The sequence below is a fragment of the Borreliella yangtzensis genome (assembly GCF_014201775.1).
In the GTDB taxonomy this organism is placed as follows: Bacteria; Spirochaetota; Spirochaetia; order Borreliales; family Borreliaceae; genus Borreliella; species Borreliella yangtzensis.
This window is the reverse complement of record NZ_JACHFG010000001.1, coordinates 1-57,671: the sequence shown is the minus strand read 5'-3', so window position 1 is coordinate 57,671 and position 57,671 is coordinate 1. Positions and strand designations below refer to the sequence as shown.

Annotated in this window: 56 protein-coding genes, 6 tRNA genes, 2 rRNA genes and 1 other RNA gene (1 of these 65 running past the window's edge); 22 read left to right on the top strand and 43 right to left on the bottom strand. The window is 28.1% G+C overall.

The genetic code is table 11. The features are described from left to right. The 6 genes in view from rplB to tuf are tightly spaced (at most 56 nt apart) and all read right to left on the bottom strand, a layout consistent with a single transcriptional unit that may run on beyond the window. A protein-coding gene (rplB, locus tag HNP68_RS00320) for a 50S ribosomal protein L2 (protein WP_183219277.1) crosses the window boundary here: on the bottom strand, window positions 1–101 show its beginning. It extends 733 nt beyond the left edge of the window; only the first 101 of its 834 coding nucleotides appear in the window; it begins with the start codon at window positions 99–101; its stop codon lies off the left edge, out of view. Window positions 102–122: 21 nt separating this feature from the next. Then, on the bottom strand, window positions 123–419 hold the full coding sequence (rplW, locus tag HNP68_RS00315; protein WP_183219276.1) for a 50S ribosomal protein L23: 297 nt from the start codon (window positions 417–419) through the stop codon (window positions 123–125). After that, window positions 406–1,068: a 50S ribosomal protein L4 gene (rplD, locus tag HNP68_RS00310; RefSeq protein WP_183219274.1), complete on the bottom strand. Its 663-nt coding sequence runs from the start codon at window positions 1,066–1,068 to the stop codon at window positions 406–408. The genes rplW and rplD overlap by 14 nt, the downstream gene beginning before the upstream one ends. Window positions 1,069–1,077: 9 nt before the next feature. Then, on the bottom strand, window positions 1,078–1,698 hold the full coding sequence (gene rplC / locus HNP68_RS00305) for a 50S ribosomal protein L3 (protein WP_183219272.1): 621 nt from the start codon (window positions 1,696–1,698) through the stop codon (window positions 1,078–1,080). A 35-nt stretch (window positions 1,699–1,733) separates the two neighbouring features. Then, complete coding sequence (rpsJ, locus tag HNP68_RS00300; RefSeq protein ID WP_002557068.1) at window positions 1,734–2,045, bottom strand: 30S ribosomal protein S10; 312 nt, start codon at window positions 2,043–2,045, stop codon at window positions 1,734–1,736. Window positions 2,046–2,101: 56 nt separating this feature from the next. Beyond that, on the bottom strand, window positions 2,102–3,286 hold the full coding sequence (tuf, locus tag HNP68_RS00295) for an elongation factor Tu (RefSeq protein ID WP_183219270.1): 1,185 nt from the start codon (window positions 3,284–3,286) through the stop codon (window positions 2,102–2,104). 326 nt (window positions 3,287–3,612) lie between these two features. On the opposite strand from tuf, the gene HNP68_RS00290 reads away from it, so the two are divergent. Then, window positions 3,613–4,002, top strand: a complete 390-nt coding sequence (locus HNP68_RS00290; protein ID WP_183219268.1) for a hypothetical protein — start codon at window positions 3,613–3,615, stop codon at window positions 4,000–4,002. Between the two features lie 185 nt (window positions 4,003–4,187). Here the strand turns inward: HNP68_RS00290 and HNP68_RS00285 are convergent, their stop codons facing one another. The 16 genes from HNP68_RS00285 to HNP68_RS00215 all read right to left on the bottom strand — a co-directional run bounded on the left by HNP68_RS00285 (window position 4,188) and on the right by HNP68_RS00215 (window position 15,925). After that, the gene (locus HNP68_RS00285) at window positions 4,188–5,558 is read right to left on the bottom strand and encodes an MATE family efflux transporter (RefSeq protein WP_183219266.1); all 1,371 of its coding nucleotides are present in this window, start codon (window positions 5,556–5,558) and stop codon (window positions 4,188–4,190) included. Window positions 5,559–6,084: 526 nt separating this feature from the next. Continuing rightward, window positions 6,085–7,368 carry a UDP-N-acetylglucosamine 1-carboxyvinyltransferase gene (gene murA / locus HNP68_RS00280; RefSeq protein WP_183219264.1) on the bottom strand — a complete coding sequence of 428 codons (1,284 nt, stop codon included), beginning with the start codon at window positions 7,366–7,368 and terminating at the stop codon, window positions 6,085–6,087. Between the two features lie 98 nt (window positions 7,369–7,466). Then, complete coding sequence (locus HNP68_RS00275; protein WP_183219262.1) at window positions 7,467–8,288, bottom strand: YmdB family metallophosphoesterase; 822 nt, start codon at window positions 8,286–8,288, stop codon at window positions 7,467–7,469. Window positions 8,289–8,301: 13 nt separating this feature from the next. After that, complete coding sequence (locus HNP68_RS07580) at window positions 8,302–8,481, bottom strand: hypothetical protein (RefSeq protein WP_363325274.1); 180 nt, start codon at window positions 8,479–8,481, stop codon at window positions 8,302–8,304. Window positions 8,482–8,525: 44 nt separating this feature from the next. Beyond that, window positions 8,526–9,035: a signal peptidase II gene (lspA, locus tag HNP68_RS00270; RefSeq protein WP_183219260.1), complete on the bottom strand. Its 510-nt coding sequence runs from the start codon at window positions 9,033–9,035 to the stop codon at window positions 8,526–8,528. 10 nt (window positions 9,036–9,045) lie between these two features. Beyond that, entirely contained in the window at window positions 9,046–9,792 is a 747-nt protein-coding gene (locus HNP68_RS00265) for a Nif3-like dinuclear metal center hexameric protein (protein ID WP_183219258.1), read from the bottom strand. Window position 9,793: 1 nt separating this feature from the next. After that, the gene (gene pgeF / locus HNP68_RS00260) at window positions 9,794–10,483 is read right to left on the bottom strand and encodes a peptidoglycan editing factor PgeF (RefSeq protein ID WP_183219251.1); all 690 of its coding nucleotides are present in this window, start codon (window positions 10,481–10,483) and stop codon (window positions 9,794–9,796) included. Next, complete coding sequence (lptB, locus tag HNP68_RS00255; protein WP_183219247.1) at window positions 10,480–11,271, bottom strand: LPS export ABC transporter ATP-binding protein; 792 nt, start codon at window positions 11,269–11,271, stop codon at window positions 10,480–10,482. Before lptB ends, pgeF begins: the two co-directional genes overlap by 4 nt. After that, window positions 11,249–11,944, bottom strand: a complete 696-nt coding sequence (locus tag HNP68_RS00250; protein ID WP_183219245.1) for an LptA/OstA family protein — start codon at window positions 11,942–11,944, stop codon at window positions 11,249–11,251. The genes lptB and HNP68_RS00250 overlap by 23 nt, the downstream gene beginning before the upstream one ends. Then, complete coding sequence (locus tag HNP68_RS00245) at window positions 11,941–12,468, bottom strand: hypothetical protein (protein ID WP_183219243.1); 528 nt, start codon at window positions 12,466–12,468, stop codon at window positions 11,941–11,943. Before HNP68_RS00245 ends, HNP68_RS00250 begins: the two co-directional genes overlap by 4 nt. Window positions 12,469–12,747: 279 nt before the next feature. After that, window positions 12,748–13,257, bottom strand: coding sequence for a nucleoside-diphosphate kinase (locus HNP68_RS00240; RefSeq protein WP_183219241.1), 510 nt, complete (start codon window positions 13,255–13,257; stop codon window positions 12,748–12,750). A 174-nt stretch (window positions 13,258–13,431) separates the two neighbouring features. Next, window positions 13,432–13,731: a nucleoid-associated protein EbfC gene (efbC, locus tag HNP68_RS00235; protein WP_004789533.1), complete on the bottom strand. Its 300-nt coding sequence runs from the start codon at window positions 13,729–13,731 to the stop codon at window positions 13,432–13,434. Between the two features lie 4 nt (window positions 13,732–13,735). After that, window positions 13,736–15,418: a DNA polymerase III subunit gamma/tau gene (gene dnaX / locus HNP68_RS00230; RefSeq protein WP_183219238.1), complete on the bottom strand. Its 1,683-nt coding sequence runs from the start codon at window positions 15,416–15,418 to the stop codon at window positions 13,736–13,738. Window positions 15,419–15,648: 230 nt separating this feature from the next. Beyond that, window positions 15,649–15,745, bottom strand: an RNA gene (gene ffs / locus HNP68_RS00225) — signal recognition particle sRNA small type. Between the two features lie 3 nt (window positions 15,746–15,748). After that, window positions 15,749–15,835, bottom strand: a tRNA-Ser gene (locus tag HNP68_RS00220). A gap of 16 nt (window positions 15,836–15,851) precedes the next feature. Then, a tRNA-Arg gene (locus HNP68_RS00215) sits at window positions 15,852–15,925 on the bottom strand. Between the two features lie 74 nt (window positions 15,926–15,999). On the opposite strand from HNP68_RS00215, the gene HNP68_RS00210 reads away from it, so the two are divergent. Next, window positions 16,000–16,713, top strand: coding sequence for a hypothetical protein (locus tag HNP68_RS00210; protein WP_183219236.1), 714 nt, complete (start codon window positions 16,000–16,002; stop codon window positions 16,711–16,713). A gap of 31 nt (window positions 16,714–16,744) precedes the next feature. Here HNP68_RS00210 and HNP68_RS00205 read toward each other — a convergent pair. From HNP68_RS00205 to HNP68_RS00190, 4 genes are all read right to left on the bottom strand, one after another. Then, a tRNA-Ser gene (locus HNP68_RS00205) sits at window positions 16,745–16,831 on the bottom strand. A 56-nt stretch (window positions 16,832–16,887) separates the two neighbouring features. Continuing rightward, a tRNA-Ser gene (locus HNP68_RS00200) sits at window positions 16,888–16,976 on the bottom strand. Between the two features lie 62 nt (window positions 16,977–17,038). Further along, window positions 17,039–18,349: a tetratricopeptide repeat protein gene (locus HNP68_RS00195; RefSeq protein WP_183219234.1), complete on the bottom strand. Its 1,311-nt coding sequence runs from the start codon at window positions 18,347–18,349 to the stop codon at window positions 17,039–17,041. After that, window positions 18,342–19,859: a fibronectin type III domain-containing protein gene (locus tag HNP68_RS00190; RefSeq protein WP_183219232.1), complete on the bottom strand. Its 1,518-nt coding sequence runs from the start codon at window positions 19,857–19,859 to the stop codon at window positions 18,342–18,344. The genes HNP68_RS00195 and HNP68_RS00190 overlap by 8 nt, the downstream gene beginning before the upstream one ends. 122 nt (window positions 19,860–19,981) lie before the next feature. Here HNP68_RS00190 and uvrC point away from each other — a divergent pair, with 122 nt between their 5' ends. Beyond that, on the top strand, window positions 19,982–21,778 hold the full coding sequence (gene uvrC, locus HNP68_RS00185) for an excinuclease ABC subunit UvrC (RefSeq protein WP_183219230.1): 1,797 nt from the start codon (window positions 19,982–19,984) through the stop codon (window positions 21,776–21,778). Window positions 21,779–21,837: 59 nt separating this feature from the next. Here uvrC and HNP68_RS00180 read toward each other — a convergent pair whose 3' ends face one another. Both HNP68_RS00180 and holA read right to left on the bottom strand, forming a co-directional pair. After that, window positions 21,838–22,479, bottom strand: a complete 642-nt coding sequence (locus HNP68_RS00180) for a hypothetical protein (RefSeq protein WP_183219229.1) — start codon at window positions 22,477–22,479, stop codon at window positions 21,838–21,840. A gap of 3 nt (window positions 22,480–22,482) precedes the next feature. Beyond that, entirely contained in the window at window positions 22,483–23,472 is a 990-nt protein-coding gene (holA, locus tag HNP68_RS00175; protein ID WP_183219226.1) for a DNA polymerase III subunit delta, read from the bottom strand. A 56-nt stretch (window positions 23,473–23,528) separates the two neighbouring features. Here holA and HNP68_RS00170 point away from each other — a divergent pair, with 56 nt between their 5' ends. Further along, window positions 23,529–24,677: a glycosyltransferase family 4 protein gene (locus HNP68_RS00170; protein WP_183219224.1), complete on the top strand. Its 1,149-nt coding sequence runs from the start codon at window positions 23,529–23,531 to the stop codon at window positions 24,675–24,677. Here HNP68_RS00170 and HNP68_RS00165 read toward each other — a convergent pair. Next, window positions 24,674–25,516: a mechanosensitive ion channel family protein gene (locus HNP68_RS00165; RefSeq protein WP_183219222.1), complete on the bottom strand. Its 843-nt coding sequence runs from the start codon at window positions 25,514–25,516 to the stop codon at window positions 24,674–24,676. The two genes, HNP68_RS00170 and HNP68_RS00165, sit on opposite strands and share 4 nt — an antisense overlap. 206 nt (window positions 25,517–25,722) lie before the next feature. Here HNP68_RS00165 and HNP68_RS00160 point away from each other — a divergent pair, with 206 nt between their 5' ends. The 7 genes from HNP68_RS00160 to aspS are packed head-to-tail and all read left to right on the top strand — an operon-like array spanning window position 25,723 to window position 32,562. Next, window positions 25,723–26,310: a chromate transporter gene (locus HNP68_RS00160; protein WP_183219220.1), complete on the top strand. Its 588-nt coding sequence runs from the start codon at window positions 25,723–25,725 to the stop codon at window positions 26,308–26,310. Between the two features lie 13 nt (window positions 26,311–26,323). Continuing rightward, window positions 26,324–26,857 carry a chromate transporter gene (locus HNP68_RS00155; RefSeq protein WP_183219218.1) on the top strand — a complete coding sequence of 178 codons (534 nt, stop codon included), beginning with the start codon at window positions 26,324–26,326 and terminating at the stop codon, window positions 26,855–26,857. Between the two features lie 2 nt (window positions 26,858–26,859). Further along, complete coding sequence (rpoN, locus tag HNP68_RS00150; RefSeq protein WP_183219216.1) at window positions 26,860–28,119, top strand: RNA polymerase factor sigma-54; 1,260 nt, start codon at window positions 26,860–26,862, stop codon at window positions 28,117–28,119. Further along, window positions 28,109–28,411: an HPF/RaiA family ribosome-associated protein gene (locus HNP68_RS00145; protein ID WP_183219214.1), complete on the top strand. Its 303-nt coding sequence runs from the start codon at window positions 28,109–28,111 to the stop codon at window positions 28,409–28,411. Before rpoN ends, HNP68_RS00145 begins: the two co-directional genes overlap by 11 nt. Window positions 28,412–28,414: 3 nt before the next feature. After that, window positions 28,415–28,696, top strand: coding sequence for an HPr family phosphocarrier protein (locus HNP68_RS00140; RefSeq protein WP_183219212.1), 282 nt, complete (start codon window positions 28,415–28,417; stop codon window positions 28,694–28,696). Continuing rightward, window positions 28,693–30,798, top strand: a complete 2,106-nt coding sequence (locus HNP68_RS00135) for a cation:proton antiporter domain-containing protein (protein WP_183219211.1) — start codon at window positions 28,693–28,695, stop codon at window positions 30,796–30,798. The genes HNP68_RS00140 and HNP68_RS00135 overlap by 4 nt, the downstream gene beginning before the upstream one ends. A gap of 3 nt (window positions 30,799–30,801) precedes the next feature. Next, a complete protein-coding gene (aspS, locus tag HNP68_RS00130; protein ID WP_183219209.1) occupies window positions 30,802–32,562 on the top strand; it encodes an aspartate--tRNA ligase in 1,761 nt (586 codons plus the stop codon). A 406-nt stretch (window positions 32,563–32,968) separates the two neighbouring features. Here the strand turns inward: aspS and fbaA are convergent, their stop codons facing one another. The 9 genes from fbaA to dnaA form a co-directional block, all read right to left on the bottom strand. Beyond that, window positions 32,969–34,048, bottom strand: a complete 1,080-nt coding sequence (fbaA, locus tag HNP68_RS00125) for a class II fructose-bisphosphate aldolase (RefSeq protein ID WP_183219207.1) — start codon at window positions 34,046–34,048, stop codon at window positions 32,969–32,971. Between the two features lie 164 nt (window positions 34,049–34,212). Further along, window positions 34,213–35,274 carry an NAD-dependent epimerase gene (locus HNP68_RS00120; RefSeq protein WP_183219205.1) on the bottom strand — a complete coding sequence of 354 codons (1,062 nt, stop codon included), beginning with the start codon at window positions 35,272–35,274 and terminating at the stop codon, window positions 34,213–34,215. A gap of 45 nt (window positions 35,275–35,319) precedes the next feature. Next, entirely contained in the window at window positions 35,320–36,048 is a 729-nt protein-coding gene (jag, locus tag HNP68_RS00115; protein ID WP_183219203.1) for an RNA-binding cell elongation regulator Jag/EloR, read from the bottom strand. A 12-nt stretch (window positions 36,049–36,060) separates the two neighbouring features. Beyond that, a complete protein-coding gene (gene yidC / locus HNP68_RS00110; protein WP_183219201.1) occupies window positions 36,061–37,695 on the bottom strand; it encodes a membrane protein insertase YidC in 1,635 nt (544 codons plus the stop codon). Between the two features lie 9 nt (window positions 37,696–37,704). Beyond that, a complete protein-coding gene (gene rnpA, locus HNP68_RS00105; RefSeq protein WP_183219199.1) occupies window positions 37,705–38,040 on the bottom strand; it encodes a ribonuclease P protein component in 336 nt (111 codons plus the stop codon). Further along, window positions 38,021–38,176, bottom strand: a complete 156-nt coding sequence (gene rpmH, locus HNP68_RS00100; protein WP_183219197.1) for a 50S ribosomal protein L34 — start codon at window positions 38,174–38,176, stop codon at window positions 38,021–38,023. The genes rnpA and rpmH overlap by 20 nt, the downstream gene beginning before the upstream one ends. 91 nt (window positions 38,177–38,267) lie before the next feature. Continuing rightward, entirely contained in the window at window positions 38,268–38,567 is a 300-nt protein-coding gene (locus tag HNP68_RS00095) for a hypothetical protein (RefSeq protein ID WP_183219195.1), read from the bottom strand. Between the two features lie 91 nt (window positions 38,568–38,658). Next, complete coding sequence (gene dnaN, locus HNP68_RS00090) at window positions 38,659–39,819, bottom strand: DNA polymerase III subunit beta (RefSeq protein WP_183219193.1); 1,161 nt, start codon at window positions 39,817–39,819, stop codon at window positions 38,659–38,661. A 239-nt stretch (window positions 39,820–40,058) separates the two neighbouring features. Then, window positions 40,059–41,516 carry a chromosomal replication initiator protein DnaA gene (dnaA, locus tag HNP68_RS00085; RefSeq protein ID WP_183219191.1) on the bottom strand — a complete coding sequence of 486 codons (1,458 nt, stop codon included), beginning with the start codon at window positions 41,514–41,516 and terminating at the stop codon, window positions 40,059–40,061. A gap of 186 nt (window positions 41,517–41,702) precedes the next feature. Here dnaA and gyrB point away from each other — a divergent pair, with 186 nt between their 5' ends. The 3 genes from gyrB to HNP68_RS00070 all read left to right on the top strand — a co-directional run bounded on the left by gyrB (window position 41,703) and on the right by HNP68_RS00070 (window position 46,952). Next, the gene (gene gyrB, locus HNP68_RS00080) at window positions 41,703–43,607 is read left to right on the top strand and encodes a DNA topoisomerase (ATP-hydrolyzing) subunit B (protein ID WP_183219978.1); all 1,905 of its coding nucleotides are present in this window, start codon (window positions 41,703–41,705) and stop codon (window positions 43,605–43,607) included. A gap of 11 nt (window positions 43,608–43,618) precedes the next feature. Beyond that, complete coding sequence (gene gyrA, locus HNP68_RS00075) at window positions 43,619–46,051, top strand: DNA topoisomerase (ATP-hydrolyzing) subunit A (protein WP_183219190.1); 2,433 nt, start codon at window positions 43,619–43,621, stop codon at window positions 46,049–46,051. A 118-nt stretch (window positions 46,052–46,169) separates the two neighbouring features. Then, the gene (locus HNP68_RS00070) at window positions 46,170–46,952 is read left to right on the top strand and encodes a ParB/RepB/Spo0J family partition protein (protein ID WP_183219188.1); all 783 of its coding nucleotides are present in this window, start codon (window positions 46,170–46,172) and stop codon (window positions 46,950–46,952) included. Window positions 46,953–47,218: 266 nt separating this feature from the next. On the opposite strand, the gene HNP68_RS00065 is transcribed toward HNP68_RS00070, so the two are convergent. The 3 genes from HNP68_RS00065 to HNP68_RS00055 all read right to left on the bottom strand — a co-directional run bounded on the left by HNP68_RS00065 (window position 47,219) and on the right by HNP68_RS00055 (window position 49,412). Continuing rightward, complete coding sequence (locus HNP68_RS00065) at window positions 47,219–47,938, bottom strand: hypothetical protein (protein WP_183219186.1); 720 nt, start codon at window positions 47,936–47,938, stop codon at window positions 47,219–47,221. Window positions 47,939–47,940: 2 nt separating this feature from the next. Further along, window positions 47,941–48,693 (bottom strand): ParA family protein, encoded by a 753-nt coding sequence (locus HNP68_RS00060; RefSeq protein ID WP_183219184.1) that lies wholly within the window; start codon window positions 48,691–48,693, stop codon window positions 47,941–47,943. Window positions 48,694–48,806: 113 nt separating this feature from the next. Further along, window positions 48,807–49,412: a YigZ family protein gene (locus HNP68_RS00055; protein ID WP_183219183.1), complete on the bottom strand. Its 606-nt coding sequence runs from the start codon at window positions 49,410–49,412 to the stop codon at window positions 48,807–48,809. 118 nt (window positions 49,413–49,530) lie between these two features. Between HNP68_RS00055 and HNP68_RS00050 the strand changes: the two genes are divergently transcribed. Continuing rightward, the gene (locus tag HNP68_RS00050; RefSeq protein ID WP_004789512.1) at window positions 49,531–49,920 is read left to right on the top strand and encodes a DUF1893 domain-containing protein; all 390 of its coding nucleotides are present in this window, start codon (window positions 49,531–49,533) and stop codon (window positions 49,918–49,920) included. A gap of 29 nt (window positions 49,921–49,949) precedes the next feature. Here the strand turns inward: HNP68_RS00050 and HNP68_RS00045 are convergent, their stop codons facing one another. Continuing rightward, window positions 49,950–50,267: a hypothetical protein gene (locus HNP68_RS00045; RefSeq protein WP_183219182.1), complete on the bottom strand. Its 318-nt coding sequence runs from the start codon at window positions 50,265–50,267 to the stop codon at window positions 49,950–49,952. 207 nt (window positions 50,268–50,474) lie between these two features. On the opposite strand from HNP68_RS00045, the gene rsmI reads away from it, so the two are divergent. From rsmI to HNP68_RS00025, 4 genes are all read left to right on the top strand, one after another. Further along, window positions 50,475–51,149 carry a 16S rRNA (cytidine(1402)-2'-O)-methyltransferase gene (gene rsmI / locus HNP68_RS00040; RefSeq protein WP_183219180.1) on the top strand — a complete coding sequence of 225 codons (675 nt, stop codon included), beginning with the start codon at window positions 50,475–50,477 and terminating at the stop codon, window positions 51,147–51,149. A gap of 92 nt (window positions 51,150–51,241) precedes the next feature. Next, window positions 51,242–51,790 carry a nucleoside 2-deoxyribosyltransferase gene (locus HNP68_RS00035; protein WP_183219178.1) on the top strand — a complete coding sequence of 183 codons (549 nt, stop codon included), beginning with the start codon at window positions 51,242–51,244 and terminating at the stop codon, window positions 51,788–51,790. 212 nt (window positions 51,791–52,002) lie between these two features. After that, a 16S ribosomal RNA gene (locus tag HNP68_RS00030) occupies window positions 52,003–53,538 on the top strand. 164 nt (window positions 53,539–53,702) lie between these two features. Further along, a tRNA-Ala gene (locus tag HNP68_RS00025) sits at window positions 53,703–53,776 on the top strand. 1,198 nt (window positions 53,777–54,974) lie between these two features. On the opposite strand, the gene HNP68_RS00020 is transcribed toward HNP68_RS00025, so the two are convergent. After that, window positions 54,975–55,048, bottom strand: a tRNA-Ile gene (locus HNP68_RS00020). Between the two features lie 540 nt (window positions 55,049–55,588). On the opposite strand from HNP68_RS00020, the gene HNP68_RS00015 reads away from it, so the two are divergent. The 3 genes from HNP68_RS00015 to HNP68_RS00005 all read left to right on the top strand — a co-directional run. Continuing rightward, window positions 55,589–56,149: a DNA-3-methyladenine glycosylase gene (locus HNP68_RS00015; protein WP_183219177.1), complete on the top strand. Its 561-nt coding sequence runs from the start codon at window positions 55,589–55,591 to the stop codon at window positions 56,147–56,149. A 131-nt stretch (window positions 56,150–56,280) separates the two neighbouring features. Further along, a complete protein-coding gene (locus HNP68_RS00010) occupies window positions 56,281–57,120 on the top strand; it encodes a Cof-type HAD-IIB family hydrolase (RefSeq protein ID WP_183219175.1) in 840 nt (279 codons plus the stop codon). A 200-nt stretch (window positions 57,121–57,320) separates the two neighbouring features. Continuing rightward, window positions 57,321–57,671, top strand: a 23S ribosomal RNA gene (locus HNP68_RS00005); the annotation flags it as partial.

The following is a 57,671-nucleotide window of genomic DNA, read 5'->3' as shown; positions in this document are numbered from 1 at the left end:
AAAGATTTTAAAGGCTCATTACCTTTGGTCAAATCATCAAAAGATAAAGTCGTCTTATAGCGCAAAGAAGAAGTTTTTGGCTTATAAGTCTTAATACCCATATTTATTTTTCTCCAAAACCACTAAAAAATATCTATTTTATCTTCCTTTTTGAGATAAACATACGCCTTCTTCCATGAAGAAGTTTTTCCTTTACCTATAGGGTATCCTTTTCGAGACACCACAATCTTCGTTCTACTTTTAATATTAAGCAAATTACACGACACTGGAGTAACATTGAAAAGTTCTTTTATTGCAGCATTAACTTCTTTTTTATTTGCTCTTTTATTAACCTTAAAAACATAAACATTAATACTTTCTCTTTGAGTATTGGTTTTTTCAGTAAGCATAGGTGAAATTATTATATCATAAGCTTTCATACTTATCCTCAACATCTTTTTCTTTAACATAAAACTCATTGAGTTTGTTAACGGCAGATTCTAGAGCTATTAAATTCTTTGCATAAAACAAATCAACAACTCTAAGTTTATCAAAAGACAAAACCTTTAAATCTCTTATATTTTTACCAGCTCTTTTGATCATCTGATCATCATTGCCTAAAATAATAACCACCCTACCATTGAAACTTGCGAAATTCTTTATTATTAAAGCAAGATCTTTTGTTTTTCCCGATTCAATATTAAAATTCTCAATAACTTTAAAATTATTTTCATCAGCAGCATGTAAACTTAATACAGATTTAAATGCAAGCCTTTTTACTTTTTTGGGTAGTCTATAGCTATAATCTCTAGGTTTTGGCCCTAATGCTATACCTCCGCCAATCCAAACTGGATTTCGCTTTGTACCCACTCTAGCTCTACCAGTTCCTTTTTGCTTCCAAGGCTTTTTAGAACTACCTCTGACCTCTGATCTGGTTTTAGTTGAAGATGTTCCAACCCTAAGATTAGACAGCTCATTTTTTATAGCATTATAAATAGACCCATGACTAATTTCTATATTAAAAACTCTATCATCCAAGTTTATGGTTCTAATCTCTTTACCATCTTTAGAAAAAACTTTCCTTTCCATACTAAATACCTACTTTTTAGATTTCTTAACAACAACAAAAGAACCTTTAGCACCGGGAACAGCTCCTTTTACTAAAATGGCTCTTCTTTCCTCATCAATTAAAACAACTTCAAGATTTTGAATAGTTTGTTGATTTCCGCCCATTCTACCAGCCATTTTGGTCCCTTTAAATGTTCTTGCGGGAGTAGTAGCTTGCCCTGTTCCACCAAGATGTCTATGAAATTTTGATCCATGAGAAGCTGGTCCACCACTAAAATTATGCCTTTTCATAGCCCCTTGAAAACCTTTGCCTTTAGTAGTGCCTGTAACATCTACATACTTAACTGATTTAAAAACATCAATCTTAATCTCATCACCAGCATCGTACCCATCAAGACCCTTAAACTCTATTACATATTTTTTAGGCTCAATATCCTTTAAACTTTTATATTGACCTTTTATAGGCTTTGAAACTCTAGAACCTTTAAGATCAACAGAACCTGCTATAAGAGCGCTATAACCATCTCTATCAACCGTTTTCTTCCCTATAATATAATTGGGCTGAAACTCTATAACAGTAACAGGAACAACAATACCATTTTTTTGAAATATCTGAGTCATGCCAACTTTTTTTCCAATCAATCCCAACATTAAAACACCTCAAATTCACATACTTAAAATATCATTTACTGTTTAATATCTACCTCAACACCTGCTGGAAGCTCTAATTTCATTAAAGAATCCATTAAAGCGGAAGTAGGCTCTAAGATATCAATAAGCCTTTTATGAGTTCTCATCTCAAATTGCTCTCTTGACTTTTTATTGACATGAGGAGAACGTAAAACAGTATATTTTTTTATTTTTGTCGGCAAAGGGATTGGGCCCTTAATCTGAGCCTTAGCCTTCTGAACAGCTTTAACAATAGATTCTGCACTCTGATCTAATATTTTAACATCAAAACTAAATAATCTTACGCGTATCTTATCTTTAGCAATCAATTTATTCTCCTAAACATTAGAGAGTATAAAATTAAATATATCTCTAAAGCCTTAAACTATTCCAATATCTCAAGAATTCTTCCTGAGGCAACAGTTCTCCCACCTTCTCTAACAGCAAATTCTACATTTTTATCCATAGCTATTGAAGAGATCAGCTCAACAACAATATCAACATTGTCCCCAGGCATAACCATTTCTTTACCTTCTAAAGCAACAACACCAGTAACATCGGTTGTTCTAAAAAAGAATTGTGGCCTATACCCTGGAAAAAATGGCTTGTGCCTACCGCCTTCTTCTTTAGTTAAACAATAAATTGAAGCTTTAAACTTTTTGTGTGGAGTAATTGTACCTGGAGCTGACAAAACCTGTCCTCTCTCAATATCTTTTTTATCAACTCCTCTCAAAAGAAGACCAACATTATCTCCTGCTTGACCTTGTTCAAGAATTTTTTGAAACATTTCAACACCAGTAACAGTAGTTTTTCTGGTTTCTTTAATACCAACTATTTCAACTTCTTGGCCAACCTTAATAACACCCCTTTCAATACGCCCAGTAGCAACAGTACCTCTTCCTGAAATAGAAAATACATCTTCAACAGCAAGCAAAAATGGCTTGTCAATATCTCTTTCTGGAAGATCAAAATAATTATCCATAGATTCAAGAAGTTCTTTAATACATTTTGTAGACTCAGGATCTTCTGGATTTGACATAGCCCCAAAAGCCGAACCCTTGATTATTGGAGTATCAGATGAAAATCCATATTTTTCAACAAGCTCTAAAACTTCTACTTCAACAAGTTCAACAAGCTCGGGATCTGCCAAGTCTAATTTATTTAAAAACACTATTATTTTCTTTATTCCCATTCTTTGAGCAAGAAGCAAATGCTCTTTTGTTTGGGGCTCAGCACCACTATCAGCAGCAACTAAAAGTATCGCTGCATCCATTTGAGCTGCTCCTGTAATCATATTTTTTATATAATCAGCATGGCCTGGACAATCTACATGAGCATAATGCCTATTAGCTGTTTCGTACTCAATATGCCTAGCATTAATTGTTATTCCCCTTGCTTTCTCTTCAGGTGCATTATCAATATCTTCGTACTTTAATGCCTTTGCATCTTTATTTAATTTTGAACAATAAATGCTGATAGCCGCTGTTAATGTTGTTTTACCATGATCAACATGTCCTATTGTTCCAACATTCATGTGCGGCTTTGTTCTTTGAAAAACTTCTTTTGCCATGATTAACCTCCTAAATTTAACATTCTAAATAGCTACTTACGTTTAATCCCTTTAAAAAATTTTAATAAATTTAATCTTATCAAAATAAGAAAATAGCTACAAACAATCAAAAAAAAATAAAAAATCAATTTTTAGAAATTGACCCGCACTGCGTGTTTTTCTAAAAAATTTTAATAGCTTTAAAATTTTACACATTTTATAAAATATAGTCAATATGATTCAACTTTTAAACTCAATTAATCTCAAACAACGGTATTAATATTTAACATGAAATTTATATTAATCAAAGATTAACACTAGCCCAATAAAAAAATATAATAAAAATAATGAAAACTAAAAAATTTAAGCTTAAGTTACTAACAATATTTACAATTCTTAGCATTTCAATTGTTTTCATATCTTGCATGAAAACAAGCACAATAAAATCAAAAGAACATGCACAAGAAATTACCTATCTTATTAGCACTATAAAAACTAATAAAAAAGTAGAAATAATAAATTACAAATCCGACAGCAAAAACAATCTAATAATTACTCTAAAAAACAAAAGTAGCGACAATATAAATGCAAATTCATTGGCAATTTTTAAAGAAGGCAGCAAAACGGGTGAATTAATTAGAGAAAAACTTAATGGATTTGAGACAAAAACTTTTCATTTAAAAACTAAAATCAATACTAAAAGAAAAAACATATTATACATTTTTGAAAAACAATAACAAATTGTAGCAATTTAAAAACAAAATTATTAAAATTAATTAAACTTGAAATAAGCTTTACTATAAATAAACTACTACACACAAAAATAAATTAACAAAGAATCTAAAATTTATTTTAAAGACCAAAAATATTAAATTTACTTAAAATAAATCAACTATTTCCTTTATTAAAACATAAATAAATCTCAATTACTATTGTATTTTTTAATTAAAACAGACTTATTCCAATAACAAGTACAAGTAAAAACAGCTAAAATTATAATTGCTAAATAATTTGAAATTATAAAAGCATAACCCAAAGAATCCTCAATTATACCAAAATATTGAAAAATAAAAACTACTGGAAGGCGAATAAGCCACAATCTAATAAAAACAATAATCATTGCAATTTTTGTCCTACCAGACCCTATGAGTCCTCCAAAAAACACTTGTTGTAGTCCATATCCAAAAGTACCAATAGTTGTTAACAATAAATAATTATTAGCATAATTTAAAACTTCTAAATCATTTGTAAACAACCTTAATACAAACTGTCTATTAATAATAACAATAGAATTTATTATTAATAAAATTACTAAAGAAATAAAAAATCCTTTTTTCAAAACTTCGCCCACCCTATTCATTTTCTTAGCACCAAGATTTTGACCAACAATTGAAATAATTCCAGTACCAATTCCCATGGCAGGAAGAAACAAAAAGGAAATAATGGTATTTGTAAGTCCGTACGCTGCTAAAAATTTCGGACTAATCTCAATAACAATATAATTAAAAATAAAAAAAGACAACGAAACCATTATTTGCCCAAAAGTTGAAGGCAACCCCAAATTAACAATTTCTTTAATAAATCTTATATTTGGCGCTAAATCCTTTGGATAAATTTTTAATCCACGATTTAGCTTGTAAGTCAAAAATAAATAAAAAACAACTGTTAACAATTTTGAAAATAAAGTAGCCCAAGCAGCCCCAACAATACCCATATTGAAACTAAATATTAAAATTGGATCGAGAATAAAGTTAACAATATTGGCAAATAAAACTATTATCATTGAAAGGATGGTTTCTCCTTGAGCATTTAAAATATATGTAATTGAAATACTTAAAAACATAATAGGTATTCCAAAAATTGTTACATAAAAATAAACTCTTGAAAGTTCTTTAAGCTCGCCTTTTACACCCAATAAATCTAAAAGATGCTCAATAAAAAAAAGAGCACAAACAGTAACAAATAAAGATAAAACAAAGTTTAAAACAATAAGTTGCCCTGCATATCTTGAAAAACGAGAAAAATTTCCTTCTCCTATACACTTTGAAATCAAAGAAATACTTCCTGTAGCCATACCCATAGCAATAGCCATAATAAAAAAATTTATAGGACCAGCAAGTGAAAGTGCTGACAAAGGCATAGCTCCAAGCTTACCAACATAAAACATATCAGTAAGATCATAAAAAGCTTGAATAATATTGGTTACAACAATAGGAAAACTTATTAAAAAAAGAACCTTATATAAATTGCCATTTAATATCAATTCCCTAGTCTTACTCTTATCTGTAGACATAAAATTTTATCCTTATCTAAAATATTTTTTTATAAAAAATTTAAACTCAAATTTATTCATCAATAATAAAAAAGTATTTGATTTTTAATTTTTGAAATTAAAAATCAATATGTAATCACAAAAATTAGAGCTAACATGTTATGATTAAATTGGTCAAGATACAAATAGAATCCATTAACCTGTTACTCCAAAAAAATTACTACCCAAAAACAGAAAAATTTAAATCTGACATAAAAAATTTAATAATACCGATATTAATCATCAATAAGCAATAATTAAAAAATTAAAACCATTTTAGCGAATTAAAGCAGGGGCAAAAAACACTTATTTAAAAGAATACTTAATATTATAAAGGCAAAAATATTTATGCAAATTTTTTCAACCTTTCAATATTATTTTCTATATCAAAATCTTTAAACTATAAAATATAAAAAATTCAACCTATTAATACCTTAACCTTATATTTATTCTCTTTTAAAAACATTTTTCATAAACTATATGTAATATAATAAAGCCCAATGCTAAGCTATCGACTCTCAACTTTCTTGATTTTTGCCCCCAAATTAATTAATTTGCTAACTACATCTTCGTATCCCCTTTCAATTTGATAAACATTTTGAATCTCACTGCGACCTTCTGCAACAAAAGCAGCGATAAGAAGAGCCATTCCTGCCCGCACATCCGGAGAAGATAAAACATCGCCTTTAAGAGGAGATTTACCCGTAACTACTACGCGGTGCGGATCACAAAGTACAATTCGAGCCCCCATTTTTATTAATTTATCTACAAAAAACATCCTAGATTCAAACATCTTCTCAAAAACAAGAACTGTGCCTTCTACTTGAGTTGCTGTGACTATAATAATACTCATAAGGTCTGTTGGAAAAGCTGGCCAAGGGCCATCATCAATTTTTGGAATGTGTCCGCCAAAATCTAGCTTAACTTTTAATTCTTGTTTATCTCTTACATACAAATTTTCTCTATCATATTCAAAATTAATCCCAAGTCTTGAATATATATGCCTAATCAGTCTGAAATGATGGGGATCTGCTTTTTTAATTTCCAACTCACCCCCTGTTAATGCAGCAAGACTAATCAAAGAACCAACTTGCATAAAATCGGATCCTATTCTAAATATTGTTCCATTTAATTTTTTTACACCCTTTATTTCTAAAACATTTGAACCAATCCCTAAAATATTAGCACCCATTGAATTCAGCATATTACATAAATCTTGCACGTGTGGTTCACAAGCAGCATTCATAATAATGGTATTTCCTTCAGCAAGAACTGAGGCCATAATAATATTTTCTGTGGCTGTAACAGAAGCTTCATCTAAAAACATTTCAGTTCCAAAAAGCTTGTTGGCCTTTAAAACAATTCTTCCATCTTTTGTGTTTAGCTTAGCTCCCAGTTTACAAAGACCATAAAAATGAGTATCAAGACGTCTTTTCCCAATTACATCTCCTCCTGGAAGCGCCATATCTATTTTGCCAAATCTTGAAACAAAAGGGCCTAATAAAAGTATTGAAGCCCTAATTAAATCCGTAAAAGAAGAATCAATTTCTGTTTTTACAATATTTAAAACTTTTATTTTTAAAGTATTCCCCTCTCTTACAATATCTGCGCCTACATCGCTCAAAATATCTAAAACAACTTCCACATCATTAATATTGGGAATATTTTCTAAAATAACATCTTCATCAGTAAGCAAAGAAGCTAAAATACAAGGTAAAGCAGAATTTTTATTACCACTAGCTGTAATTTGACCACCTATCTTAAACCCGCCTTCTACAATATAACTATACATAACCCATCCTCCTATAATAATATATATAAGAAAACTAATAAAATTAAATCACACAGATAAGATCAATTAAATTTAAAGAATACCTAAAGATATGAATATTAAACAATATTCACATCTTTTATAATTGATTTATAATCTATATATTCTCTAACAGTTTCTACATAAAAAGAATGCCCATTTTCATCAATATCGATTAAAACACCGTTAAAACCAATACCTTCCCAAGATTCATCAAATCTTTGATTTAAAAATCCTTTTAAAAATTTATCCGCCTCTAAATTAGGAACATATCCAATAACGCTATCCAAACTGCCTACTCTGCCCAAATCAGTTATAATAGCAGTGTTATCTAAGATTCTCAAATCAGCTGTTAAAATTCTTTTCCCAATCCCAAGACAAGCACTAACTCTTGATTTTAGATAAAAAAACAAAGCATTAACTTCGGCCGTAGTATTTGAATCAAAAAGAACAATAATATTGTCTGTTTGCACCTTGATTCTTTCATAAAAAGAATCAAAACTATAAAAAGGATGATTAAAGTTATACTTAGTTGTTCCTGTTTGGCCTACAATTCTCATTACAGCCAATTTTTTGCCATTAATATTATAAATAAAATAAGAATATCCTTTTAATTTTGCGGGACAATTTAAAGGTTTTAAAATAAAATTATACTTACCAAGATCATCAGATAAATCAGGCCTTACAAAAGCATTTTCTCCTAAGGTTAACACATCAACACCATACTTTTTTAATAAAAAGGCATGCTTCTTGCCAAGACCTCTTAGACCTGTAGTAAAATTATTACCAGATATTACAAAATCAATTCTTTTTTCAACTTTAAAGGATGATAAAAAAGACTTTATTGCAATAATCCCAGCTTTACCAATAATCTCGCCAGCAATTAAAATCCTTAAAGACACAAAGCTTCTCTTTTTATTGATCTAGTTTAAATAACTTAAGAAGTAAGCTTCTTACAATAAAAACTGACACAAAATACCCTACCATAACAGCAAAAATAATCATCATTAAAATCAATATAAATTGCAAATAAGGCTTTACTATAATACCAAATTTAACAATTAAAAGAAACTCTAAAAAGAACACTAAAAACATTATAGATAAGTTCATTAACACGCATAAAATAAAACCAAAAATCTTCATGTATTAAGTGTTTTTTTTACAAAAAAATCATAAACTAAAAACAAAATCATCCCTATAACAACATAGCTATCTGCAAAATTAAAAGTAGGCCATCTATCAAGACCAAAAATTCCAAAAAATTTAAAATCTAAAAAATCTACAACTCCAGAAGGTCTAAACAATCTATCAATAATATTCCCCACTCCCCCTGAAAAAATCAATACAAATGAGGTTCTGGCAATACAATTTTTCTCCCTCACAGCAAGAGAAAAAACAAATATTAAAATGAAAATAGGCATTGCAAGAAAAAAAATTTTTTTCAAACTATAATGGATATTAGAACCCATAGAAAATAAAATGCCTGTGTTTCTTACATGTATTATCCTAAAAAAATTATCAAAAAAGGAAAAATATATTGAACCCAATTTGACATACTTTACAACCAAATACTTAGTAAGTTGATCAAAAAAAATTAAACTAATAATAAATACAAAAATATTGAAATATCGTTTACTTTTAGTCCTCATACAAAAATCCTTATAAATTAGTATTTTTACAAATAAATTTAACCTCTAAATCTTCTTGAATTTTAAAATCTTGCATTAATTTAATTAAACCAAAAGTTTCAGTAAAATAATGACCCGCAAAAATTAAGCTCACACCACATTCTTCTGCTAAAGAATATATTTGATGAGAAGTATCCCCGGTTATAAACAAATCTATACCATGACATAAAGCTTCTTCAAAAAAAGAGTATCCAGCACCACTAACAATTGCAACCTTATTCACCGATTCTTTAAATTTTTTTGAAAAAAGAATATGACTACTTTCCTTTTTGATTTTTTCCAAAATTTCAGAAAAGCTAAAAGTAGAATCAGCAATAACTCCTAGATCAAACCCCCCATAATTTGCAAAAGCAAAAGAATTTTTTAATCCTAAAAAATCTGCAAATACTTTGCTATGTGAATAAATAAAATGAGCATCCATAGGCAAGTGTACCGAATAAAGAGCTAAATTATTTTCAATCAAAAACTTCATTTTATCATACATATTAGAAACAATACGCTCTTTTTTTGACCAAAAAATTCCGTGATGCGTAATTAAAAAATCATTTCCTTTTGCTTCTTTTAAAACTGAATAGCTAGCATCAACTGCAAAGGCAACTTTGTTAACCTTGGTATCAAGATTTCCTACTTGAAGACCGTTTAAATTTTTATCAACATGCTCATACTTCTTTATATCAAAAATTGAATTAAGTTTAAAAGACAAATCTCTTACATTCAAATCAAATTCTCCAAATCAAGGCATAACTTTGACCTTCCCTTACTCTTCTATAAGAATAAAGATTTTTCAAACAATATGTACAAAGTTTTGAATTATAAATATTTAAATTAAAACTAGAAAGCAAGCCCAAATTAAAATTAGCATTATCAAAATATATTTTACTATCTCTTTTAACAAAAGAAGTAAGTAATAAATTTTTACTAAATTTATTACTTACTTCTTTCAAGAAAATTTCAGAAACTTCATAACAACAAGATCTGTTATAAGGTCCAAAAACAATTTTTAAATCTTCAAAAGTTGATCCCATTTTTTCAAACATAAACAACATTTTTAAAATAATCAAGTTAAAGCTTCCTTTATATCCACTGTGAATAATTCCTATAAACTTTTTCACTGAATCATAAAAGTATATTGGAAGACAGTCTGCAAAGTATGCAACAAGAGCTACATCTAAAGAACTAGATATTAGACCATCTCCTTCTTGAAAATTTATAAAATCATCTTCAACTTTATAAATAATATCTGTATGCAATTGCTTTAAATATTTTATTTTTTTTGACTTGGGAACAAAGTTTAAATTATCATTACTAAGTTCTCTTAAATTTATGCTAAAAGGTTTCTTAGTATAAATCATTTTAACATCATCAGCTACCCTAAATTCATAATAAAGTCCATGATCTATTGTTTTCATAATCTAAATTCTTCTCCCAAATAAAGCTTCTTGGCTTTTTCACTGCTTACTATATAATTAACATCACCCTTGTCAAGCACTTGCCCTTGATAAACAATATAAGCTCTATCAATTATATCAAAAGCATCTCTTACATTATGATCAGTAATAAGAACTCCAATGTTTCTTTCTTTTAAAATTTTTATAATATTCTTTATATCTCCAATCGCAATAGGATCAATACCAGCAAAAGGTTCATCCAAGAGTAAAAAATGGGGATTTACAGCCAAAGCCCTTGCTATCTCTGCACGCCTTCTCTCTCCCCCAGAAAGAGTATAAGCTTTTTGGCTTTGTATTCTTTTTATCTCAAATTCTTTAAGTAAATTCACAAGTTCTATTTTGCGCTCAGCCTTAGATAGATCCTCTCTTCTCTCTAAAGCAACCATAATATTCTCTTCGACTGTAAGTTCTCTAAAAATTGAAGCATCTTGGGGAAGATACACAATTCCTATCCGAGCACGTTCATACATATTAAGATATGAGATGTTGTAATCATTTATTAAAACTTTGCCCGCATTAGGCCTAATAAAGCCTACAATAGTATAAAATGTTGTTGTTTTTCCGGCTCCATTTGGACCAAGAAGCCCCACAACTTCGCCCTTATGAACATCAATCGTGATACCATTAACAGCAAATTTTTCACCATACTTTTTAACAATGTTATCTGCTTTTAAAACAATATTATTGACAGAATTAAGATCAAGACTTTCCTTGATCTCTTTTATTTTATTTTTTTTCTTCAGAAACATCATCTTCAACTTGAGTAAACTCTCCCTCAACACTTCCCTCAAGTTTATACCTATTGGTTTTTGTATTAAAAATGATTCTTGAAGCAGAATAATAGTTATCTTTCTGGTAAATTACTGGAACCCCCTCAAGAATCATTTCTTTTTCTTCTTTATTATAAGTCCCATTCTCAGCTCTTGCAAAAGTATCGTCCTTATATATTTTAACAGAATATTGCATAATATAAACATTAGCTTTATTACTACCCTCAACTCTTTCCGCTTTAATAACCATATTATTTTCTAAGTCTTCAAGCTCAACCCCTTTTTGAAGATAAAAATTATCTAATTTTCTATTAAAAAACAAAAATTGAGCCTTAACATGCATCTTATTCTTATAATCTTCATAAAAAACATTACCTCGGGCTTCAAGATAAGAGCCATTTTCTCCATAAATTTCAATTTCATCTGCTTTAAGTTTAAAATCTAACGAAATGACCTCTGAATTTCCTTTTAAAACAATCTTTTTATAAAAAGAAGACACTACCCCTTGTGCAAAATCTGACTTAAAGGTAAAATTAGTATTTTTTTCTTCGCCTCCCTTAAGCATTTCGGATTCAGATTTAGATTCTATTTGAGTTGCTTGAATATTGTTAGCAAAAATAATAAAAATCCATATTAAAACCAAATACCTCAATTCATGATCCCTTCAACCCCAGAATCAAAATAAAAAACATTGCTTTTTATAAAATAAGAAAATCCTTTTCCCTTTATTTTGCTATCATTAAACCTAATTAATACTAGCTCATTTGGGGGAGATTGCAATTTTTTGTCTTTATTCTTCCATAAAAGCCTATTTGAATTAAGCAAATAATAATTATTTTTTTCCTCTATTTTAAATTCTACGGAATCTCTCATATCCAAATCCTTCGTAATATAAGAACCTTCCAAATTATTAAACTTTCCTGAAATTTCATTATCTAGAGAATGATACAAAAACCTTCCATTTTCTGCCTTATAAATTTTATAGTCATTAAAATAACTAAAACTTAAAGACTCTAAAACAGCTTGTTCTTTATTGTATACAACATCATAATATTTGATTCCTAATATTTGTATCGAAGGAAATTTTTTAGCCACATCAGACCTATTAGAATATTCATCATAATCGAAAGTACAAGCAAAAAACAAAAATAACGAATAAAGCCTAAGTATTCTCATAAACATTTTTTACAAGACTAAAAATTTTTTATTTTAATTAAAAATCTATTAAACATAACATTGAAAACCTTATTAAACAAAATATATTTACATAATCAATTATAATGTAAAGCATGAAAGCAAAATAAAAACATTACTCTCAAAAACAGTCTTTCGTATAAAAATTCTCCTAAAAATGTAAAATAATTAAAACAAAAGTACAAAAATTGTTCTTATTTTATATTGGAATTAAATTGGCAATTTAAAATTTATACCTTTAAAGAAATCAATTTATAAAAATTAACAATAATAATGTTCACATTCATCATCTCTTTTATAGTTTAAAATTTCACTATCTTTAAACCAAATTGGTATTTCACGAATCGCATCGGCCTCATTTGCAGATGCATGAATTACATTATAAATTGAAAAACCTTTTTCATTTGAATATCTAAAACTGTGGTAAGAAAAATCTCCGCGTATTGTTCCAGGAATAGCTAATTTTGGCTCAGTAGCGCCACAAAGCTTTCTAACAACCTCAATGCTTTCAACTCCTTCAACAACAAATGCAAAAACGGGAGAATTTGAAATAAATTCAATTAAAGACTTCCAAACTATCTCACTATGCCTAAAAGCAATATCATCATACAAATAATGTCTTTTTGCTAGACTTTCATCAACAATAAGCATTTTAGCAGCCACCATTTTTAAACCTACCTTTTCAAATCTTGCAACTACATTACCAATCAAACCCCTCCTAACTCCATCTGGCTTAATAATACATAAAGTTTTTTGCAATAACATTGACATAAAATCCTCCTAAGTTTAGGACATGTATTTAAAAAATAATTAAACAAATCAAAATACTTATCCAATACCTAGATTATATCTAATTAATTAAATTTATATGAAATACTATGGATTATAAATCGCTTAACATTACATTGAAAAATCAAAATATAATAACTTTTATAAAATTAACAACTACATTCCAAAAGGAAGAACTCCCATAGTTTTTAACTTTATTTCTTCTTTAACCTTAGAAACAGCATCATTTAAAGCAGATTTAACCATTTGCTCAAAAGCATCATTGTCTAAATCGTCAAAAAATTCCTTATTAATTGAAACTTTTTTAACATTAAATTCGCCATCCATCTCAATAGTAACAATATTGCTACCCGCTTTACCACAAACAGTAATTTTAGACATTTCCTTTTTAATATTATCAATATTACTCTTAACACTAGACATATTTTTCAAAAAATCTAACGGATTTACTGCCATATTTCTATCCCTCCAAAACTTCACTTGCTCCAAAAATATTTTTAACAGTTTCTAATTTTTCAAAATCCTTTTCAAGGTTTTTAAAATTTTTCTGAAACACAATATTTAAATTGGGAAATTCTTTATAAAATTCAGATCTTATCTCACCTTTATAATTTTGAAGCTCATTATACTCAAATTCACTAAAAACCTTATAATAAAGGACATTGTCATCAATAACAACTTCTCCTGAATGAACTAAAGTTTGAATATATCTTGAAACAATATAAATAAATTTATCTCTTATATCAATAAAATCATTTGTTTTATTTGAATTATCATCTTCAATGAAAATCTCATCAATCTCGTCAATACTATCAGTCTTTACAAGATTTTTATCAATTTTTGTTGACAAATTTTCATCACAACTAGCTTCCTCTTTTTCTAAAGATTTTATTTCAGAAAATCCATATTCTAAACTAGGTTTTTCTGAAATAAAAGTTGCGTTAGCTTTACCATTCTTATTTGCTAAAACATCAAAATTGTTTGAATCTAAAGTCATATTTTCTAACAAATTGTCTTCAAGATTTTGAATTTGTTTTATTAAAATATGATTTGGAATATAATTTTTAAGTCTTAAAATTTTAATAAAATTAATCTCAAGTTCATACCTTGGATTAATTGAAAATTGCAAATCCCTGTAAGTTTCAAGTAAAACAACAATAATTCTCTCAAGATAGTTTAAATCAAACTCAATTAATTTTTTTCTCAAATCCTCAGACTTAATTCCAATAAACTCAAAATTTTTAATACCTATCTTTAAAAATAATGCTTCTCTAAAAAATTCGATTGAATCTAGCATAAATTGCTCATAAGACACCCCGGCCAAAAAAATAGAATCAAGAACACAAATTAACTCTTTTACATCCTCATTAAGAATGCTAATTGACAATTTCTCCAAAAATTCATCATTGGTTAAGCCCATCTTAGATCTTATTTGATTTAATTTAATGTCAGAGTTAGTAAAAGAAACGACCTGATCAAAAAGAGTGTAAGCATCTCTCACACTACCACTACTTTTATATGCAATCCATTTTAAAGCCCCATCTTCATATTTAATATGATCTTCAAAACAAACCTTCTTAAGCATATTATAAATCTTTTCTAACGATAAAAGTTTAAAACTAAAATGCTGACATCTGCTTTTTATCGTTTCTGGCAGCTTATGTGACTCTGTAGTAGCAAAAATAAAAACAATATAATTGGGGGGCTCTTCAATTGTCTTTAAAAGAGCATTAAAAGCAGAATTGGAAAGCATATGAACTTCATCAATAATATATATTCTATATTTGGAAATCGCAGGAGGAAACATTATCTCTTCTTTAATTTGTCTAATGTCTTGAACTGAGGTATTTGAAGCACCATCAATTTCAACAACATCAAGACTGCTATCATTCTCAATAGATTTACAATTGTTACACTCTCCACAAGGCACAACTGTCGGACCATTCTTACAATTTAAACATCTAGCAAAAGCCCTAGCTGATGACGTTTTACCAACACCTCTTGGCCCTGAAAAAATATAAGCATTTGCTATCTTATTTTTCTCTATAGAATGCTTTAAAGTCTCAACAACAAAATCTTGCCCCTCAAGAGAGTTGAAATCTCTAGGACGTTTCTTAAGAGCGGTGCCTCTTGAAGACGCCATTAACTTTTTACCTCCCAATATTTTAATAAGCAAAATGCCATAAATTATACACTATATAACATATTTATATCAGAACTATTACTTTAAAAGAATTACCAAAGAATTTTATAAAACATAAAAAACATCTAAAAAAGAAAAGCTTCCCGGAAAAATACAACAAAATTGAAAGTTTCAAAAAGACAAATCCATATCTTAACATAAAGCAAAGCATCACATTTTGGCTCAAAATAAAACCTAAGACTTGCGTACTCACCAAAAAAATTGCTTACCGCTGCTACCTTCCAGTCCTGACGGGATTCAGCAACACTTGGTAGTACGGGTCCTAGGAACCGGAGAGAATGGGATTCGAACCCATGATACATTTTACTGTATACACGCTTTCCAAGCGTGCGCCTTAAGCCACTCGGCCATCTCTCCAAACTAACAAATTTTTCGTGTCCAAGAGGACTTGAACCTCCGACCTTAAGAATCGCAATCTAACGCTCTATCCAACTGAGCTATGGACACAAATAATTAATTTTTATTGTAATAAAAATCGCTATTTATTACAATAAAAACATCCAACAGAAAACGGAGAAGTTGTGAAAACTAAAATAATGATTTTTCTTTTAATGTTATCTTTATCTATTTTATCATGCTATAAATCAATCTCTAAAAAAGTTAATTCTGAATTCATAATTAAAACTAAAAATATTCAAGAAAAAGAAATACTGAAAAACAATAATATTCTCAATATAGATGCAAAAATTCCTTTTATGGAAAATACAAACTTTGAATTTGAAAATTTTATAAAAAAATGGAAAAAAGATATCGAAAATAAAATATCAAAAACCGAAAATTCAAAAAATGAATATTTTTATTTTTCCAGCTTTACAGTATTTAAGAATGAAAATATTGGTATTACATCTATCCTATATAAAGAATCCTTCAAAGAAAAAGAATCAAACTCTTTTTCCAAGTATTACTCTTTAAACTTAAAAGGAAACAAAAAAATAGAAATTTCAGAAATAATATCAAAGGATCAGTTAGACTCTCTAATAAATGTATTAAAAGAACAGATAAAACATAAGATTAAAGATTTTAACATAAAAGAAAAACTCAATCCACACGAATTGGAAAAAAAATTCACAGTAATCTTTCCTAGATATAAATATTACTTTAAAAACAACCAAATTATAATTTTTTACGACCCATTCTTAATTAATTGTAATGCCTGCGATAAAATCGAATTTCAATTCCCTATACATGAAAACACAGAAAATGAACATCAACACAAGAAACACTTGCACTCTTAATCTTAATACTTAAAATTAAACACAATAATTACGGAGAGGGTGAGATTCGAACTCACGGTAGGCTTACACCTACAACGGTTTTCAAGACCGTAGCATTAAACCACTCTGCCACCTCTCCAGAGCTAAGAAAAATTTTAATAAATAAAGTACGCACTGTCAAGATTTAAATAATTACGGAGAGAATGGGATTCGAACCCATGGTCCCCTTTTAAAAGGACAACTTCTTAGCAGGAAGCCCCATTCGGCCACTCTGGCATCTCTCCTACAACATTAATACATATTATCTTAGAGATATTATTATTGTCAACTAAATAAACTGCAAATATTAGTAATTCATTCTAAACTCTTTATAAGCTTCTATTAAATTTTGGAAATCTCCAATAGAAATGTCAACTTTAGAATAAATACATTCTTCATGCAAGACTTCTTTAACCATTTTTTCCTCATTATTGCTAAATTTTAATTCAATGCACTCGTCTTTAATTCTCCAAATATATGTATTTACCCTTATATTGTGATCAAAAATAAAAATAGGATCTCTCAAATTTAAAGAATTGTCAATAAAAAATAAATACTCCAAATGCCAATTTACTCTTAAAGATATTGCAAATTCTTCAAGCAAATTTTCAATTAACATGTCCTCACTAAACTCAAGTAATTTTAAAAATTTCAAATAAGGCTCTGGATTAAGCTCACAAAGTTTTTTCATATAAAAATAGGCATCCTCAAGATCACGATTTCTAAGAAAGAATAAGGTTGCATACAAATATATCAAGTCTAAATTAGAATAATCATTAACCATTCTCTCAATAGACTTTTTAGGAGAAAATTTCAAAAGCTCAATTGTTGCAATATGCATATTATAAATTGTATAAATATTCGGAAAATTCAAAATGGCTTTAACATAAGATGATGTAGCTTGAGTCATATTGCCCATTTTATGGAAAATAGTTGCTCTATTGTGCCAAATATACTTAGAATAATAAGAATCCGTTAAAAATTTTTCAGAAAGCCTAATGGCCCTGCTTATTTCTCCAATAGAATAAAAATAATACATTAAATAATTAACAACAAGAGCTAGATTGGCACCAAAAAAAATTTCCTCTACTTTCAAAAAGCTTACTATTTCAAGGGATTTGATATTTTTTAAAATCCAAATGTTAAGCTTAACAAGAGAATTGTTTTGGTCCAAATTTCTAGCCTCAAAAAATAATTTCAAAGCCTTATCCTTATTGCCCAACATTTCAAATAAGACCGCACTATTGTTTAAAGCCTGCATAAAATCAGATTTTTGCTCTTTAGCCTTCAAAAAACAACTTAACGCAAGTTCATATTCTTTTAAATTAAAATAAAAAACGCCCAAATTATAATTTTCAAAAGGACTTAGACCATCTTTATTTTTTTCAACTTTACCATAATCTACAAGCTTAACTAAAAAATTATATTCACTCAAAACAACAGGATAAGTATTTAACAAATATGAGAGAGCCTTATAATCCCTTTTTTTGAAATAAATAAGTGCTTTAAGCGAAAGAGAATCAAAATTCTCATCAAAAACATCTAAATTGTCAAGAGAACTTTTAAAGTCACCATTTTTATAAAAATTTAAAGCTTTTTCAAAACTAAAGTTATTCATATTTTTTAAAAATCTCCATAGGTCTTACAGAAATTTCCTTTGAAAAAGAAGTTTTATTCACACTTTTATCTAAATTGTAAGCAGCAATACTGATATAATAAAGCCTTCCATCTTCTAGTCCTGTAATCTTAAAAGAAGTTTGATTTCCAACATCAATAGGAGAGGTTAAAACACCACCGGTTTTTCCATGATAATTACCAGAAGCAACACCAATATAAATATAATACCCTTCAACACTACTATTAACAACAGGAATCCACTCAACAAAAACTTCTCTAGAGCCCGGAATAACTTTTGTTATCACAGGAGGAAATGGAGCTGCTTCGGGAACATAAGTAATCGACATACTATAAAGAGAAGGACTGCTTACAGAATCCCCACTGGGATAAAATTCAACTTTTATTTGAATATATTTTGATATTTTTGAATCTGGAAAATCTTTTTTGGGGTCAAAATGAATCCACGCTCCAGTTAAATTTTTCTTAATATTCCCATAGCTATCTGTATCATAAAATACCTTATTATCTAATCTGTAATAATAAACAATCTCTGTATCCTTAGGAACATTAGAATCAACATCAAAGGACAATACTTGAGAATAATATTTAGAAAGCTTAATAGGCTCTGTAATAATATATCCCATATTCTTTGAAAAAAAAGCATTACTAACCTCTTCAAAACTTTTATGTATTTCCAAATTTTCAACCGCACCAGTAAAATAAGTCCCCAAGGTAAAATCAATAAAATTGCCAATACTTAATAAATACCCTGATCCTTCCTTCTTATCATTTGTTATATATTCTATTGCCTGGGGTTTAGAATCTATTAAATATTCAAGTATGCCATCCCTTTGCCTATATCTTAAGGTATGTAAATGCCATTTTTTTGGAATAAAATCATCATTGCTTTTCATTCTAATCTTAATAGGATTTTTATTATCTTTTAAAAAGACATTGTTTAAAACCCAAACAAAATTTCCCTCATCGCTTTCTAATCTAATAGACTGATCCACCCATAAATTATTAATATTTTTATAGCCATCCCAACTAAAAATAATTTCTCCTGTAACAGAAGTTGTTCGATATACCCAAAACTTAATAGTGAAATCAGAGACAGTATTACCTGAGAAAAAGAAAGCTTTCTTTGTTAATGGCTTAAACTTAACAGGATTTTGATTTGAATAAAAAATTAAAGAACCGTTAGAAACATTACGAAATTCATTTGAAACTCTCAAACTCTCTGCACTAACTAAATAGTTTGAAGATGTGTCTTTTAATTTATTATCTCTTCCGATTTCTAAGCGTAAATCAATATTATTTAAATCCAAAACAGTTTTATATCTATCCAAATAAATACCAAGCAACCCCCTCATATCCTTTTCAAAAGTAATATTGCTAGAATCTTGAATAAATTTAAAATTTTTTTTTGAATCAAGTATTAACTTCAATTCTTGAGATAAAAGAACAGAAAAGTACAAAAAAAATAGCAAGAGCATTAAAATTAATCTCATTTTTGACCTTTTATTTGTTATTATTCATATTTTTAAATACCTCAAAACATAAAACACACTGTATTTATGATACAATATTATATCACAAGATGATTTCTAAAATCTAAAAACTGTCTGACATTATGGAAGAGAACCTTGAAAGTTTATTCGAAAAAGTAACACAATTCCCAACTACAAGCGGTTGCTATAAAATGCTAAATGCAAATAAAAAAATACTCTATATTGGAAAAGCAAAAAATCTAAGATCAAGAATTAAAAGTTATTTTTTAGAAAAAAATAGTCACAAAATTAAAATACTAATGAAAAATGTAAAATCAATAGAAGTTATTACAACAAACAGCGAATACGAAGCATTGCTTTTAGAATGCAATCTAATCAAAACTCATAAGCCTGATTACAATGTAAAATTAAAAGACGGAAAAGGTTATCCCATGGTAAGAATAACGCACGAAAAATATCCAAGAATTTTCAAAACTAGAAAAATAATTAATGACCAAAGCGAATATTTTGGACCATTTACCAATGTAAAAAAATTAGACCAAGTTTTAGATTTTATTAACAAAACATTTAAAATTAGAAAATGTAAAAAAAAATCCAATGCTCCTTGTCTATATTACCACATGGGGCAATGCCTTGGAGTATGCTACAAAGAAAACCTTGAAAAAGAATATCAAAAAGAACTAGACAGGGCAAAATCCATACTAAGCGGAAATATATCCGAAATATTAAGCAAAATTGACATTAAATTAAAACTTGCCATACAAAAAGAAGATTTTGAAACTGCTATTAAATTGAGAGAAACTAAAAATTCTTTAATAGAAATTAATCAAATACAAATCGTTGCAAAAACCAATAATTTAAACATAGATTATGTACATGTTCATCCAGGAGAAAATATAAATACAATAATAGTGTTAAAATACAGAAATGGAAAATTAGTCGAAAGAGATGTAAACTTCGATGAAAGTATTTTTAAACAAAATGAATTAATTTTACAATTTTTAACTCAATATTACACATCTATTAACATGATAGTGCCAGACAAAATTCATATTTTTCTCAAAGATATCGACACTAAAAATGTTGAAAAACTAATAAATGAAATTAAAAATACAAAAACAGAAATTATTAACGAAGAAACAGAAGAAACTTTAAAAATAATGGAAATGGCCATATCTAATGCTGAATTATCTTTAAGAGAATATGAAAATAAAAGTAACAAAGCACTTGAAAGTTTGAAAATTTTTCTAGAAATGGACAAACTTCCCAAAATAATTGAAGGATTTGACATTGCTCATCTTAAAGGTCAAGAAACAGTAGCTTCTATGGTTGCTTTTAAAATGGGAATTCCTTTTAAAGAAAACTATAAACTTTACAAGCTAAACTCGCTATTAAAAGGAGAAATTGACGACTTTAAGGCAATAAAGGAAGTAATCTCAAGAAGATATTCAGAAATAATCAATAAAAACTTAGAACTACCAAACTTAATTTTAATTGACGGAGGAAAAGGACAATTAAATGCTGCTTTTTCTATCTTAAAAGGACTAAAAATAGAAAACAAAGTTAAAGTCTGTTCATTGGCAAAAAAACACGAAACAATATTCTTAATAACCAACAAAAAAGGAATAAATTTACCTCAGGGACATCCTGCTCTTAGAATACTACAAAATGTAAGAGATGAGGCACACAGAAAAGCTAACGAATTTAACAAAAAAAGAAGGGAAAAAATAACTCTATTGTACACAAAAATACATGGAATTGGAGAAAAAACAGCACAAAAAATATTAAAATCAATTGGAACCTATAAAGATATACTACCTTTAAGTGAAAATGAAATTTCAGAAAAAATAAAAGTAAATATTCAACTTGCAAAAAGAATAAAAGAATTTGCAATAAAAAATCATAATCACGGTAAATAAATTTTAAACCCAATTTAATTTTACATAACCTATAAATTAACGATAAAATTTAAAATAGATTATTTATTAATATTTTTTAAAATTAAAACACGATTTGAAATTCCAGGCGATAAAACTAAAAAAAGATCATTAACAAGCTTGTTTCTAACTTGTATATTTAAAACATCTCCCAAAAGCTCTATTTTATAGCCTCCAGAAGAACTTTTGACTAATCTAAAAAAATGAACAATCTCAGTGTAATCAAAATTATTTAACTCTTCAACAACTTCATTTATTAAATCATTAAATATTTTTTTACGCTCTTTTTTTTCTAAATTTTTAAGCTTTGAAGATCCTTCTTCAATTTTATTTAATTTAACCAAAAATTTTTCGATCCCGTTTTGAAAGTTAACATTTTTAATAATAACTTCAAATTCAAAGCCATTAGAAATATTTTTTTTACTTATTATTTCATATCTTAGATTATTAAAAAACAAAGGATAAAAAATAAAATCATCTTTTGCTTGAAATTTTAACCCATAAATCTTTGCCCTCAGATCATCATCGCTTGGAATATTTAAATAACCAAAAAATATTTCGGGACTGTTTTGAAAATTTTTAATAGAATCAAGAAACTTTATTAAAACAATTTCTGCCAATCTAGATTCAGATTTACAAGATAAAAAACAAAACAATATAATCAAACTTAATTTTTGCTTCATACATTAAAAATTAAATTTTGACTCTGTAGAACAATGCATTAAAAAATTATTATTAAGCTTTAAAATTGAAAATATTAAAAAATATGATAAATTTTGATGAATATTTTTAGAATAAATCCTCAAGTATAAATCAAACCTATATAAAATTTTCAAAACAATTTTTATTTCTGAAATCGAATAATTTTTAACTCCTACTCTATAAATTTTATTTAATGAAAAAAAAATTTTATTTTTATTCAATGCACTCTGCAAACTTCCACATGTATTATAATCTATTTGCACCTTTAATAATCTTTTAAATTGCCAAATAAGACTCATTAAGATACTAAGCAAATCTTCTCCCTGATCCAAAATAGACTTAATCTTTATCAAGCAATGAGCCATATCTTTTTTTAAAATTGAATTAAATAAAGAAAAAGTATTCTCAAATCGAACAAAACTAATCCAAGAAGTTATATCTTCATCATCAATAGTGTTGTTCTTAGCAAAAAGCGCAAAAGAATCTATATAAAATTTCAAAATTTTAGTATCTGAATTTAACATTAAAAGCATTAAGTTTATTGCAGAATCTGTAATTTTAATATTAAGATTAAAAAAATTTCTTTTTACAAATGTAAATTTATCATCATCAGGAATCTCATAAAAAACTTTTTTTATAAACTTAAGCTTATTCTTAAAATCAATATTACATGTATTACTGCTAGAAACAAAAATAACAGTTTTATTGTTGGACTTTAAAATTGCATTACATACTAGTTCTAAATCTTTTCCTGCTTTTAAAAGTTCAGCCTCATAGACAATAAAAATTTCTTTTTTTGAAAAAAAAGAATTAGAAAACAACTTCTCAGTAAATTCCAAAACTGATAGCTCTGACAAAAAAATTTTAGTAACCAAAATTTCTGATTTAAAAGCATCCATCTTGATTAATAGTTCTTTCAAATAAGCTTCTTTTAACCCTTGCTCACTACCCAACAATAAATAAACCACTTGCATTAAAGTAAATTATAATCCAAGTGCCAAATATATTATACTTAAGCTAGGAGGAGAATATGAAAGTTGCAATATTTACAGATACGTATATCCCAGAAAAAAATGGAGTAGCAACATCAATAAAGCAAATTAAAGAAGGATTTGAAAAAATTGGTTATGAAGTTTACATATTTTGTCCAAAATCTAAAAAATCTTCAAACGAAAAAAATGTTTACAGATGTCCATCCATTCAAATAAATAAAAAACTTGATGCTGTAATAGCTTTTCCCAATAAAAGAAAAATATCTAAAATAATTCAAAGCTACAAACCAGACATAATTCATACTCACTCCGAGTTTTCTATGGGAAAAATTGGAAAACAAATTGCATTAAAACAAAACATACCAATAGTTCACACAAGCCATACAATGTGGGATTATTATTTACATTACTTAGGAATTTTTAAACATTTTATTAAACCAGATAAAATGATGCGAAAACATTATAATAAAATAAAATATTTTATTTATCCATCAAGCAAAGCAAAAGAGAGGTATTTTGACCTTTCAAATAATGCTAACTATAAAATAATTCCAAATGGGGTTGACAGAAAGCTTTTCATAAAAATTTTAAGCAAAGAAAAAAAAGATGAAATTTTAAAAAAGTACAACATAAGTCAAACAGACAAAATAATCATATTTGTTGGAAGAATAAATCAAGAAAAAAACATAAATTCATTAGTAACACATTTAAAAGATCTTTTAATAAAAAATAAAAATTATAAGCTTATTATTATTGGCAAAGGAAGCGAAGAAAAAGAAATAAAAAATTTTAGCATTAGGTATGGACTTGAAAAACAAATACTGCTAATAGGAACAATTCCTTGGGAAGAAATATGTTATTATTACAAAATTTCTGATATTTTTGCCAGTCTATCAAAAAGTGAAGTATATCCAATGACAGTAATAGAGGCACTAACTGCTGGAATACCTGCTATTTTAATGCATGATAATATATATAAAGATGTAATAAAAGAAGGAATAAACGGTTTTTTAATAAAAAAGTACGAAAATTTACCTCAGTACATAGAAAAAGTAATAAAAGACGAAAAAATACTAAAAACATTTAAACAAAATGCAAAAAGATACTCTACTAAATTTTCAAGCCATTTTTTTACAAAAAAAATTGAAAATTATTACTCAGAAATTATTGCAAAAACAAAACATTAGCACAGCTTGTCAAAAGGTATAAAACATATTGGAAACTTAATTTTCATATCCAATAAAACATTTTTAACAGATTCACCAATAAAATATTGAAAATCCCAAAAAGCTTCTGTATTAATAAAAAATCGAACTTGCACAACTATATAACAAGAAGTATATTTTTCGATAATAAGAGTAGGAGAACAAATCTCAGCATTAAATTTCTTATTATTAAAAACCACTATATCCTCTATTTTATCTTTTAATAAACCAATATTTGTATCATGAGGAATTTGAAAAGAAAAAACAACTCTTCTTCTAGGATTTGCCGAAAAATTAACAACGGAATTGGATGTGAGCTTGCTGTTAGGAATTTTAATAATTTCTTCGTTAAATGTTTTGAGCGTAGTAAAAAAAATCTGAACAGCCTCAACCAACCCTTCAACATCTTCACATTTAATATGATCTCCGCACTTAAAAAACTTAGAATTTAAAACAATAATTCCGCTAACAAAATTAGATAAAATGCCTTGAGCAGCAAGCCCAATAGCAATCCCTAATGATCCAAATACAGCAATAATAGAAGTTGTAGGTACTCCAAGATATGGCAATATTATTAAGACAATAACAAAATCTGTCAATATTTTGAAAAAAGATTTTAAAAAGTTAAAAACTGTAGCCTCTAACTTCTCTTCCAATCTAGACTTTTCCAAAGTCTTAAATAAGATTTTACCCATTTTCTTAACTATTAATTTTAAAAAATACCACAAAGATATCGCAATCGAAACTTTTAGACCATAACCTAAAATACCCTCAATAATATGATTAAAATAATCTTGAAATATTAAAAACTCTTTAAACAAACTAGACTTTCCTTCTAAGCTTCATATAAATTAATTGAATTATAGCACAAAAAATAAACTAAACTTCCCAATAAAACCTTTAGTAAAACAATATGTAAATGCTTTAAAACCATAATAAAGCATGTTTTTATCACGCTTTTCAACAATAAAACACACATTACAAAAAATATTTGTGGTAAAATGTTTACCAAAGGTTTTTACTAAATTTGACAAAACAAATGAATAAAAAGAAACAAAAAAGTTTATATGAAATTTTAGACTTGTTTTTACTTGTCTTTAAAACAACAACACTTACAATTGGCGGAGGATTAATAATTATATCTGAACTTAAGAAAATATTTGTTAAAAAAAGAAAAATAATATCTGAGAGCGATTTTAATAAAATACTAGCAACATCAAATGTTATTCCTGGAGTTACAGCAATTAATTTTGTATTCCTAATAGGAAAAAAATTTGGGGGTTTCCCATGTGCACTTTTACTCGTTGTTGCCGGTACTTTACCCTCCATGATTGCAATAATAATGGTTTTCCTTTACCTAAAGTTAGTACCAAACAACATACATGTCGAAAAATTTCTTGAAGGCGCAAAAATTTCTTCAATTATTATAATGCTAACAGTTATTTTAAAATTTTCAAAAAAAATGTTGAATAATTCTTTAATAAAATGGACAATATGTTTTCTTGTAATTTTTGCAATTTTTAAATTAAAAATAAGAATATCATACATTCTGCTAATTTTCTTTTTAATATACACATTAAAATATATAACAATAAAAAAAATATTAACTAAATAAAAAAGGATATCGGTTGATTTTAATAAATTTATTCATTACATTTTTAAAAATTGGATTATTAAATTTTGGAGGCGGCAATGGAATTGCAGCGATAATAAACAATGAAATAATCAATAACAAACAGTGGATAACAAAAGAAGAATTTGTCAATATGATTACAATATCAAGGATAACCCCAGGACCTATCGCCACAAACATAGCAACATATGTTGGAATGAAAACTGCAGGAATATTAGGAGCAATAATTGCCACTGTAGCATTAATAACAGCTCCAATAATAATAATGACAATAATCCTCCTAATGCTTCATAAAATCAATTTTTTAAATTATTGTCTAGAAAATTTAACCCCTATTATTGTTGCACTATGGATAATTACAGTAATCATTTTGCTCGAAAATACATATTTAAAGATAGAGAACGACAAAACAGAGTTTTTAAGAACCTTAACTATTATAGGAATTAATTTTTTTATTTTATTTTTTTATAATAAAATAAGCCCAGCATTAATAATTATAATTAGCGGATTTTTTTATACATTAATATAAATATGATTAAACAAAAACTAAAATTATCTCAAAATTTAAACTCAATTCAAATACAAACAATGAAAATATTGAGCCTTAATAAAAAAGAATTGTCGCAGCTTATATTAGAAGAAAGTGAAAATAACGAATACCTAGAAATAGACTCAAATAAAATATTTTTTGAAACATTGAAAACATATAGATTTAAAAAAAATTTCTATAAAGAAGATTATTTTATAAAAAATCAACACGACATAGCTCTTGAAAAAACACAAACAACTATTTCTTTAAAAGAGCACCTTTTGCTACAATTAAGAATTCAAAGAATAAATGAAGATGAACTTAAAATAGGTGAGATATTAATAAACAATCTAAACAGTAAAGGTTTTCATATAATAAACCCTTACGATCTTTTTAAAAAGGAAGAAAAAGAAAAAGTAAAAAAAGTAATTGAACTTATTCAGAAATTTGATCCAATTGGAATTTGTGTTCCCAATATAATAGAATCTTTAATTTTGCAAGCAAAGCATCATAAATTAGAAAGTAATATTATTAAAATTCTTGAAAAAGCAGAACTTCTTGAAAAAACTCAAGAAAAGTTAAAAGAAGAACTTAAAATAAGAAGTAAAGAATTTAACACAGCTTTAGAAATTATCAGACAAAAACTCAACCCCAACCCAACTCTTGAATTTAAAGATCCAGATGACACTAATTTCTATGTTGACCCAGACATACTAATAATAAACCACAATAACAAATTTGAAATTAAAATCAAAGAAGTTAACATCTTTAAAAAAAAGCTTAAAAGAACAACTGCAAATCTTAAAAAACAAAAAACAGCAAAATGGTTAATCGAATCATTAAGATATAGAGACGAAATACTTGCAAAAATAGGAATAGCTATATATACACTACAAAAAGAATTTCTAAAAAGGGGTTTTAAAAGCTTAAGGCCAATGAACTTTAGCATTTTGTCAGAAAAAATCAATGTATCAAAATCAACAATATCAAGAGCAATAAAAAATAAATATTTAAAATGTGAATGGGGTACGGTATTAATCAAAGATCTCTTTAGCTCTGTTGGTGGAGCAAGAACAAATGAATTTTCAAAATTAAGCATTAAAATAACAGTAAAAAAGTTATTAGAAGTAAATAAAAAGATGTCAGATAAAGCGATTTCTGTTATACTGGAATCCAAAGGAATCTCTATTTCTAGAAGAACAGTAAACAAGTATAGAAATGAATTAAAATCTGAGAAAGGAAGAACATATTATGGAACCTAAAATTCAAGCGGTTAATTTTAACTTAAATGAGAGTGAAAAGGTCTTTATTCTCAAAAAGCTAGAAAAATTTGATACTCATATCAAAAAACATGTAGAAAATTTAAAAATTACAATCAAAAAAGAACATGAACTTTTTGAATTCGACGCACATGCTCATTTTAATTGGGGGAAAATAATACACATAAGAGAAAATGGAAAAATACTTCTAAGCCTTATTGATAGCGCAATAGAAAAACTTTACAAAACAGCAACTAAAGAAAAAGAGAAAAAAAACAATAAACAAGATAAATAAAAAATGCAAGAAGTAGAAATTGAAATAATAAATACATATGGGATACATTCAAGATCGACAAACATGCTTGCTGAATTAGCAAATAAACACTCTTCGTGCGATATAAAAATAATAACAAAAGGTGACATAAAAGCTGAAACAAAATCCACAATCGAAATTATTATATTGGGAATAATATACAAAGGAAAAGTAAAAATAACAGTCACAAGGAAAAAAGAAAAAATGGCAATTAAAAATTTGTTTAATTTACTAAAATATAATTTTTCAAAAGAGCTTGAAAAATGAATAAAAAAACTTTTTACATAGCAGTGTTACTGTACTTACCTAATCTTTTATTTGCATACTCAACAAATTATGATATTGAGGCAAATATGTCATCTTTTGTCATGAGTCTGGCAATCATAGTAATCTCATCTATTTCGTTAGGCAATCTAGTAACCAAAATAGGAATTCCAAAAGTAATAGGACAAATAACAGCAGGAATTATTCTAAGTCCAAATGCCTTTGGAAAAATTAAAATACCTTTATTATTCCCATTAGGAATAACTTCAATTGGAGAAAATTATTTAATAAATGAAAAAATATTTGCAATCTCTACCATAGCTTCAATAATACTACTTTTCACGACAGGGCTTGAAACTGACTTAAAATTGTTTATCAAATTTTTGCCACGCGGAGGAATTATTGGAATCACAGAAGTTGTTGGAACCTTTACAAGTTTTATACTAATGGCCAGTATAATTTTTAATGTTCCTCTAATAAGTCCAACCTCGCTTTTTATTGGAATAATTGGAACTCCAACATCAGCAGGAATTGCAGCAAGCATACTCTCAGCAAAGAAAAAAATGAGTACGTCAGAGGGAGTGACAATAATCTCAACTTCAATTATTGATGATGTACTTTCAATGCTCATGCTTACAAGTGTAATAACTATATCAAGATCTATATCAGATCTTGATATAGCAAGCTCGATCAAAACCATAATTCAAAATATACTAATTTGGCTATGCTTAACTTTCTCTTTAATATATATATCAGAAACACTCTCAAGACTGTTGAAAAAATTAAACAGCGTCACTTTAGCAACCGTAATAACACTCTCTTTAGCCCTTACCATTGCAAGCATTTTCCAAAATCTAGGAATGTCTTTTGTAGTTGGAGCTTATGTATTTGGACTTGCCATGTCAAAAACAGACATTGTATATGTAATTCAAGATAAACTAACAATCTTTGAAAGATTTTTTATCCCAATATTTTTTACATCAATTGGACTTATGTCAGACATTAATGAAATACTTTCAAAAGAAGTTCTTATACTCGGATCAGCAATCAGCGCAATGGCAATAATTACTAAAAGTACATTTTGCTTTATTCCAGCACTCTTTTTGGGATTTAATAAACTTGGAGCCTTAAAAATTGCAACCGGCATGGTCCCAAGAGGAGAAGTTTCCCTTATTATGGCAAATGTAGCATTATCTTCAGGATTCATTAGTCAAAAAATATTCGGCATTATAATAATAATGGTATTTTTGCCAACAATCATTACAACACCCATAATAAACTTTTTATTCAAAATAAACAAAAGCGGACTTAAAAAAGAACTTACAATAAATCAAAATACACATATCAGTGTATCATTTGAATATGACAATTTAGCCAAAATTCTTATATGGGACTTGAAAAATGAATTAAGAAAAGAGGGTTTTTTCACACAACAAATTAAAAATGATTCTTCACAATATATTAATGCAAGAAAAAACAATATATCTTTCTCAATAAAGCGAGAAGGTAGCAAAATTACATTTGAATGCCCAAATAATCATTTAATTATAATACAAGATCTTTTTAGAGAAACAATCTTAAACTTAGAAAAAATAACCAAAGAAGTTGAAACAGTCTCTTTAAGAGCAAAAAAACTAGATTACTCATTAAATTATGATAAAATCCTTAGCAATATTAAACTAAATAAAAGGTTAAAAAAGGAAAACATTATTCTAGAATTAAAAGCAAGCAATAAAGCTGATGTGCTAAGAGAACTTTTAAGCGTAATAAACATTGAAATTGATAAAGAAAGAATATTTCAAGATTTAATGGAAAGAGAAAAATTAATTACTACTGCACTAAAAGAAGGCTTTGCTATTCCTCATTTAAAAACAAATTTAATCTCAAAAATACATATTGCAATAGGAATAAGCCACGAGGGGATCGACTTTAATGCTCTTGACAAAAATTTAAGCCATGTTTTTATATTAATATTATGCCCAGCAAAAGATTATGTTAGCTATCCCAGAATTTTAGCATCTGTTGTAGGCAAAGTTGATCTATACAAAAAAGAAATTTTAAATGCAAAAACAGACAAAGAAATTTATAATATAATAGTGAGCTGAATTATGTTTAAAGTTATCAAATGCAATGAATTGAATGAAAAATTGATAAACAAAAAAGTTGAAATAAATGCTTGGGTAAAAAAAATTAGACACCACGGAAAATTTACCTTTCTAAACATAAGAGACAGATATGAAAAAGCTCAAGTTCTGATAACCGAAGAACATCTTTTAAAGATCGCAGAAAAAATAAAACTTGAATATTGCATTAAAATTCAAGGAATATTGAACAAAAGACCCTCCAACATGATAAACACAAATATGAAAACAGGACATTTTGAAATATTGGCAAAAAACATTGAAATTATCTCAAAGTGTAATGAATTGCCGTTTATGATAGAAGATGACAATAATGCAAGTGAAAACTCAAAACTTGAATATAGATACTTAGATTTAAGAAGAGATTCATTGAAAAATAAGATTATTTTAAGATGTCAGGCTACTCATCTTATTAGAAATTTTTTAATAAAAAGAAATTTTTTAGAACTAGAAACTCCCACTTTTGTAAAATCAACACCAGAAGGCGCAAGAGACTTTGTAATACCATCAAGGATCCATAAAGGATCTTTTTATGCCTTACCTCAATCTCCACAACTTTACAAACAGCTTATAATGATATCGGGTTTTGATAAATACTTTCAAATAGCTCGTTGCTATAGAGACGAAGATTCAAGAGGAGACAGACAACCGGAATTCACACAGCTTGATCTTGAAATGAGCTTTGTCAAAAAAGAAAATATTTTTAAATTAATAGAAAGTATGCTTTTTTCAATATTTAAAAATTGCCTTAACATTAACTTACCTAAAAAATTTAAAAAAATAACATACAAAAAAGCAATGAACAAATATGGAAGCGATAAACCAGATACTAGATTTGAACTTGAATTACAAGATATAAGTAGTAATCTTAAAAATTCAGAATTCAATGAATTCAAAGATACTCTAAACAACAAAGGGTCAATTAAAATTTTAATAGTAAAAGATAAAGCTCATAAATTTTCAAGAACAAAAATAAACAATTTAGAAGAAATTGCAAAGCTTTACAAAACACGAAGTCTTTATTTTACAAAAATTGAAAATAATGAATTTTCTGGAGGAATTGCAAAATTTTTAAAAACAGAAGAACAACAATTAATAAAAGCCTATTCTCTAGAAAATAACGACATAATTTTCTTTACAGCCAATAACAAATGGGAAATTGCTTGCAAAGCAATGGGGCAAATTAGAATAAAAATTGCAAACGATCTTGGATTAATAGATGAAAATAAATTTGAATTTTTATGGGTCTATGACTTTCCACTATTTGAATATGACGAAAATACAAAAACCTATGCACCAGCTCACCACATGTTCTCACTCCCCAAAAAGCAATATATTACCAATTTGGAAAAAAATCCAACCAAAGCTATAGGTGAAATTTATGATCTTGTTTTAAATGGCGTAGAGCTTGGTTCAGGCTCAATTAGAATACATAATAAAGAACTTCAACAAAGAATTTTTAACATAATAGGATTTCAAAAAGAAAAATCAGAAGATAGATTTGGGTTTTTTCTAAAAGCATTAGAATATGGGGCTCCTAATCATGGAGGAATTGCAATTGGCATTGATAGACTAATAATGCTAATGACAAAATCAACTTCAATAAAAGATGTAATACTATTCCCCAAGAATTCTTTTGCAGCAAGCCCTCTTGATAACTCTCCCTCCAAAATCTCAAATGAACAACTCAAAGAACTTGGAATCAATATTACTACTGATAACGCTTAATTAATAATATGGCTTATAAAACACCTCATTAAAATTATAAAAATCAGATATTTATATTCATTCTATTCTTTCAAGAAATTAAATCTCAAAAGCTCAAGTTTAATTTTTCACAAACAATAAGCACTATAAAAAGTATATAAAATATATGCAAAATAAAATGCTTTTTAAATTTAAAAACAATTTTAATGACTTCCCTTTTAAATTAGAAAAGCTCTATAAACACAATATCCAACAATAATTTTAAAAATTAATTAATATCTAATCTGAGTTCTTAAAAAAGAATCAAAAATAACAAAAAAAGACGACTAAAATGTTCAATAATCTTTAATTCAATATATAAAATTAATAAAATAATAAAAAAGCCGCTCAAAAAGCAGCTTACAAATAAAAATTAGTGAATTTTTATTTAATTCCTATTAATATTATTAAGATTTTTACATGCAATCTTAACACGGTCTTTCATAGAAACTTCAGCCTCTCTTAACCAAACTCTTGGATCATAAAATTTCTTATTTGGAATATCAGCGTCCTTACCATCCCCTAATTGACTTTGCAAACGATTTTCATTTTTTTTGTAATAATTCAAAACACCCTCCCAGGCAGCCCACTGTGTATCTGTATCAATATTCATCTTTACAACCCCATAAGAAAGTGCCTCATTAATCTCATCAATTGTAGACCCAGATCCTCCATGAAAAACATAAGAAACTGGTTTAGTAATATTTGCTCCTGTTTTTGCTATAACATAATCTTGACCATCCTTTAACACTCTTGGAGTAAGTTTAACATTACCCGGTTTATATACTCCATGAACATTTCCAAAAGCTGCTGCAATCTGAAAATTTGGACTAATCTTTAAAAGCTCTGAATATCCATAATAAATATCCTCAGGAGTAGAAAATAATTCATGCAAAGCTCTATCCGAATTATCAACTCCATCCTCTTCACCACCTGTAATCCCAAGCTCTATTTCTAAAAACATTTCAATTTTTGCCATTCTTTCTAAGAATTTTTTAGAAATTTCAATATTTTCTTTAATAGGTTCTTCTGACAAATCTAACATATGTGAAGAAAATAATGGCTTTTTGTGCTGACTATAATATTTCTCACCATACTCCAAAAGCCCTTCAACCCAAGGAAGCAAATTTTTAGCACAGTGATCTGTATGAAGAACAACAGGAACACCATAATGCTCTGCCATCAAATGAACATGCATAGCACCAGAAATAGCTCCAGCTATTGAAACTCCTTGAGGCTTTTCCATCTTCAGCCCTTTCCCGCAAATAAAAGCAGAACCACTATTGGAAAATTGTATCATAATCGGAGAATTGATTTCTTTTGCTGCCTCCAAAACTGCATTAATAGAATTTGTTCCTATACAATTAATAGAAGGAATAGCAAATCCTTCCTTTTTACATATTTCATATAAATAATGTAGCTCCTTTCCATAAACTACACCCGGTTTAACTTTGTCTAAAACACCCATTTATAGGCTCCTTTCTATTTATTTTTTCTTTTATCAAATGTCTGTAATAAATTATACACCTAAGAAGTAAAATTGAATTTAAATCGATCAATAAATAACTATTGAACCAAGAGCAGGCACAAAATTTATTAAAACCCTATAATTCTGCATAAAAAAGTTTAAAATCAAACATTCTTAGTAGACTCTTTATACCAATCCGAAAATTCTTTTATTCCCTCTTTAATAGAAATTTTGGCCTCATACCCAACATCATTTTTAAGCTTTAAAATATCACAGCAACTTTCAACAACATCTGCTTTTTGCATAGGCATATAATTTTTTAAGGCCTTTTTATCAAAATTCGACTCAAGTTCTCTAATAAAATTCAACAATTTAGTTGCATGTCCGGTTCCTATATTATATATCCTGTAAGGAAAAGAAGATGTTGAAGAATTTGGATTTTTAACATCAAAATTACAGTCACTCTTGGCTGGATTTTTTAACACTTTGTAAACACCATTTGCAATATCACTAACATATGTAAAATCTCTAGCCATATTACCATTGTTAAAAACATTGATGGACTTGCCGTTTTTAATTCCATCTGCAAATAAATATAAAGCCATATCGGGTCTTCCATAGGTTCCATAAACCGTAAAAAATCTAAGTCCTGTTGTGGGGATATTAAAAGAAGCACTATAAGCATGAGCCATCATTTCATTAGATTTTTTACTAGCTGCATATAAATTTAAAGGATGATCCGTAATAGAATCTTCACTAGACGGAATATTTTCATTTATACCATAAACTGATGATGTAGAAGCATAAACAAAATGTTTTATGTTTTCTTTATAAACTCTACATACATCTAAAACATTAAAAAACCCAACAATATTTATTGAAACATAGCTATCAGGATTTTCAAGGCTATCTCTAATACCCGCTTGTGCGGCCAAATGACAAACATGTGTAAAATTATACTCTTTAAAAAGTTCGAGTAGTTTATCTTTATTTAGTATGTCAAGATACGCAAAAGATAAATTATTATATTTTTCGCTCTTAATAATATTGTGAGTTTTGATATCCTTAGAACAAAAACCTAAAGCCTCTAATCTTTCATGCTTAAATTTGAGCTCATAATAATCATTTAATACATCCACGCCCAAAACTTCATGGCCTTTTTCCACAAGCTTTTTAGCTACATGAAATCCAATAAACCCTGCAATTCCGGTTAAAAAAATTTTCATATTATCATTCCTCTTTAAAATTCAATACAAACTAACACCATCAATCTATTTTTTAAAACCAAAATCTCTTTTTTGATAACCGCGAAAATTATTGCTACTAAACCTATTATTTCTGATATAAGATACTCTTATTCTTTTTATATTTCCATCACCCTCGCTTTCAGTTTTTATATCACTATAGCGATTTAAAGTTGTATGAACAATCCTTCTTTCAAAAGGATTCATTGACGGCAACAAAATAGAACGTCTAGTCCTTTTGACTTTATGAAAAGAGTTTATTGCTAAATTAATAAACCTAGATTTAAATCGTTCTCTATAATCTCCAATATCTAATATAACCCTATTAAAGGATCCAGTTTCACCAATAAGCTTAGAAGCATAAACATTTGTCAAAAGCTGTAGAGAATCTAAATTTTTACCTTCCCTTCCAATTAAAATATTTGGACTATCTGTCTCGATAGAGATCTTAATGTGACCTCCTTCTTTAGGCTCTATCGTCAAATTTACAGAATATCCCATTTTAACTAGCATTTCTTTTACAAATTCTAAAATTTTATCACAAATTTCATCTCCAATTTTAATTTCAAAGCCACCTTTTCTAACTTCTTTTACATGAGGAGAAACCCTTATTTTAATCATTTCTTTCTTAAATAAAAATCCAACCCTTTCTTTATCTAAAATTTCTACATCAAACTCACCCTCTTTTAATTCCAGATCTCTCATTGCTTTCTTTATTGCTTCTTGTTCGGTTTTTCCATAAAATTCATAGCTCATATTATTCCCCCTTTAAGACAAATGTATCCTTATATAGTATTGTTGCAAAATAGTAAAAATATTTGTTGTAATCCAATATACCAAAAGCCCCGATGGCATATTGTAAAGTATGAAAAAAAACATAATAGGCATTCCAAAATATAAAAACTTCTGCTGCGCTCCAAGATTTTTTAAATCAATATTAGAACTAACAATTGTAGACCCCAATTGAGTAAACATCATAATAAACGGCAAAATTCTAATATCAGTCCAAGAAACAAAATAAAGTTTATATCCAAAATGATATACACTGTCGCCAATAGATAAATCATCAATCCATCCTGGAATAAAACTAGCTCCTCTTAATAAAAACAAATTATTTACAAGTGAATAAAGAGCAAAAAATATAGGAAGCTGCAAAATTACAGGAAAACATCCCCCAAGAGGATTAACTCCTTCTTCTTTATAAAGTCTTCCCATCTCTTCATTCAGCCTTTTAGTATCATGTTTAAACTTTGCTTGAAGTTCTTTCATTTTAGGTTGAAGCTTAGAAAGCTCCGCAGTAGCTCTAAATCCCTTAAATGTCAAAGGGAATATAAGTATTCTAACAACAATTGTCAAAAAAATAATTGAAAGCCCCCAATTAGGCACAACATCATAAAAAACTTGCATTACCATTTGCATAGGAACTTGAATTAAATGCCATAAACTCTTTTCTACTGACATGCCAAAGGCAATATCAGACAAACCAAAGGTATTGTCACCATTCTTATCAAAAATGTTTAGATATCTATTGTCCTTAGGCCCAGCGTAAATAAAAAACTCATCACTAATATTTTTTTTATTTCCAATATTGTTGACAATAAACGACTTGAGGACTTCTTTTTCCTTTCTAAACTCAACTTCCATATTTTCTTTAAAAATTAACACCTCAAAATATTTAGTACTAGAACCAATCCATCTAGGATTACTAATCCTTAAACCGTCTTTACCATATTTAAGTTTATTGTCATAATAAATCATTTGAGATGAATAATTATTATATTGCAGCCTGGCTTTATCGCTCAACTTTTCTATCTCAGAACTAAAAATAATTTTATAAGAATCAACATCAAATAAGTTATAATCTTCAAGACCATTTACAGTAACTTTAAATTTCATCAGGTATTCATTTTTTTTAGAAAATGTATACCTCTTTACATATTCATAAGTTTTACCGTTATTTTTAAAATAAGCTTTAAATTCATGATTAAAATCATCTATTTTTTTATACAAAAACAAATCCTCTACTAAATAGTCGAAACTAACATCAAAAAAAGTTTCATTTTTATAATTAACATTAATCAAATCTGTAGGATTTTTTTCCAAATTTAAATGATTTTTAAGCTTTAATGAAACCAAATTTCCTCTAAATGTAGAAAAAGTAGCAACATATATCCCTGTTTCTACAACAATATCTTTAGACTTATCAATCAAATTAATGATATTACTTTTATTTAAAAGCATTTCATTATCATCAAAACTTTTGTTTAAATCAAACTGCACTTCCTCATCAGAAGGCTTAAGACTTAACATTTTAGGGAAAAAAATATCATTAATAAGCATAAAAAGACCTATTAAAAATAAAGACAAATAAACCGTTCTTAAAATTCTTTTACTTTGATTCACTTATGCCCCTCACAACATTAAAACTAAACTTTTCATAAGAGATTCAATGCTAAAATAAGTAAAATTTGGTCTGTTACAAGAAATTACAAAAATAATATCTACAGCTTTACCTTCTGACAATTCTAATCTTTTCCTAAAAGCTTCTTTAAAAAGCCTTCTAACGCGATTCCTTTTGACAGAGCCCTTAAACCCTTTAGAAAAGGTAACAAGAAGTCTAGAATAAATCAAATGATTTGCTTTACAAAACATTTTAAGATTAAGACTGCTAAGTCTAATCAGATTGCCTTCTTTAAAAATTTTTTGAATTTCTATTTTTGATTTTAGACTAATATTTCTTTTTTTCATCAGAAACAGTTAATTTTATTCTTCCTTTTGCCCTTCGTCTTGCAAGAATAAGTCTTCCACCTCGAGTCTTCATTCTAGCTCTAAACCCAAATTTTCTATTTCTTTTAACACGACTAGGCTGATAAGTTCTTTTCAAAACGCTCCTCCATTAAAAACAACTTCCCGCTGCTAAGCTACAAATTGAACACTATCATGGTATAGTATATAAATACGATTGTCAATAATAATTACTTTACTAAAACCTTTATATCTATTACTTTAATACCTGTTAATTCTTTTACTGAATGTATTATCTTTGACTTGTTGATTGATATGCTATACAAAATACTTGAATTACTTACCTCAATAAAAAGAACTCGTTCATTTTTAAAATCTAAAAATTTAACATCATTTGATAAAGCCTCAAAAATCTGATTCCATTTATCAACAATCAACAATTTTGAACTTATTTTTTTATTGACAAACAAATTAGATTCTAAATAATCCTTAAGAACATTCCCTATTTTTTTAAAAGCGGAATCATTCATAATAATCTTTTATACCTCAATGCAAAAAACAATATTAAATAAACTTTTCTAAAGTTTATTTTAATATTCAAAATCACATTAATAATTCACTTTAACCCAAAGACATCGGCATTATCAAATGAGTAAAATCAAAATTTTCAGGCTCACTCAATTTTAATACATTTCCTGAATTGAATTGTATTTCTATCTTTGAGGTTTCAAAAACACTAATAGCTTCAACAAAATATGAAATATTAATAGCCATAATTTCATCTGACCCATCATACAAATAGTTCGGATTTTTAATAAAAAATTCACCTTTTCTTCCAGTAATTAAATCTTCTCCAAGAAGTTTTAATTGAAACTCAGAGAAAGTTAAAACTAACTTCCTTGACTTATCAACATATAGATTAATTCTTGCAAGCCTATCTTTTAAAATGCCTAGTGAAACCAAAGATTTATTTTTCTGTTCTTTAGGTATAATGCTTTTATAATCAGGGTAATTGCCACTAATCAAACTACAAGCTATTTTATAATTATCAAATTCAACATAAAATTTTTTATCCGAAAACTTTATTTTAACCACACCTTCTCCTGACATAAGATGTTTTAAAAAATTAAATATTTTTACAGGAACTATAAAATTTACATCTTCTTCAACTATGACTTCTGTTTTACAAATAGACATTCTATGTCCATTGGTAGAAACAAGCAATAATTTAGAATCTTCATCTTTTGTAAAATACACACCATTTAATACATTCTTGGATTCATCAAAATGTGCTGAAAAAGCTATTCTATTTATTATTTTTTTAAGAGATTTCTGTTTTACTTCAATTTCAAAAGTGTAATTTTCATTAATCATGTCATAATTGTAATTTTCTATTTCTTCGTACGAAAAGGTAGGTTCTTTTAAATGATCTAAATATTCTTCTTCTTTTTCGTCTTTTAATTCTCCCATAATTTCCAATTTATTGTTGTTTTCATTAAAAATTATTTTAATTTTCTTGTATAAACTAAATGCTTTTACTGCATCATAAAAATTTGAGGCATTAATTAATACCTTAAAATCTGCTTCTGAAATAATTGGAATTGTACTCTCAAAAAATATATTTCTGTCTGTTGATTTAATTATGAGATTAGATCTTTTCACTTCAATTAACAATGCGCTCCAAATATCATTCATATTTCTGTTCAAGATTATTCCTTTTGCTTTTTCTATCTCATTTGTAATTTGATTTGTTTCGCAAATAAAAAATGTGTTATTTATCATCATGCCTCCTTTTACATTTTATTACATTTTATCCTTATAAGTTTTTATGGACTTTTTATTTTTATTTTTTATAAATATATAATAGTAATAGTAGTAAGTCTTTGTTTAATTGTTCAATTGCATTTAATGTTATATAACATAAGGAATTATCTTGTCGAATTATAGGTTGTTTTTTTGTTGTATTTTTGATAATTACTTGTTTTAATTGTTTAAAAGAATTTTTAATTTTTCAATTAGGTTTAATTTTTTTTTATTTTGTTCATAAGTTCTGTGATTAAATTGTTAATTTCTTTGTCATTATTTCTGTCTCTATCTATTTTATTTATGGAATAAAGTACTGTTGAATGGGTTTTTCCACCAATAATTTTCCCAATTTCAACTGTTGATAGCTCTGTAAAATTTCTTAAAAGGTACGCATAAATATGTCTAGCTTTTGTTATTTCTGGTTTTTTACTATGCCCCTCAATGTCTTTATGTGCAATTTTTAGCTCTCTTAAGAGTATTTTTTTTATATTTTCGATATTGATTTTATTGGTTGGTTCATTGGTTGTTTTTTTTTCGTAAATTATTATTTCTTTGATTATTTTTTCAACAATATCAATGTCAATTTCTATATTGTCCAAATCTATATATGCTTTTAGTTTTGTTACAGCAGCTTCAAGATCTCTTACATTTGTTGTAACCTTTTGGGCAACCAGGTTTAGTATATTTTTAGGGACCTTTATACCATCCTCTTCTGCTTTTTTTTCAATAATAGCTACTCTAAGTTCAAAATTAGGTTTTGATATATCAACATTTAGTCCTCTTGTAAATCTGTTTTTTAGTCTATCTGTAAAATTTGTAAGCTCAGAAGGGGGGCGGTCACATGTGAATACTAATTGTTTATTATCTTCATAAAGGGCATTAAATGTGTGGAAAAGCTCTTCTTGTATGCCTTCTTTTTTTTGTAAGTCGTGAATATCGTCTATAAGTAGCATGTCTAAGTATCTATATTTTTTTTTAAATTTTTTTGTTTCATGTGTCTTTATGCTTTCTACAAATTCATTTAAAAAATTTTCAGCAGTAACGTATAATATTTTAAGGTTATTATGTAATTCTTCTGTTTTATTTCCTATGCTTTGGAGCAAATGTGTTTTTCCAAGTCCAACTCCACCATAAATTAAACACGGATTATATTTTTTTCCAGGATTTTTTGAGATTGACAAGCTGGCTTTGTATGCAAGCTTATTATTTGGGCCTATGATAAAATTTTCGAATGTATATCTTTTTTTAAGAAAGGGATTTTTAAAATTTGTAGGCCCTTCCTCTTTTTTGATATACATTTTTATATGATCTTTAATACTTTGAATTGGTTCTTTAGAGGGTGTATTTCCTTTTAGCGTGTCTAAACTTGAAAAAGTTTCGTTAAAAATTGTTTTTTCGCTTTCTTGTTTACTTAAATAGGATTTGAGTGGTTGGTCTGTAAATGCAATGACTGTGTTATTATAGCCATTTTTTGTAAGAATTTCTTTGATTTTTTTTGTAAATCTTTTTTCTATTTGATTTTTGTGAAATAAATTTGGAGTAGATATTTGAATATTGTCACCTATCGATTCTAAAAAGCACAAATTTTCAAACCAAACGTAAAACTCTTCTTCCGAGAGTTCTTTTTTTATTTCTGTTAAAATCAAGCTCCATATATTTTTTGATTTTTCCATTTTTTTGTCCTTGTTGGTTTTAGTACTATACTTTTAACATTATATAGTATAATGTTAAACTAGGATTCTATCTAAATTTGTTTGCGAATTTTTAAAAATTTTCGCTACTTTATATGTAGTAGATGTTATTTTTTTTAATGTAGAATTTATCTATGTCTGGATTTTGATTAAATGAATGGAAGGTTTATGAATTATGTTGCTAGTAACATTCAGGTCTTAAAAGGGCTTGAAGCTGTTAGAAAAAGGCCTGGCATGTATATAGGCTCTGTTTCTGTTAATGGATTGCACCATTTGGTTTATGAGGTGGTTGATAATAGTATTGATGAGGCTTTAGCTGGATTTTGTGATAAAATAGATGTTGTTATCAATTTAGATAATACTATAACTGTAATTGATAATGGGAGAGGGATTCCTACTGATATTCATGAAGAGGAGGGAATTAGTGCTCTTGAGCTTGTTTTAACCAAACTACATTCTGGTGGCAAGTTTAATAAAGGTACTTATAAAGTTTCTGGAGGATTGCATGGTGTTGGAATTTCGGTTGTAAATGCCTTGTCTTCGTTTTTAGAGGTTTATATTAATAGAGATGGAAAAGTTTTTAGACAAACTTTTTCAAAAGGTATTCCAACTTCTAAAGTAGAAGTTGTAGGAGAATCTTCTGTTACGGGAACTAAGGTTACTTTTTTAGCAGATTCTGAAATTTTTGAAACTTTAGATTATAACTTTGATGTTCTTGAAAAAAGGCTTAAGGAGCTTGCTTTTTTAAACGATAAAATATGTATTTCAGTTGAAGATAAAAGATTTGGTAGAGAAAAATTTTCAAAATTTTATTTTGAAGGCGGAATAAAATCTTTTGTAGATCATTTAACTAATGACAGTAAAGCTTTTCAAGCAGAATCTTATTATATTGATGGTTTTCTTGATGATGTTATTGTTAATGTAGGACTTAAATGGACTGAGAGCTATTCTGACAATATTCTCTCTTTTGTTAATAATATTAACACAAGAGAGGGGGGTACCCATGTTATGGGCTTTAGAAGTGGCCTTACTAAGGCTATGAATGAAGCTTTTAAAAATTCAAAAATAAGTAAAAAAGATATTCCAAATCTTACAGGAGATGATTTTAAAGAGGGACTTACAGCTGTTATTTCTGTAAAAGTTCCAGAACCTCAATTTGAAGGTCAAACAAAGAGTAAACTTGGTAATTCTGAGATAAAAAAAATAGTTGAGGTTATTGTATATGATCATTTGTTGGAAATTATTAATTTAAATCCTTTAGAGATAGACAATATTCTTGGAAAAGCAATAAAAGCTGCTCGTGCTCGTGAGGCTGCAAGAAAAGCAAGAGAATCAGAAAGAAAAAAAAATGCATTTGAAAGCTTAGCATTGCCTGGGAAATTGGCCGATTGTGCTTCTAAAAATCCCCTGGAAAGAGAGATCTATATTGTAGAAGGTGATTCTGCTGGGGGGAGTGCTAAAATGGGTAGAAATAGATTTTTTCAGGCCATTTTGCCATTATGGGGTAAAATGCTTAATGTTGAGAAAACAAGAGAAGATAAGGTAATTACCAATGATAAGCTTATTCCTATAATTGCATCTCTTGGTGCGGGAGTTGGCAAAACTTTTGATATTACAAAACTTCGTTATCACAAGGTCATTATTATGGCAGATGCCGATGTTGATGGCTCTCATATTAGAACTTTGCTTTTAGCTTTTTTCTTTAGATATATGAGAGATTTAATTGAAAATGGTTATGTATATATAGCAATGCCTCCTCTTTATAAAATAAAGTATGACAATCGTATTTATTATTTTTATGAAGAAAAAGAAAAAGAAAAATTCTTAGATTCTATTGAAACTAAGAATCGTAATAGTATTTTCCTTCAAAGATATAAAGGGCTTGGGGAGATGAATCCAACGCAGCTTTGGGAAACGACTATGGATCCTGCGAGAAGAAAAATGAGATTAATGAATATAGATGATGCTGTTGAGGCTGAAAAAATTTTTGTTACTCTTATGGGGGATTTGGTTGAGCCTAGAAAAGAATTTATTGAACAGAATGCACTTAATGTAATTAATCTTGATGTGTAATTGGAGCGTTAATGGCAGTTGGAGAAAATAAAGAACAAATATTAAATATTAAGATAGAAGATGAAATAAAAACTTCTTATTTAAATTATGCAATGTCAGTTATTGTTTCTAGAGCTCTTCCAGATGTAAGAGATGGTCTTAAGCCAGTTCATAGGAGAATACTTTATTCCATGTATGAAATGGGACTTCGTTCCGATAAAGCTTTTAAAAAAGCTGGGAGAATAGTGGGGGATGTTCTTGGGAAATATCATCCCCATGGAGATCAATCAATTTATGATGCTCTTGTAAGACTTGCCCAAGATTTTTCACTTAGATATCCTGTAATACGTGGACAGGGGAATTTTGGATCTATTGACGGAGATCCTCCTGCTGCTATGCGATATACTGAAGCTAAAATGGAGAGAATAACTGAATATATCGTTAAGGATATAGATAAAGAGACTGTTAATTTTAAGCCTAATTATGATGATTCTTTAACTGAGCCTGAGATTATGCCTTCATCATTTCCATTTCTTTTGGTAAATGGTTCTAGTGGAATTGCTGTTGGAATGGCTACTAATATGGCACCTCACAATTTAAGAGAAATTTGTGATGCTATTGTTTATATGTTAGATAATGAGAATGCTTCTATATTTGATTTGCTTAAGATAGTTAAAGGTCCCGATTTTCCAACTTTTGGAGAGATTGTTTACAATGATAATTTAATTAAAGCATACAAAACTGGCAAGGGAAGTGTTGTTATTAGGGCCAGATATCATATTGAAGAAAGAACAGAAGATAGGAATGCTATAATTGTTACAGAAATACCTTATACAGTAAATAAATCTACACTTCTTATGAAAGTTGCGTTTTTGGCAAAAGAAGAAAAGCTAGAAGGACTTTTAGATATAAGAGATGAGTCTGATCGAGAAGGCATTAGAATAGTTCTTGAAGTTAAAAGAGGGTTTGATCCCCATGTTATTATGAATTTGCTTTATGAATATACTGAATTTAAAAAGCATTTTAGTATAAATAATTTGGCTCTTGTTAATGGTATTCCCAAACAGTTAAATTTGGAAGAATTATTATTTAAATTTATTGAACATAGAAAAAATATTATTGAAAGACGTATTGAGTTTGACTTGAGGAAGGCAAAAGATAAAGCACATGTTCTTGAGGGATTGAATATTGCTTTAAATAATATAGATGAGATTATTAAGATTATTAAATCATCTAAATTGGCAAAAGATGCAAAGGAAAGACTTGTTGCAAATTTTGGCCTTTCAGAGATTCAGGCCAATTCAGTTCTTGATATGAAATTGCAGAAACTTACAGCTCTTGAGATTTTTAAGCTTGAAGAGGAGCTTAATGTACTTTTAAGCTTAATAAAAGATTATGAAGATATTCTCTTGAATCCAGCAAGGATTATTAATATTATAAGAGAAGAAACTATGAATTTAGGTTTGAAATTTGGCGATGAACGTCGAACTAAAATAATTTATGATGAGGAGGTTTTAAAAACTAGTATGTCGGATTTAATGCAAAAAGAAAATATTGTTGTTATGCTTACAAAGAAAGGTTTCCTTAAAAGACTTTCACAAAATGAGTATAAATTACAAGGTACGGGAGGAAAAGGTCTTAGTTCTTTTGATCTTAATGATGGAGATGAGATTGTTCTTGCTTTGTGTGTCAATACCCACGATTATTTGTTTATGATTTCAAATGAAGGAAAGCTTTATTTAATTAATGCTTATGAAATAAAAGATTCTTCAAGGGCTTCAAAAGGTCAAAATATTAGCGAGCTTATTAATTTGGGAGATCGGGAAGAAATATTAACTATTAAGAATAGTAAGGATTTTACCGATGATTCTTATTTATTGCTTACAACTGCAAGTGGAAAGATAGCTAGATTTGAATCTACAGATTTTAAAACAGTAAAATCACGAGGTGTTATTGTTATTAAACTTAATGATAAAGATTTTGTTACAAGTGCAGAGATTGTTTTTAAGGATGAGAAAGTAATTTGTATTTCTAAAAAGGGTAGTGCATTTATATTTAATTCAAGAGATGTTAGGCTTACTAATAGGGGTACTCAGGGTGTTTGTGGGATGAAATTAAAAGAAGGAGATTTGTTTGTTAAAGTTTTGGCAGTTAGAGAAAATCCTTATCTTTTAATTATTTCTGAGAATGGGTATGGAAAAAGATTAAGCATTTCTAAAATATCTGAGCTTAAAAGAGGAGCTACTGGTTATACTAGTTATAAAAAATCTGATAAAAAAGCAGGTAGTGTTGTTGATGCTATATCAGTTTCAGAGAATGATGAAATTTTGCTTGTAAGTAAACGTTCAAAAGCTTTGAGAACAGTAGCTGGAAAAGTATCTGAACAAGGTAAAGATGCTAGAGGAATTCAAGTATTATTTCTTGATAATGACAGTTTAATTTCTGTTTCAAAATTTATTAAATAAAGAATTGTTTTTTCTTATTTAAGAATGTTCCACGTGGAACATTCTTTTTTTTTATTCTTAAATTGTAATTCAATATTATAACCTGGTAAAATTTTGTGTTGTAGGAGGTTCTTATAATATGAATAGAGTTTTTAAAATGATAGATATTCATCTTTTAGATATTGATAATGATCAGCCTAGAAAATCTGTTAATCTTATTGAATTAGAAGAGTTAAGTGTTTCAATAAAAGAAAATGGAATTTTACAACCCATAATTGTTTGTAAAGAAAATGAGAGATATAAAATAATAGTGGGAGAAAGAAGGTTTAGGGCTGCTAAACTTATTCAGATGACAAATATTCCTGTTATAGAAGTTGATATTAAAGAATCTTATAGAGATTTTATGCCTTTGGTTGAAAATATTCAAAGAGAAAATTTTACTCCTGTTGAGGAAGCCTATGCCTATAAAAATGTAATGAATAAATATTCTTTAACTCATAAAGATTTGTCTGAAAAAATTGGCAAAAGTAGAGCCTATATCTCAAATTTGGTTAGGATCTTAGATCTTGATCAAGAAATATTGAATGCAGTGCATAGAAAAGAAATTTCTTTTGGGCATGCAAAAGTTATTTTATCCTTAAAAGATAAGCAAGATAGGTATAATCTTTATTTAATAATACTGAAAAAAAAATTTTCTGTAAGAGATGCAGAAAAATATGTTAAAAATTTTTATAAATCTATAGTAAAAAAAAGGGAACTAGAGCAAGATCCTTTTTTGAGCAATATAAAAGAATTTTTATTTGATAAAATTCAAACAAAAATAGATATTAAAGGGAATCAAGATAAAGGGAAAATAGAGATAGAGTATTTTACATCGGGTGATTTAAGAAGGATTGTTTCTTTTTTTGGCCATATTGGTTAAGTTATTTTTATAATTTAAAGATTGTAAAAATATCTTTCCTTAATTTTATGAGGTTTTTATTTTCAAGTATTTGTCATAATGTATAAATTTTTAAGCTTATTTTGGTATTGTTTGGTTTTTATAAATAAGTCTTAAGTTTTAAATGACGGGTAAAGTTTATATTTTGCTATTTATAGTTAAATTTGAAAGTAAAAAATAATCTAATATTTGCAAAAAGAACAATAATAATATGTGCAGTATTTATAATTATTAATGTAGTTATAAATTTAGATTAAATTATTTTTAATATATTTTATTTTTTCCTTTATTTCTAAAATAGAGTAAAAAAATAATTTTAAGTTTTCTTGGTTTAATTTGTTAAATTCAATGTTTTTTAATTCTTTTATATTTTTTAATATAAAATCTAACATTTCTTTTATATCGTTTTCATATTTTTTGTCTTTATTAAGCAATGATTTGTGTGTATGTGTATCCTTTAAATCGAAACTTTTTTTATAAATGATTTTAAATTCTTTTAAAGAATTTATTTTGCCGTTTAGAACTTCGGTTTTTAAAATGGAGGGGCAAGATTTTTTGGATATTTCATATGATAATGATAATGGTAGTTTTTCTATAGTGAGCTGCTTGTCGGAATTTTCGATAAGCAAATTATATCTTGATATTAAAGCGTAAACCTTGTCCTTTTTAAATCCCATACTTTTGAACCACTGATAAAAAAGTCCGTTATATTGATTATTTCCTTTTAATTTATCTTGGGTTTCTTTAAGTATCTTTCCAATTTTTGTATAAGTATTATTAAAGATGTTGAAAATTTCATATTGCTTTGTTTTTAAAAAATCAGAAATATCTTTATCTAGTTTGCCGTAATCAAAATTTTTTCTTTCAATTGAAAGAATTTCTTTTTTTTCGATATTTTCTGAATTATTTAAAGATGCTTCTAATTTTTTCCCCATTAGAAACATTAAAGTTTCTAGATTGTCAGACATAGTTATTCCTTAATTTTATTTATTATCTCTTTTGAAAGCTCTAAAAAATCTTTTGCAGCATTACTTTCTTTATCATATTCATATACAGGCATTTTTGCTTCTTGAGATTTTGAAATGGTTATATTTTTTCTTATTTTTGTATTTAAAAGTTTTTCTTTAAATACTTTTTTTAACGAAATTACATATTTTTCTTTACTTTTGTTTCTTATATCATATTTGTTTATAAAAACGCCTACAATCTCTAAATTTTTATTTATTTGCTTTACGGTATTTATTGTATCTATTAGCTGATTTATACCTTCAAATGCAAAAAATTCTGTTTCGATTGGAATTAGTAAATAATTACTTGCAACAAGAGCATTTATCGTCAATATTGAAAGTGTAGGAGGGCAGTCTATAATAATAAAATCATATTTATCTTTTTCATATAATGTTAATGCATTTTTTAAAAAATTTTCTCTTGAAAGTTCATTTATTAATTCTTTTTCTAGTAAAGCTAATTTAATACTAGATGGAATGATGTCTAATTTAAAGTGATTTAAAGGTTTGACCTTTATTTTTTTATTAATAAGTTCATAACTTGAATTTTCAAATATATATTCTGAAATATTTGTTCCGCTAGTAGAGTTTCCTTGTGAATCAATATCTATTAAAAGAATTTTTTTATCAAGCAGAGTCATTGAATAAGAAATATTAATGGCGCTCGTGGTTTTCCCCACGCCTCCTTTTTGATTGATTACAGATATTATTTTCATATAAATTTTCTCTTTTTCTTTTCTTTTGTTTTGTTTTTATATTTTAAAACATAAATGGTAAAAATAATAATACTTAGAGTTGTTTTTAAATATTTGATTATTTGATATGTATATTATTCTTTATGAAACTTGAAAGTTTCTTGAATTAAGTCGTTTTTTATAAAAAATTCCGATATTTTTTGCCTGTTTTTTGTTTTAAATTTGATTGAAGTATTTATTTTGTTTGAAAAATTCGAATCTGTTATTTCTATTTCAAGTTTATTTTTCATTTTTAATAGTGAATTGTATTGGTTGTAATTTAAATTTAAGTTTAAAATTTCCAATTCCTCTTTTTCCATTATAGACGCATTTTTAATAACTTCTGTGGCAGACTTGTAATATGCTTTGATTAATCCTCCTCTACCAAGCAAAGTGCCTCCAAAATATCGCAATGTGATTATTAATGTATCAGTTAAATTGTTATGAATTATGGCATCTAATGTGGGTTTTCCGGCTGTTAAATTAGGTTCTCTATCATCACTCATTCCATTTAAGAATGAGTGATTGTTTCCAATTCTAAATCCATAAACCACATGTGTAGCATTTTTAAATTTTATTTTATATTTTTTAATAGTTTTATTTATTTCTTCTTTTTTTTCAATATTAAAAATATATGAAACAAAAATAGATTTTTTTATTTCAATTTTAGAATTACTGTTGTTTTTTGGCACAAATATCATATAGTGTAAGTATACTATCTTTTTAGATATTGCAGTATTTTTTGTTTATGTATATTATTAATGTTGTTTGTTTTTATTATGAATTACTATAAAGCGTGATCAAAAAAAGGGGTTTTTAATGATATCAGGCTTGAATCCAACATTAAGGTTGTTTAAAGATCATAAAATACTTTATTCTAATATGGAAAGGGGGTTGAAGCCTCTTTTAGAAGTAGATAATTTTATCAATAAGTATATTCAGAATAAGGAAGGGCTTGAGATTTATGATAAAGTTGTGGGCAAAGCAGCAGCTATTATTATTTATAATATAGGGCTTCAAAATGTTCAAGCTGGGGTTGTTTCTCAACCTGCAAAAGATTTTCTAGAAAGTAGAGGAATAAAAGTAGCTTATAAAAAATTGGTGGAAAAAATAAATGACAGGGCAGAAAACTTGATTGAAAGTTTAGAAAATCCCGAAGAGGTTTATAAGTACATGATTAAAAGGGGTATTATAGTTAATAATTTATAAATTATGGGAATAATTAAATTAGTTTTTAGTTAACTACGTGACTTTGAGTATACAGTAATAATTAGAGCGATATTGTATATTAATATTATTAAATTTCCCCAATTTAGGTAAAAATTATTTTTATCGTAGTTAAAGATCCAAATTCCAGCATAAACGCCTAAAAATCCTCCTATAGAAGATGTAAACATAATTAAATTAGGTTCAATTGTATGTTGATTAATTTTGTTTTGATTTTCTTTAACATCAGGTTGTTCAGTAAATTTGCTGTCGATAAAAATCATGGCAAAGCCTGCAAGAGTAATACATAGAAAATAAATTATAAATATTTTTCTAATTAATGCAAACATAAATTTTCCCTTTCTTTTAACTTTTTAATCATTAATACTTAATGATATAACTAAATGTAATACAAAAGCAAGTATTTTGATAGACATATAAAATGTGGCCTATAGCTTATCTTTGTATTTGGTAAATAAAAAATTTTAGGTTTTTGTCATTAAGAAAGATGCTTTTAATATATTTATTTTTGGCTTTTGGAGGAATTAAAAGAAGTTATGTTATATATTGTTGGTACGCCAATAGGTAATTTAGAAGACATTACTTATAGGGCAGTTGATGTTTTAAAATCGGTAAATGTTATCTTTGCAGAAGATACTAGAGTTACTAGCAAACTTTTGTCGAGATATAAAATTAATAAAAAAATGATTTCTTGTAATGCCGTAACAGAAGCTAAGAAGGTAAGCTTGCTATTGGATTATTTGTCAAAAGGAGATTCAGTTGCTTTTGTTAGTGATGCCGGTACTCCAGGTATTAGTGATCCTGGCAGTTTGCTAGTTGCTGCTGCTTTTAAAGAAGGATACAAAGTTTGTCCAATTCCTGGAGTAAGCTCTTTTAATGCGATTGTAAGCGTTAATCCTTTTAGAGATAAATCAGTGCTTTTTGAGGGATTTTTACCCAACAAAGGCATTAAGAGATTTAAAAGAATTGCTGAGCTATATAAAAGGGGTGATGCATTTGTGTTGCTTGAATCTAGTCACAGACTTTTGAAATTGCTTGTTGAAATTTCTTCTGTTAGTTTAGATGCAAAGATTCTTATCGGTCGAGAGATGACAAAAATTTATGAAGAATATCAAATTGGTAAGCCTTTAGAATTAAAAAATTATTTCGAATCAAGTAAGGATAAGGTTAAAGGAGAATTTACTATTTTAGTCAGCAGAAGCCGCTTATAATAAATGTTTTCTATAGATATCAAAACTTTATTTATTGATGGTTTTATTCGATTGATTTATTGTGTTATAATTAAATTTTAATAGGGGTTTGTATGAAAATTTATTTGGCTTCTCCGTTTTTTAACGAAGAGCAAATTAAACTGAGGGATGAGGTTTTAAAATTTCTTGAAGAGTTCAATTTAGATGTATTTTCTCCAGAGCATCATGCTGTCAAAAAGATGGGATTGCTTGAAAAAGTTGATTATAAGTTTGCAAATGGAGATATAAGAGAAAAAATAAGAGAAATAGATTTAAAAGAGCTGGTTAGTAGTGATATTGTTTTGGCTTTGGTTAATTATGTTGATGCAGGCACGGCTTATGAGAGAGGGTTTGCCTTTGCTAAAAAAATACCAAGCATAGATTTTTTTAAGGATAAACAAGATTCTGATTTTTATAATTTAATGTATAGCGATTGTAATGCGTCTTTTTCTAATTACAAAGATCTTAAAGAAGGAATTTTGACTTTTAAAGAACTGTGGATTAAATTTAAAGGAGATAATGAAAATTTTAGAACTTTCTTTGACTATTTAAAGGCTAAATTAGGAAATAAATTGAAAAAAATTCTTACGACTTTACCTGTTAATGAAAAATGTGGTTGTTAATGCTGTTATCAGGGCTAATTAATAAAATTTATTTTTTTGTTTTTTATGTTAATAAAATAATACAAAAGTATTGACAACATGATTCTTCTTTTGTTAAAGTATTAAATGTTGAAATGATTATTGGAAGATGAGAGAAGGGAAGAGTTAAGTGAGGTTGAAAGCCAATCAAGAGAATAAACAAAACTTGTTAATTTTTTAAATAAAAAATAAGAATAACGAAGAGTTTGATCCTGGCTTAGAACTAACGCTGGCAGTGCGTCTTAAGCATGCAAGTCAAACGGGATGTAGCAATACATCTAGTGGCGAACGGGTGAGTAACGCGTGGATGATCTACCTATGAGATGGGGATAACTACTAGAAATAGTAGCTAATACCGAATAAGGTCAATTAATTTGTTAATTGATGAAAGGAAGCCTTTAAAGCTTCGCTTGTAGATGAGTCTGCGTCTTATTAGCTAGTTGGTAGGGTAAATGCCTACCAAGGCGATGATAAGTAACCGGCCTGAGAGGGTGAACGGTCACACTGGAACTGAGACACGGTCCAGACTCCTACGGGAGGCAGCAGCTAAGAATCTTCCGCAATGGGCGAAAGCCTGACGGAGCGACACTGCGTGAATGAAGAAGGTCGAAAGATTGTAAAATTCTTTTATAAATGAGGAATAAGCTTTGTAGGAAATGACAAAGTGATGACGTTAATTTATGAATAAGCCCCGGCTAATTACGTGCCAGCAGCCGCGGTAATACGTAAGGGGCGAGCGTTGTTCGGGATTATTGGGCGTAAAGGGTGAGTAGGCGGATATGTAAGTCTATGCATAAAATACCACAGCTCAACTGTGGAACTATGTTGGAAACTATATGTCTAGAGTCTGATAGAGGAAGTTAGAATTCCTGGTGTAAGGGTGGAATCTGTTGATATCAGGAAGAATACCGGAGGCGAAGGCGAACTTCTGGGTCAAGACTGACGCTGAGTCACGAAAGCGTAGGGAGCAAACAGGATTAGATACCCTGGTAGTCTACGCTGTAAACGATGCACACTTGGTGTTAACTTAAAGTTAGTACCGAAGCTAACGCGTTAAGTGTGCCGCCTGGGGAGTATGCTCGCAAGAGTGAAACTCAAAGGAATTGACGGGGGCCCGCACAAGCGGTGGAGCATGTGGTTTAATTCGATGATACGCGAGGAACCTTACCAGGGCTTGACATATATAGGATATAGTTAGAGATAATTATTCCCCGTTTGGGGTCTATATACAGGTGCTGCATGGTTGTCGTCAGCTCGTGCTGTGAGGTGTTGGGTTAAGTCCCGCAACGAGCGCAACCCTTGTTATCTGTTACCAGCATGTAATGATGGGGACTCAGATAAGACTGCCGGTGATAAGTCGGAGGAAGGTGAGGATGACGTCAAATCATCATGGCCCTTATGTCCTGGGCTACACACGTGCTACAATGGCCTGTACAAAGCGATGCGAAACAGCGATGTGAAGCAAAACGCATAAAGCAGGTCTCAGTCCGGATTGAAGTCTGAAACTCGACTTCATGAAGTTGGAATCGCTAGTAATCGTATATCAGAATGATACGGTGAATACGTTCTCGGGCCTTGTACACACCGCCCGTCACACCACCCGAGTTGAGGATACCCGAAGCTATTATTCTAACCCGTAAGGGAGGAAGGTATTTAAGGTATGTTTAGTGAGGGGGGTGAAGTCGTAACAAGGTAGCCGTACTGGAAAGTGCGGCTGGATCACCTCCTTTCTAAGAGAAAGATAAATTAAGGCTAATGCCATTAACTCTTCCCTATTCTTTTCTTTTGATAAAAGAGTTTTTGAAATTAAGCTTATTAATATGAGCTGTTCTTGAGCTTATATATTTAGGTTTTTATTACAATATTAAAGAATTTTATTAAGTTTAGATTAATTGGGGGTTTAGCTCAGTTGGCTAGAGCATCGGCTTTGCAAGCCGGGGGTCAAGGGTTCGAGTCCCTTAACCTCCATTTTGCATATAATTTAGATTAATTAATTTTTGGTTTTTTTGTTTGGCGTTAGTTTAGAACTAATGTTGCCGTGTGTCTTAAGCATGTAAGTAAAACGGAGTGTATTAATTGTTTAGTGGCGAATGGGTTAGTACTTAATAAGCAGTTCATTTATGATATGGGAATATTTACTGGAAATTGTAGCTAATACCGAATAATTCCAATTAAATTTGTTAATTAATTAATTAATGAAGGCAGCTTTTTAAAGGTTTATCTGTATATGATTGTGTCTTTTATTAGTTGGGTGGTGGAATTAAATATATTTTGAGGCGATGATGAGTAGCTGACCTTGGATGGTGAATGTTTGTACTGAAATTGAGATAGGGTTTAGATCCCTAAGGGATAGTATCTAAAAATTTTTTATAGTGGGCGAAGTTATGGCAGAGTAATGTTGTGCGAATTAAGAAGATTAATTGTAAAATTCTTTTATAGGTGAAAACATAGACTTTGGTTAATTACATGTCATCGCCCTTGGTAATAAACAAGGATTGATCAAGTGAATATATAATTTTGTGTATAAAATGTAGCAGTTTAACTGTAGAGCTATGTTGGATATTGTATATCTAGAGCTTGTTAGATAAAGAAGCAGACCTCAATCCGAATTGAAGTTTGAAGTTCGGCTTAATAAAGTTGGAGTCATTAGTAATTGTGTATCAAAATGATATGACGAATATGTGTTCAAGTATTTTACTTGCGCTGCTCATAACACGATTCGAGTTGAGGTATACAAAGTTATTATTTTGGCGCAAAGAAGGTATTTAAGATATGTTTAGTGGGGTGGGTGAGGCTTAAACAAGGCAGCTGTATTGGGAAGCATAACTGTAGATTACCTTCTCTTTAAGGGAAATATGAATTAAGGCCAATTTTATTAATTTTTTGCATTTTTATTTTGATTAAAAAGTTTTTGCAGCCAAAATAAATTTTTAACAAGTGTTTGCTATTATATAGTTTAATATTAAATGCTATTAATAGTAATTTAAAATTTTAAGGTAAAAATTTTTTATATCATTAAACGTATATCTTAAATCCAATACAGCTACAGTTGAATATTTTTAAAATTGAGATTATGTTATAATATATTATAAATATGCTTCAATATGTGAATTGACCTAATATTTTGTAATTCTTGTTAATCATGACTTAGAACAACTTAACAAATTGGGACCAGGATGAGTTGAACATCCGACCTCAGGTTTATCAGACCTGCGCTCTAACCACCTGAGCTATGATCCCTTTAATATACCAATTCTTTACAAATTTTATTTTAATCTTCTTACTTTGTCAATATCTTTTCAAAATGTAAGAGATATTGTATATAGTTTGTGTTTTTATATATTATTAGTGCTCACTATTTTATATAAGTTTTTTGTAAGATTTATGAATTGATTTTTGACTATTTAAAAGTTTATTATGATTTATATCAATTTTTTTGATATTAAAATGCGATATTTATTGTGTGGTTTTAGTGAGTAATTCATAAAAACTTTTAAAGCCATGGCATTATTTATTTGTTTAACTTTTTTTGGGGGAAGTTGAATAAAGGATAAAATTTTACTTTTGTTTTAGCGGCTTTTAGAATTATTTTAAAGATGTTTTAAAGGTAAAAATATTTTTCTTTTTTTGAGGTGTAATAAATTTTTTATAAAATGCTTTTTATTTTTACTTTTTAGGTATTTTAGCTTATATTCTTATCGCGGATAATATTTTTTTTGTAGTTTACATGTGTGTTTTGTCGATATTTTTTTATTATTATCTTGTTTTAAAATTGGGTTTATGGATCGATGTTTTTTTTTACAAGATGCTACTACTGTCGCAAGGTTATTACTTGGTAATTTATTGATCAGAAAGATCAATAAAAAGGAAATAGTTGTTAAAATTGTTGAAACGGAAGCTTATATGGGAATAGCAGACAGTGCCTGTCATTCTTATGGTGGGAAGAAAACAAATCGCACAAATGCTATGTATAGCATAGGAGGATATTCTTATGTGTATATAATATATGGTATGTACTATATGTTTAATATTGTGACTGCGGATAAAAATAATCCCCAAGCTGTTTTGATTAGAAGTGTAGAACCCATTTCTCCGTTGCTGGAGGGGAAAAGCATTCTTACTAATGGTCCTGGTAAGCTTACAAAATTTTTAAACATTGATTTAACCTTTAATAAAGTTGATCTTATTGGGAATGGTGAGCTTTTTTTAAAAAGAGGTTTAAATCTAGATTTTAGTATAGTTTGTTCAAAAAGAATAAATATTGATTATGCACAAGAGGATGATATAAATAAGCCTTGGAGATTTTATATTAAAGATAATAAATTTGTTTCAAGACGTTGATTTTAGTTTAAATAAAGTTTTAAAAAATTTTCAAGAAATTTGTTATTATTAAGTTATATTATTTCATGCTTTATCAATAATTTATTGAGAATAAATTATTTGTGATTATATCTTACAAGAGAGATTTGTATATGAATTCTAATTATAAAAGATATAAAATGCTGGTTTTTGACCTTGATGGCACTTTGTTGAACAATAGTCATGAGATTAGTTTTTTAACCCTTGAGGTTCTTTTAACTTTGGAAAAAGATTTTAAAATAATTATTGCAACTGGTAGAAGGTTGAGTGAAGTTAAAAATATTAGGAATCAGTTAAAAAAAATCAATATTAATGAGGATTATCTTGTAACGGTAAATGGAGCTGAAGTGTTTTTGCAAGAAAATTTAATTTTTAGACATACAATGAATTATGACTTAGTAAAAGAAATTCTCAAGATATATACAGGCAATATTGATGTTAATCTTTATACTTTTGATACTTGGTATTCTAATTCAGATGTTAAAAGTCCTATTATGAAACATTTTATTAGGGATTTAGGTTTAAATGTTATCATTAGAGATTTGACTAAATTAGACGTTGATTCTGTTTCTAAGATTGTTTATTATTGTGATGATTTGACAACTCTTAATAAACTTAACAATGATATTAGGAATAAAGATTTTCAGGACATAAGGGTGTTTTTTTCTTCTAAGGATTTATTAGAGGTTACTAATATTAATGCTAATAAATATAATGCTATTAAAGATATTGCTTTTCTTGAAAGAATTCCATTGTGTGATATTATAGCTTTTGGAGATAATAATAATGATTATGAGATGCTTAAAAATCTTGGCAAAGGGGTTTTAATGAAAAATGCCAATGAATTTCTTAAAATTCATTTAGCAAATAATGAAATAACAAAATTTAATAATAATGAGGATGGTGTTGCTAGGTTTTTAATTGATTTTTTTGAGCTTAATGTTAAATATTAAGAATTTATATTCTAATTTGTAATGTATTTGCTTTTTTAGCAAAATTTTCTATTTGAAATATAAATTTTTTACTTATTATATATTTTGTAAATTTATTTATTAAAATATTGGGATAAGTATTGACATGGATTGAACAAAGATATATATTATTTTATGTTGCATAAACAAATTGGCAAAATAGAGATGGAAGATAAAAATATGGTCAAAGTAATAAGAGTCTATGGTGAATGCCTAGGAGCTTTAAGGCGAAGAAGGTCGTGGTAAGCTGCGAAAAGCTTGGGGGAGAAGCAAACATTTATTGATCCCAAGATTACCGAATGGAGTAATCCAACTAGTAAGATGCTAGTTATCTATTATTTAAATAATAGAGGCGATACCAGGGGAAGTGAACCATCTAAGTACCCTGAGGAAAAGAAATCAAAGAGATTCCCTTAGTAGTGGCGAGCGAAAGGGGAGTAGCCCAAACTTTAAATGTGTCAAGTTGCAGAGCGTTGCATTTATAGGGTTGTAGGACGTTTAGGCTTAGTCTGTGATAAGCAAAAAAGTTACAA

What these genes read in the sequence shown, in the direction of transcription:
- HNP68_RS00240 (WP_183219241.1), bottom strand. Translation starts at nt 13,257, where the DNA reads ATGTCAATGTTATTGCAAAAAACTTTATGTATTATTAAGCCAGATGGA.
- HNP68_RS00135 (WP_183219211.1), top strand. Translation starts at nt 28,693, where the DNA reads ATGAATAAAAAAACTTTTTACATAGCAGTGTTACTGTACTTACCTAAT.
- rplW (WP_183219276.1), bottom strand. Translation starts at nt 419, where the DNA reads ATGAAAGCTTATGATATAATAATTTCACCTATGCTTACTGAAAAAACC.
- HNP68_RS00195 (WP_183219234.1), bottom strand. Translation starts at nt 18,349, where the DNA reads ATGAATAACTTTAGTTTTGAAAAAGCTTTAAATTTTTATAAAAATGGT.
- gyrA (WP_183219190.1), top strand. Translation starts at nt 43,619, where the DNA reads ATGGCAGTTGGAGAAAATAAAGAACAAATATTAAATATTAAGATAGAA.
- HNP68_RS00095 (WP_183219195.1), bottom strand. Translation starts at nt 38,567, where the DNA reads ATGAATGATTCCGCTTTTAAAAAAATAGGGAATGTTCTTAAGGATTAT.
- aspS (WP_183219209.1), top strand. Translation starts at nt 30,802, where the DNA reads ATGTTTAAAGTTATCAAATGCAATGAATTGAATGAAAAATTGATAAAC.
- efbC (WP_004789533.1), bottom strand. Translation starts at nt 13,731, where the DNA reads ATGGCAGTAAATCCGTTAGATTTTTTGAAAAATATGTCTAGTGTTAAG.
- HNP68_RS00015 (WP_183219177.1), top strand. Translation starts at nt 55,589, where the DNA reads ATGGATCGATGTTTTTTTTTACAAGATGCTACTACTGTCGCAAGGTTA.
- fbaA (WP_183219207.1), bottom strand. Translation starts at nt 34,048, where the DNA reads ATGGGTGTTTTAGACAAAGTTAAACCGGGTGTAGTTTATGGAAAGGAG.
- HNP68_RS00140 (WP_183219212.1), top strand. Translation starts at nt 28,415, where the DNA reads ATGCAAGAAGTAGAAATTGAAATAATAAATACATATGGGATACATTCA.
- HNP68_RS00050 (WP_004789512.1), top strand. Translation starts at nt 49,531, where the DNA reads ATGATATCAGGCTTGAATCCAACATTAAGGTTGTTTAAAGATCATAAA.
- HNP68_RS00170 (WP_183219224.1), top strand. Translation starts at nt 23,529, where the DNA reads ATGAAAGTTGCAATATTTACAGATACGTATATCCCAGAAAAAAATGGA.
- dnaX (WP_183219238.1), bottom strand. Translation starts at nt 15,418, where the DNA reads ATGGCGTCTTCAAGAGGCACCGCTCTTAAGAAACGTCCTAGAGATTTC.
- rplD (WP_183219274.1), bottom strand. Translation starts at nt 1,068, where the DNA reads ATGGAAAGGAAAGTTTTTTCTAAAGATGGTAAAGAGATTAGAACCATA.
- tuf (WP_183219270.1), bottom strand. Translation starts at nt 3,286, where the DNA reads ATGGCAAAAGAAGTTTTTCAAAGAACAAAGCCGCACATGAATGTTGGA.
- HNP68_RS00145 (WP_183219214.1), top strand. Translation starts at nt 28,109, where the DNA reads ATGGAACCTAAAATTCAAGCGGTTAATTTTAACTTAAATGAGAGTGAA.
- HNP68_RS00245 (WP_183219243.1), bottom strand. Translation starts at nt 12,468, where the DNA reads ATGAGAATACTTAGGCTTTATTCGTTATTTTTGTTTTTTGCTTGTACT.
- HNP68_RS07580 (WP_363325274.1), bottom strand. Translation starts at nt 8,481, where the DNA reads ATGTTTTTAGTGTTCTTTTTAGAGTTTCTTTTAATTGTTAAATTTGGT.
- rpoN (WP_183219216.1), top strand. Translation starts at nt 26,860, where the DNA reads ATGATTAAACAAAAACTAAAATTATCTCAAAATTTAAACTCAATTCAA.
- lptB (WP_183219247.1), bottom strand. Translation starts at nt 11,271, where the DNA reads ATGTTTCTGAAGAAAAAAAATAAAATAAAAGAGATCAAGGAAAGTCTT.
- jag (WP_183219203.1), bottom strand. Translation starts at nt 36,048, where the DNA reads ATGAGCTATGAATTTTATGGAAAAACCGAACAAGAAGCAATAAAGAAA.
- HNP68_RS00190 (WP_183219232.1), bottom strand. Translation starts at nt 19,859, where the DNA reads ATGAGATTAATTTTAATGCTCTTGCTATTTTTTTTGTACTTTTCTGTT.
- gyrB (WP_183219978.1), top strand. Translation starts at nt 41,703, where the DNA reads ATGAATTATGTTGCTAGTAACATTCAGGTCTTAAAAGGGCTTGAAGCT.
- pgeF (WP_183219251.1), bottom strand. Translation starts at nt 10,483, where the DNA reads ATGAAAACAATAGATCATGGACTTTATTATGAATTTAGGGTAGCTGAT.
- rnpA (WP_183219199.1), bottom strand. Translation starts at nt 38,040, where the DNA reads ATGAAAAAAAGAAATATTAGTCTAAAATCAAAAATAGAAATTCAAAAA.
- lspA (WP_183219260.1), bottom strand. Translation starts at nt 9,035, where the DNA reads ATGAGGACTAAAAGTAAACGATATTTCAATATTTTTGTATTTATTATT.
- murA (WP_183219264.1), bottom strand. Translation starts at nt 7,368, where the DNA reads ATGTATAGTTATATTGTAGAAGGCGGGTTTAAGATAGGTGGTCAAATT.
- HNP68_RS00035 (WP_183219178.1), top strand. Translation starts at nt 51,242, where the DNA reads ATGAAAATTTATTTGGCTTCTCCGTTTTTTAACGAAGAGCAAATTAAA.
- HNP68_RS00010 (WP_183219175.1), top strand. Translation starts at nt 56,281, where the DNA reads ATGAATTCTAATTATAAAAGATATAAAATGCTGGTTTTTGACCTTGAT.
- HNP68_RS00065 (WP_183219186.1), bottom strand. Translation starts at nt 47,938, where the DNA reads ATGTCTGACAATCTAGAAACTTTAATGTTTCTAATGGGGAAAAAATTA.
- HNP68_RS00070 (WP_183219188.1), top strand. Translation starts at nt 46,170, where the DNA reads ATGAATAGAGTTTTTAAAATGATAGATATTCATCTTTTAGATATTGAT.
- holA (WP_183219226.1), bottom strand. Translation starts at nt 23,472, where the DNA reads ATGCAAGTGGTTTATTTATTGTTGGGTAGTGAGCAAGGGTTAAAAGAA.
- HNP68_RS00285 (WP_183219266.1), bottom strand. Translation starts at nt 5,558, where the DNA reads ATGTCTACAGATAAGAGTAAGACTAGGGAATTGATATTAAATGGCAAT.
- HNP68_RS00180 (WP_183219229.1), bottom strand. Translation starts at nt 22,479, where the DNA reads ATGAAGCAAAAATTAAGTTTGATTATATTGTTTTGTTTTTTATCTTGT.
- uvrC (WP_183219230.1), top strand. Translation starts at nt 19,982, where the DNA reads ATGGAAGAGAACCTTGAAAGTTTATTCGAAAAAGTAACACAATTCCCA.
- rplC (WP_183219272.1), bottom strand. Translation starts at nt 1,698, where the DNA reads ATGTTGGGATTGATTGGAAAAAAAGTTGGCATGACTCAGATATTTCAA.
- HNP68_RS00060 (WP_183219184.1), bottom strand. Translation starts at nt 48,693, where the DNA reads ATGAAAATAATATCTGTAATCAATCAAAAAGGAGGCGTGGGGAAAACC.
- dnaN (WP_183219193.1), bottom strand. Translation starts at nt 39,819, where the DNA reads ATGATAAATAACACATTTTTTATTTGCGAAACAAATCAAATTACAAAT.
- HNP68_RS00055 (WP_183219183.1), bottom strand. Translation starts at nt 49,412, where the DNA reads ATGATATTTGTGCCAAAAAACAACAGTAATTCTAAAATTGAAATAAAA.
- dnaA (WP_183219191.1), bottom strand. Translation starts at nt 41,516, where the DNA reads ATGGAAAAATCAAAAAATATATGGAGCTTGATTTTAACAGAAATAAAA.
- HNP68_RS00045 (WP_183219182.1), bottom strand. Translation starts at nt 50,267, where the DNA reads ATGTTTGCATTAATTAGAAAAATATTTATAATTTATTTTCTATGTATT.
- HNP68_RS00290 (WP_183219268.1), top strand. Translation starts at nt 3,613, where the DNA reads ATGAAAACTAAAAAATTTAAGCTTAAGTTACTAACAATATTTACAATT.
- HNP68_RS00120 (WP_183219205.1), bottom strand. Translation starts at nt 35,274, where the DNA reads ATGAAAATTTTTTTAACCGGAATTGCAGGGTTTATTGGATTTCATGTA.
- rsmI (WP_183219180.1), top strand. Translation starts at nt 50,475, where the DNA reads ATGTTATATATTGTTGGTACGCCAATAGGTAATTTAGAAGACATTACT.